The sequence below is a fragment of the Candidatus Zixiibacteriota bacterium genome, assembly GCA_040756055.1.
In the GTDB taxonomy this organism is placed as follows: Bacteria; Zixibacteria; MSB-5A5; order GN15; family FEB-12.
The window spans coordinates 1-57,671 of the sequence record JBFLZR010000007.1 but is presented as its reverse complement, the minus strand read 5'-3'; the positions used below and the strand labels follow the sequence as shown (position 1 = coordinate 57,671).

Sequence of the window (57,671 nt, the reverse complement as noted above, 5' to 3'; positions counted from 1 at the left end):
ATGAGCGCCACGATACCGAGCGATGACTGAAGCAAAAGACTGCGCCGGCTTTGGAGGAAGCGGATAGTGATCAGCCCGCCGATGAAGTTACCGAAGGATATCACGCCCAGTACGATGGCGAAAAAATAAACAAGCGGGAGAAGCGGTATGAGCACAGCAGCCACAATTGTGAGCGCCATTAACAGGATGATGACCGGCATCATGAGCACGAAAAAGAATCCCAGCAGGTAACATTTGATTTTGTCGCGAATCAAACACTCGTTGAAGTTCTGCATCTGTTTCGGCATCAGGGTGGTCACCAGAAATCCGAAGAACAGAAATACAGCGGTAAAGCTCAGGACAACGATCATGCCATCATATGAATACCTGTCGATAATGCCTTCGAGTCCCTGCAGGGGCGTTTCGCTCATAATCTGCTCGCCCAGAACAATGCCGCCTTCCTTGACCACAATCTCGGGAGCCTGGATATCGCCATCCACGCGGCCGGTTTCGGTGACCAGCACCCGCTTGTCAATTGACCTGACATTACCCTTCACCCAACCTTTGATCGTAACGCGGCCATAGGCGACAATGTCGCCATCGACGTACTCATCTAATCCGATAAGGGCTGATTTAACGAAAGGCTTAATGACACGTTCTTCAGTGCATCGCTCTTCGACGGGGGGAATATCCACGCCGAATCCGGGTTTTTCATATCCCCCGTCCTCAATCGGTCCCTCGTCCGGGTCGCCGACGATGAATGTCTCGAATGTGAAATCGTAGTACCAGAATCGTCCCGCGGTGTCAAGCGCGGTGACACCATCGGTACCAAGACTGATTTTTTCGAAAACGGTATCGGCCGGAGCATAATCGCCATATGCCGGCTCATCTTGGGCCGCGATATCGCCTGCCAGACAGACCAGAAAGGCGGCGGAAAGGATAAGATATTTTTTGAGCAATTCTACCATGCCCACGCTTACATCCCATGTAAACAGTTTCAGGCGATAAAACTAATATAACACTACGTCGACATCGCCGGTAACCGACGACAGCGACACTGTCGGGCCACCCGAGCCGAATTCTCCAACCAGTCGTTTGCGCGAAACCGATTTTACCGTTATCGGAACCTCGGTTCTGATCTCGCCGGACTCGGTCGCGATATCCAGCATTCCCGAAGACGACGTCGGCACCGAGAACACGATTGAGCCGCTGGTTGTCTCGACATAGAAATCGTTGGGGCTGTCGAGCTCCGTCTGAATGTTGACCTTGCCTGCCGATGTCGTCAGGTCAATGGCGCCCCTAACCTGGATAATCGATATCATGCTGGATGTCGACTTTATCTTTATATCGCCCTCAACCCAGTTGAGTTCGATATCGCCTGTTTCTTGAATCAGCGTCACCGGGCCGAAAAGATATTCGCCGCGGCTCGAACCGGAGCGGTTCTCCACCAGAATTTGTCCCTCCAGCGAAGACAAATTAACCTGACCATCAAGGCACATGATCGACACCGAGGTGCGCGTCGGCACGGTAATCGTGAAATCCACCGAACCATAGGAATCCGAACCACCGGCTCCGAAGATCTTACTCCAAAAAGAACCGCTTCGATTGACCATCTTGAGATAGTTGGTTTCGACGTTAATCGCGGAACCTTCCTGTCTGACCTTGATCTCCACATGGCCGGCCACTTCCTCCGCCTCTTCCCTGCTGGAACCCGCGATTGTTTTAATGGCCTCGATCACGACTTTATTCTGATCGCCGCCCTTGACGGTTACATTGCCCTTAACGACATAGAGGCTCACTTCAGCCGGCGCGGTAATATCCAGAATCTTTTGGTAGTCAAAAGTATATTCGTCGGCCACGGCCGACGCTGCTATCAAGAGAGTCATGATGGCAAACAGAAAAATTCCGGGTTTTGTGTCGGACATAGACAAAATTCCCCGCTGGTCGAAAGTTACATGACCGATTTCAGACGTTTTTTCAGCAGTTCACGGGCCCGGAAAATACGGGCCTTAACCGTGCCCACCGGTATATTGAGTAAATCGGCTATTTCTTCGTATGATTTATCGTCCTTGTGGCGATATACAATGACCTCACGGTACTTGTCGGGAAGCGAGTCTATGGCCTCTTCGATGCTGAATCGCTGCTGTTTGCGCTCGAGTTCCCGCTCGGGGTTGAATGAATAATCGGGGACCTCGATTCCCACCGTACCATCTTTGGTCTCAATCTCCTGATCGAGCGACAACGCATTGATCCGCTTTTTGCGCAGGTAGTCAATAGAACAGTTGGCGGCGATTTTGTATAGCCAGGTGGAAAACCTGTATTCCGACCGGTAGCTGGCCAGTGACGAAAAGGCCTTCATAAACGTCTCCTGAACAAGGTCATGAGCCGTATCGCTGTTGCCGACTATCTTCAGGATTATGTGGAATATGGCCTGCCGATGTCGGTCCGTTAGGCTCTCGTAAGCTTTCTGACTTCCCTTCAGAGCCTCTGCTATAATTTGTGCCTCGTTGTCCAGCAACACTGTCCTTTTCTAATATTACTACGATAATCCATTCTACCGGTTTCAGTTGGACCGTATATAATAAGAAACCGAACCAACATCAACAACAACAAAACAGACAACAAAAACCGCCAGGGAGAGCTTGAATTTCAGCCTCTACCCCGCACCGCCCGGATATGCGGTGTTTCATAACCGAGGATTCCAAGGTCACAACCGGCGAATCAGCTTTTCGAAGTGACTTCCCGGAAATGTTCCGGGTCCGTATCCCCTTCGGTATTAAACAGTAGAACTGTGGAATTCGGGCCGAGGTCTACGGCCCTTTTCGCTTGAGCCAGCGGCTGAGAGCTTTGAAGGGCTATCAGACCGGCAAGCCCCGCCGCACCCGATTCACCGGAGATTATCCGAGGATCCTCGTTATCGGGATAGAAAAAACTCCGCATCGCCCGTTTGGCATAATTATCGGGAATGGAAATAAACAGGCTGAACCTGTCGCGAATCAGGGGCCAGGCTATCAGAGACGGCGTCGCGCAATTCAGGCCGGCCATGATCGTCTGTTGGCTTCCCTTGCTGGAGGTAACATCGCCACTGCAAACCGACTCCAAAAGGCAGTCCGCTTCGGTCGGCTCGACTGAAATCAAAGCAGGTGGTTTTTCCGAATGGTAACGGTGATAATACCATGCCGCGGCAGCGGCGAAGCTGCCTACTCCGGACTGAATGATGATGTGTGTCGGGGGATCGACTCTCAAATCCGAAAGCTGGTTGTCTATCTCCCGAAACATGGTCGTGTACCCGGCCATTATAAAAGCGGGAATAAGAGTATATCCGGGATATGAGGTATCCGATATGATTGTCCAGCCGTTGCGCTCGGCATCTTCGGCCACCCGTTCCACAGCAGCATCATAGTCACCATCGACCTCTACCACGACGGCACCCTCATTGCGGATATTGTCCATCCTTGCCCTGACCGTTCCGGCGGGAACATAGATATATGCTTTCTGTCCCAGCAGCCGGGCGAACCAGGCCACTGCTCGTCCATGGTTTCCATCTGTTGCCGTGCAGAACGGCATCAGGTGCAGCGGCTCGAGAAGATCGGGCTTACATAGATTGGTCAGTTCGAACTGAACGCCGAATTGTTTTTCCCACACCTGTTTGATGTAGCGGTAAATCGCATACGACGCTCCCATCGCTTTGAATGCCTTCAACTCGAAGCGCCGTGATTCGTCTTTGACAAGCAACCGCCGGACTCCGAGGTGTCGCGCCAGCGACGAAAGCGATACCAGCGGGGTCGGCTCGTATCCGCTAATGGAACGGTGAAACGCTTCTATATCATCATTTTCAAACGCTGAGTATTCAGGTTGAGTCCAGAAAGGAGCCGGAGTTTTCAGGGGGTTTATGATGGAGCGGCACATACTGAATTCTAACTCAACGGCCGGTGAATCTCAAACTCTTTTTCGGGGTTCGCGTCCGACTCGCAAAAAAAACCCGCATCGGCGGGGTTCGGATAATCGGGTTGGCAGTTTCGATTACTCGATATGGAGCATGGTGACATTGGTTATCCGCGCGACAATCTCACTCCGCGGATCATAACCCTCGGCCGCGATCATCTTCGTGTTTTCGCGTATCAAAACCAGCTCGTAATCTCCCGGGTTGAGCCCGGAGAGTTCCTCGGCAGAAAAAGTATAATTGCCGTTGTTGTTGATACCCTCCACAATCACCAGTGAGTCGGATTCGCCACCGACAATCACCAGCCGAACATACCCGCTGCCGGGATTTGTCCAGGAAATTTCGAAGCCATCGATGGACACCGTATCTTCGTTGGTCGGATCGATCACGTACTGTTCTTTCATCGGAAACGCTATTGAGTCACTCAGCGCCGGCACGCTTTCACTGCCGAAAACCAGAAGAGGATACTTTTCTCCCAACTCGAGGAAATCCATGTCTCCCGGACTTCCGTAGGCGTAATACCCCGCCTCGTTCCAGCTCAGGCAATATTCCCCGCATAATACGGAATCCGCTCGAAGCGGAATTATTGGGCTGTCAGGGGCGTAGGCGCTGTCGAACCTGGCCATGATAACATCATTTCGCTCCGGCTCGATTTCCCCCTCTTCGAGATATATTGACCGTCCGAGCAGTATTTCGGCAAAAACACCTTCAGCCGGTGGCGGCTCGAATGTACTGGTGTCCGCGGCGACCACGAAATCCGACAGGTGAGTAATTGCCGCCGCCACTTGATTATAAGTGGTGCTTATGGATGTCGGCAGGATTGACCATGAAGTTCCGTCGTGGGTGAAAAGCCTGACCGAATCCTCTTCAATGTCGCCAGCGAAATAGGAGTCACCGTAAGACATGGTCAACACGGCTGGTGAGTTGAAGATAGTCCCTGATGGTTCAATTGAGTAGCAAGTCGAAACAAAGAGAATGTCATCGGCTATCAAGGGCGGTGACGCGCAGGGGGTGATGGTGAATCGGATAGTATCGGAAAGGGCTTCGGGAGGTATTGTCAGCGAAACCAATCCGGCAAGCTGAATTGTGCCGCCCTCCGGGCCAATCACACCTTCGGTGTCCTCATCTATGATGATGATCGGGTTTTCCTCATTACCGGAACAGCCGCAGATGACCGCGATAACCAGAAGTCCGGTCAGGCACAGATACCAGTATTTTGAGGACATACCCCCATTCCTTTCAAGCTCAACTTAGCAGTAATTACTTCTCGGGCAGTAACTTTTGATATCTATTTAAAATAACAAAAAACCGAAAATTGTCAATGGTTAGTCGCTCCACCTGCCGTTCAAACCGAGATGCCTTGCCGAATGGACGGGTGGGGCGGGGTTCAACCCGCCCCGTCATATCGAAAGTGACTGCCACCCCAATCCCCATTGCCGTTCAGCTACTTGAGCACCTTCTCGAGAATGCTCCTGGTGGTGTTGCCACCGGTGGACTGGACATAAGTCAGAACGACCGGAACGAATTTCGTTACCATTCCGGTGTCCATTCCAAGTTCGGTAAACCCATTTCCGATCTCGGTAATAAGGTTAGCCGCCGTACCGGTAGTGGAAGTGGCGGTACGAAGTGCTTTTTCGGTGCCCGTGATTTCAGGTGCTATTTTTATCATATTGTTCAGGCCGGGGATGGTGTTGGCGACCTGATTGAAATCACCATGATTCAATCTTTGTTTGGCCACCCTCATGATCAGCCCGGTTCCGCCCCTCGCCTGCTCCTCAGTGATTCCCAGTGTTTCCACCAGTTGGTTTACAAGGTCCATTGAAGCCTCCTTTTGTTACATCCTTGTGTTACGAATCGCGCCTGCTCGGCGTATTTGACCCGTGCATCAGCGCAATGATGACGCATTCTCAGTGCCTTATGACTCTTGGAAGGTTCTGGGCGCTTTCAATCCATGTCGCCACAGTCGCCTGTGACGGCATCTGCCTGACGAGATGCTTTTCGTCGTTAACCCTTGTGAGAATTTCGTGCAGACTCTGAGGGTTGCGCTGTGCTATCTCCGGCACAGTATCAACCCCGGCCTCCTCCAGCAAATCGGAATATTCTTGTCCGATCCCCCTTATTCGAAAGAGGTCTGAGAGGTTAACCCACCTCAGAATGGTCTTCTCGTCGATTCCTGTCAGGTGAGCGATTTCCTGCCTGCCTCTCGGAGTAGCGCCCCGCTCGAGCAGGGCCTGAGTCGTGGTGATCCCCGTCTTCTTGAGCTTCTCGGCATTGGTCACTCCAATACCCTCGATCCTGGCAAGGCTTGGCATGACAAATCTCCTTTGAGTTTTCCTTTGAACAAGCCCGTAATTTGTGCCACTGAACTGCCCGGCATCAGCGAACTGTCTTGGCACAAAAGCGTGAAATAAATACGTTGTTATTCTCAAAATCATTGACGCGCGATTCCGCCGACTTAAAGGCTTTGCTGACATAAACTTAAGTGACCGTCACGAATCTAATCGGCGCGACGGTTCGTTGTAAGAAAATTGCTCCTTATCAAATTAAATACGTGACAACGGTTTTTCAGCTATCGACGTCTACTGGTTGTCGGGCGGATTTTTAACGGGCTTGTCTCGAACCCGTCTCGGCCGCCGGCAGATATGACGAAAGGCATGCAACACGCTAACCGATAGGGCTATCTTAAGCCCGAAGCCGAGGGATATATCATGATTAAAGAGATGTGCCGGGCTACTTACCACGCGCAGCAGATTGCCGGGTCTCTAATAATCTATGCCAACGGTGTTCACCACCAGACGGGCTACGAAGTCTCATTTGAGCGAGTCGGAGTTACTATTCTCCCACCCCACTTCTCGTTTATGCACCAGGCCTCGAACAGCACGGTGTTGAACAAAATCACACCTTTTACCCACCATGTCACAGTTCCGATGGACAAGAAGGTGGATAAAGTGGTGATTTACGATGCCGGCGGAAGGCACGAAGTCCAGGTGCAGCAGATCACCGCTGAGCAGCAGCGAACCGCTTCCGACAGTTGAACGGGATAGTCACCCGACAGCATACTTGATGCTGTTTTTCCTCATATGCCAATCGGCATTTCATAACGGCTGACGCTTTGGCGGCGTCGGTCCAACTTTTCAGAATTCTTCATTACTTTCTTTGATTTCCACTGACATCACCTGACAGTGGTGAATGCTATCTTGTGCCAACGACTCAATCGCTTTAGGAGGGGAAACAAAAAAGGGAGGGAACGCATGGGTGGAGGCGCTTCCGGTAGAGGGGGATCGCTTTGCTACTGGAGTCAAGCTGCCTCCATCCTTCATGCTATCTACAGGTGATATCTGATAACGCGGCGAATCAAATCAGCTACTTCCGCAACAAATGGCGCATCCCGACGCGCGCGGAGACCCCTTCGACCCTGCTTTCCGGGGCTTACAGGCGGCAAGCGGCTTCTATTTGAATTTATGTAATTTCTTGTGGTTGGGGATAAAGCGAGCACAGTGGGGCCGGTGAGGGTACAGCCCCACTGCGTCGTAGGAAGCAGTCGCTATTTCTTGCCACCGCTCCCCGGAGCTATGTAGATTTCGAGTACCGAAGCGGTACCTTCAGCGTTCAGTTCGGGCTGATAGAGTACAACTTCGGGGTCATTGGCGCCAAACAGATCGAGCGGATTGATGCTCGTCATCTGGGTGTTACGCGCATAGGTGTGCGCAACGCCATCATAATCGGTATAAGTGGCCTGATCATCCAGGCTGAACGTCAAGCGATACCAGCCGGTCTTGACCGTAGCTTCTACCTCTCTGACATCCCAGTTGAAGCCATAGATGCACTTGCCGCCCATGTTGACTTCGGCCGAATAGGCATCGGTCGGACCGTCGACAAAATAAGCATCGTAGCAAGGGCTGTCGTAGACAACCAGAGTCGGGTTGCCGCCCTGAGCATCGAGCTTCTCGATTTTCAGTCTGGCGACGTTGGAATACACGGTAGCCGAGTAGCCTTCGTAGGTGGCTGCATCGGTTACAAAGACCTCTTCGAGTTTCTCTCCGCCGAGGGAGAACATGTTGTAGCCGGTGAGAGGGTTGGTCAATTCGGCAAACAGCACGACTTCGACGCGGACTTTGGACTTATCTTTCCAGGTCTGGCGGGTCATATTGTCGGCCCAGTCGATCTCGCAACCGACCATGCCCAGGGTGGTACCATCGGCAAACTCGGCCTGCCACTCGTTCACGGACGGATTCTGGTAAACCGGCACTCCATCGATATAATCATAAGGCTCGATGAAGGATTCGACGCCGGCGGTGCCACGAAGGCCGGTGAAGTGAGCGACATCTTCGCCTGTCAATCCATGCCCCTCAGCAAAGACTACAGGGTAGGACAGGCAGTTAACGTAAGCACTTGGTGCCGCCGAAGACAGTGGTGTGGAATTCGTGAGGTCAGCGGTTTCACTGACGCTGCTGTTAGTTGGTCCCTCCGAGCATCCTGCCAGCAACGCAACTGCCAGCAGAGTGATCGACACACGGATGCAATTGTTTAACACAGAAACGCCTCCAAGGTGTGAGGTTTAAAGGTAAGTAGTAAAAAAATGAAGGTAAGTCTTGCGCTGACACAGTCCCTTAACCCCTTTTTGCCCCATGTCTAAATGTTCTTACTTTAATTATCCTGCGTGCGACATATAATAATACGTTTTCACTAAATAACAAGACTTTTTTGTCCTATTTGGAAAATTTTTCTATGTTTCTGAGGGTGTTTGAAAGGGCTCTGTTACGGCGGGAATTTGAACGTTGAGTTAACTCTTTAACGGGCAACACGTTTTATTTTCAAGGGGGCTCTTCCGGATCTTATGGCCGGTAACCCTGGATATCCCAAACTCACGGCACAATGGGGCCATCTTCTCGCCCGACAATAACCGGCCTATGAATTTCATCCGTTCGTCCATTACGCTGGTCTCCTTCCATGGCATACAATACCTCCTTCAAGGTAAATATATGCCAATGTGTAAACCATCTGCCCGGAATGAACTGTAAAGGATGTGCTCGGAATATACCATTAAAGCGGGCCATCGTGGACTATTTTCGAACAGCGGCATAGTCTTAACAGGCATAGGTCGGAGCGATTTTCCGAGGAAAAGGACTTCACCTCGCAATAGAGTCCAACTTTGGGGGGATCGCAAACTCTCAGCGGTTTAGATTTGGAAGCTTGTTCACTTCCACAGCTACCATCGCCCCCCGCTCAGATCGTCCCTACAAGCTCAAATAGAGGGAGATACATAGCGACCAAAATGAATGCGATGAAAACTCCGAGAATTAGGATGATGAACGGTTCTATAAGAGTTGTCAGTGTATTGATCTCCGTTTCGGTCTCCTTCTCGTAGTAGTCGGCAGCTCGACCCAACATTTCTCCGAGCCGGCCGGTCTTTTCACCGGAAGCGGATAAGCGAAGCATGGCTCTTGGAAAAATCGATGTCGATGAAACAGCGTCTGTGAATGACACCCCGTGTAACAGGTCTAGTTCAGCTCCACGAAGGAGCGAATCGACATACAAGTTTCCTGTCGTCTTTGATGAAATCTGGAGGGCACGCACTATATCGACACCCGATACGAGTAAAGACCCCATGGTGCGACAAAAGCGAGCAGAAATCATCTTGATCGTCAAGTTCCGTATCAGAGGCAATCTGACCAAGACCCTGTGAAAAAAGAACTTAGCCCTGTCGACCGTACTGAGATACCCCAAACCCGCCAGCAAAACGACCGCAACCGCAACCCAGTAGTAGATGGTTGACCTGAACATTGTGCTGAAACCCACGACACGTTGAGTCAGCTTGGGGAGGTCGGCGCCAAAATTCTCATACATCGACGAAAACACCGGCACTATATACAAGACCAGAGCCATGACCACCAGAAATGCCACCAGAATAACAAGAAGTGGATAAGCTATTGCCGACTTAATCTTCCTGGTCGTGTTGTCCCAACTCTCTCGGTACGAAGCCACCCGGTCAAAAGCTGTATCCAATTCACCAGATAGTTCCCCAGCATCCACCATCGATACATATAACCGGTCAAAAATAGTCGGATATTCAGATAGAGACGCAGCAACCGACCTCCCGGCCTCAACCTGCTTCCGTACGCTGTCAAATATCTCAACGAGAATGCGGTCCGCTATCTGCTCTCTCACAAGCTCCAGCGTTTCAAGAATCGATATTTCGCTTTTGAGCAAAACGCTTATTTGTCGCGTAATTTTCGTGATTTCGCCTCGGCGCAAAAACTTCACGCGGAGCATTGCCCAGCGGCTGTGCACCGAGCGGTAGCTATCCAGCGAAATCCCCTTGTTCACCAGCTTCGACTCAAGTTCGACCTCGTTACCGGCTCTGACCTGTCCGGTGGCTTCCGTGCCATCTATGAGCCGACCGATATAACGATATGTTGGCATAAGGCTTTACTTTTGCGGTGATTTTTGTATAATATAACCAAGGAGGACCACCTTGTAAACCATATCTAATGACAAACCTACCTGAAAGTATATTCGAGCAGAAGTTTTGCGAAAGATTCACCATCTTGCCCCAACGTACCGCCGATGGCATCAAAGTCCTAATCTCCAGCGAAACCGATTTGTCTGTGCTGGACTATGTCTGCCGCAGACTAACTGACCAACCTGCGATTGAAAGGCTGTCCGCAGAGCAGCTCCAAACTGCGATTCTCCAACAGTTCAAGTCGGACGTTAGAGACGAGGACTCTGGATATGAACGAGAATCTGCCTTGAAAGCCGGCCCCAACAACAACAAAGTCGTCGAACGAATCAACAATATCCTCAACGAGTGCATCGCCGAAAGAGCATCGGATATCCACTTTGAACCTCAAGAGCGGTATATGACTTGTCGAGCCAGGGTCGACGGCCTACTCGTTAACAAACAGACAATTGTACGGGAAGAAGTAGCCGAGACGGTTTCGAGAATAAAGATTATGGCCGGTTTGGACATAGCGGAAAAACGCCGTCCCCAGGATGGACGTATCAGATTTCCTTACGACAACAGGGTGATAGACATACGCGTGTCGATTATCCCAACCGATTTCGGAGAGAAGACGGTACTTCGAATACTGGACAAGAAATCTCTCAAATTAAGTCTTGAATCACTCGGTTTTTCGGACTTACAATTGACGATTTTCAAAAACGGCATTCAGTCCCCGAACGGAATCATTCTGGTTACAGGACCAACCGGCTCCGGCAAGACAACAACGCTGTATGCCGCCATCACACACTTAAAATCGCCGGATGTCAATATCTCGACCGTCGAAGATCCCATTGAGTACAATCTGGAAGGGATCAATCAAACTCAGATCAAACCAGAGATTAATCTGACTTTTTCAAGCATGCTCAGAGCGCTGTTGAGGCAGGACCCCGACATCCTGATGGTGGGTGAAATTCGAGACCGGGAGACTCTTGATATAGCCATACGCGCATCACTTACCGGTCACCTGGTGCTCTCCACTATCCATACCAACAGCGCCATAGCGACTCTCGGCCGGCTTGTCGACATGGGTGGAGAAAGGACACTGCTCGCCAGTACCATAAGGACAATAGTCGCGCAGCGGCTTGTTCGGCAGAATTGCCCCCGATGTTCTGAGAGTGGCCTCGACGAATCCAATACCGCCGCCGCCAGGAAACTGAATATAGTCCTCGGCAAGGACGTAAAAAGAGGTAAGGGTTGTCAATACTGTAACAACACAGGCTTCAGGGGGAGAACGGCTATCTACGAGGTACTCCACATAGATGAACCAGTCAAGAACGCCATTACATCTGGCTTGTCGGAAATGCAGACTCTCCGCGTGGCAGTGGACAATGGATTCGAAACAATGCAGCATGTCGCACAGAATATTATAAACGCCGGAGTCACCACTCCAGCGGAAGTACTAAGAGAAATAAACATTTAAGATAACGGTGGCTTTAGTGAATAGGTGTCTGAAGTATCTAATAATCTTGTGCTTTCTGATGATTAGCACACGCGTTCTCGCCCAAAATAATGTTAATGACTCCGCGCAATTTCTACCATCATTACCTCAAAATCAATCGCCGCCGGAGGCAGTCGTTGATTCAATTGACTCGACCAGTACCGCCACTGTTCCGGAACCAACCATTGTTGACACTGTCGTGGTCATACCGCATCTTGAGTTCTCGAGCGTCTCCCTGACCGACGCCATCACGGCGCTATCGAGAGCATATAACCTATCGATATACATTGACTCGTCAGTCACCGGACTGATTAACCTCAGACTCGATAACGTAACCCTCAACGATGCTCTGCAATTTATAATCAGACAATACGATCTGGCGTGGGAGAAAACGGGAGAGATCATTAAAGTCTACAAGCCCATACCACCGCCGCCTGAGGAAACGCCGCTCAATATAGGCTATGAAAACGGGCTGCTGTCTCTAAACGTCAAGGGGGTCGATCTTAACCGTTTCGTAAGCGACCTTGTTGATTTGACCGGAAAGAATATCGTTATCGAAGGCAACACTCGCGGCTTCATTAGTGGTAAGCTGACCGATCTTGAACTGGAAAAGGCCCTGAGAGTCATCTTCTCGACTAACAACTTCGTTTACCGAGTGGTCGACGATGTTGCTTATGTCGGCCAGGGCGAAGGGGCACCTCACGGAGCGGCAATCGCGAGGAACCTCAGCGTAAAGTGCCAGGATGGACTGGTCAGCCTGGAGGTCGCTAACCAATCGCTTTCTGACGTTATTTCGCTGTTGGCAGGAGAATGCGGAATCAGTATCTTTATCCAGACAAAACTTGAAGGTGACATTAGAGCCAGCTTCCGGGACAAGACCATAGACGAGGCCCTTACATTTCTTCTTCTGAATTCTCAATACACCTTCAAGGAGTCGAGCGGCATCTACTTCATCGGCGCGAGGACTTCGGAAGATCTCTACGACACAAAACTGGTTAAACTCAACCACCTGATTGCCGCAACCGTAGAATCAGTCATACCGGTGTCATTCTCCAAGCAGCTCACGATCAAGTCCGTCAAGGAGCACAACGGCCTCGTCCTCACGGGACCAAGAACATCCATCGCTAAACTCGAATCATTCATCAGCGAGATCGATGTTCCCATGGCGCAGGTGCTCTTTGAAGTACTCGTTGTTGACTACACGACTACCGATAGGGCAGAATTCAGGATAACCGCCAACAATTTCGGCGGCGATTCCGGTCTACCGGGTCAAGTTTATTATCCTGAAATCGATGTAAGTGATATCGGAGAAAATTTGAACAAGGGCCTGCGCTCGCTGGAAAGCCATCTGGGAGTATCAAATTTGGGCACACTGGATACGGACTTCTTTATCAGGCTCCGGATGATGCAACAGAAGGGAACGGCCAATGTACAATCACACCCGAAAATCGCCGCTCTCAACGGGCATCCAGCGTCCATTAAAATTGGTACGTCACAATACTACCTTTTGACCAGCGAGACCTCATACCCGACCAGCCAGACAAACCCTTACACCCAGACTTCACAGAGATTCGAGGTGATCGAGGCTGACATGAGTCTGGAAGTCGTTCCGTTCGTTAACGGCAACCGCGAGTTGATCGTAGAAGTGAAACCGGAATTCAACACTCCGGCAGAAAGCTTCGACCCCGACATACCACCGACAATTAACAGACGTGTGCTCAATTCTACGGTCCGGCTCAAGGATGGCGAGACCATCGTCCTTGGCGGGCTGGTCCAAAACACAAAAAGCAAGACAATAGACAAATTCCCGATACTCGGCTCGCTACCCCTGATCGGACGACTCTTCCAGAACCGCACGACCACTGACACCAAGTCGGAACTCATGATCTATATCACGCCCCACATTTACTATGGCTCGGAAGGTTCGGTGAATATAGACAGTCTCGTACCGAGAAAGTAAGTATGTTATCTTTGTCCAAAATGAGCTGCTTCGTAAGAGACATCCTCTACCCGCTCTCCATTGAATATGCAATTCTCATCTTGAACGAGTCGATTCACCTGGTCAGAATTGGACATCGATCAAAGATTGACATGCTATACCGAAAAGACGACTCCAGCACTGTCAGCATACAGAGCTTCCTTAGGCACATCTGTGAAAAAGGCCTTTACTACGGTCAACCGCTATCAATATTGATAGACGACAGGAATTCCTGGTCCTACATTGCGAAAGTCGGTAAGGGCGGCATGACTGTGGCTCTGGAACGACTCCGTTCACTGGCCGATGCCCACCTTGAATGTCGCCACCGGGTCATTCGTGACAAGGGTGATACAATCTTTTTCGCCCAGAGCGTGGAAAAGACATACCTCGAGGAACTGCTCTGTGCATGCGCCGCGGAGAACATAAACGTTACTGGGATCAGCACTCTCCCCGTGGCGCTGTTCAGTGTCCCGGCAATCTTGCGTCGTCAGGAAACAATCCAAACCTTCGAACTGCCGGATGGAACAGTGTCCTACATAATTGATAAAATTGACAAAGGTGTGGTCCTGGGAAATTCCGAGTCGTCGGACTTGCCATCCACCATTTCCAGCCTGAGAAATACATTCTTCGAACAGCCCGGCCAAATACCAATAGAAACACACGTTCTGAATCTGTCTCAAAACCGAGCTCTTGATCAGAAGGCCTTCGGACCGATTCTGAAAAATGCGTTGGCTGGCATTCCCAGGCTCAGGCAACTGGCATTCAAAGGTAAGGACTCTCTATTTGCGCTGGCCCTCAAAGTTGCCATCAACAGCGCAAAACTCCTTACATCGATTCTGACCGTACTGTTTTTGGCCCTGGCTCTTGTAGCCGCGACAACGGGTTTCATGACATCGGGCAACGATGATACAATCGATATTTACCAGCAACACTACTCGCATAAACTGGAGTTGGAGTCGACCCTCGATTCTCTGAAACACGAATCGGCCGAATTGGTGGCTCGCGGTTCCGGAAGTTTCAACAACGCGACCGTGATTTCCGCATTCTGTCAGCGGCGAATTTCCTCCGCTTACCTGAACAGGATTCTCATCCGCAACATGGCACCCGACAGCAGCCTGGTGGAAATTGCCGGGGCCGCTAATACTGAGAACGCCGTTTTCAGATATCACGATCTGCTGAGCGAGGCTGTTAAACCATATGTATTGTCTGTAAACGCGATTAAGCCCGAAATAACGAACTCAAGAGGCGCGGCCGACACAACCATAACCTTCAAGTTTACAATGAAGATCGATGCGGATCACCATTAGCAAATCACACGTCTACATCCTGATAGCAGCGTACGCTATCATGTCTATACTACTGCTGATCGGAATAGACTTCCTGTCACGTAGAGTGATTGATGACGTTCGGACCGTAAAGCTGAAGAGTTACTCCGAGGCTGGCCTTGATCGTATCATTAGCGAGCTGGAAAGCCTCAGCTCTGACGTCGATCTGGTACGTGCGGAGGTTGCCTCGTCCCGGAATAGATTTTATCCCAACCTGCGTGAATTTGAAGAGCTATGCCGAAAGCACAACCTCAAACTGGAACGCGCGGAAAAAGTAAACCTCTCCGATCAGAGTTCGGTTTCTCTCAGTAAGTATAATACAACCGTTCAGGGTACTGTCGGCGCAGCCGTTCGCTTTCTGCGTCAACTCGAAGCCGAATACATCTTCTCCAGCGAACACGTATTGTTATATCCCGTCGATAATGAAGGCGAGGTTATCGCCGTGAGCCTGTCCCTGTTGATACAGGATGATGAGGGCTAGGATATGAAGCGTGCCAGGGTAAAAAAGGTGCTGCTCGTTCTGCTGATTGTCGTCGCAGGCTACATTTGGTGGGGTAACTTTCAAATGATGGCCTCTTCAAGCAACACCTCCTACTCGCCACCGGATATTCTCGAAAATCCCCGGCCGGTGTCAGCGGCGGCAAGTCGTATCGAATACGAAGAACCCAGGATAAATCCCTTCAAGCGGGAAATCGCTCAGGTTCAGCCTGAGAAGCCTCAACTCTCCAGGAATCGGACAGCCTCGCCTGTTCAGTCTATCACCCCCAGCATGGGGAGCGTTCTCAAGGGGTTGATTGTGGAACAACAAACGCCGCAAGCTGTCGTAAAAATCAATGATGGGACATCGAAAGTGCTCTCAATCGGCGACAGCCTCCATTCATGGGAACTCGTCAAAATCGGAGACCGGCAGATAATCTTTCGGAGAGAAAAGGCTCGAGATACTCTATGGCTCGAAGGTACAAAGCCCTGAGGCGTGTTAACAGCCAGCGGGGATCAATCCTCGTAACCGTCCTGGGTGTTCTCGCGGTGCTGCTGACCGTATTTCTGGCGGCGATGACGTTCAGCTTAACCCGATATGGCCACTACAAAAAGCAGCAGAGCCGGCTGGTTGCAGCCCATCTATCGGACGCTGGTGTCGCTCGTTCGTTGAGCGATCTTCACAACGGCGACCAATCCGTTGTTATCGACAACATTCTGGCTCCCAACGGGGGATCATTCAGAACAACCACAATGGCATGGGGACCGTTTATATTGGTGACATCAGATGGAACCTATGCCAACCAGACAGTAACAACCTCCTCCCTCATTGGATCCTCCCTCCCCCCCCTTTGTTCCGCCGCAATATCTGTTGGCAACGAGAATTATCCCTTTACGGTAGCTGGTCACACGAGAATCATTGGCGATATTAATACCGGTGACCTGGGCGTTGCCATGGGGAGGATAAAGGGTGAAGGGGTCACGTCAGACGACTATCACACCGGCAATGTTGTCGTTTCAGCCAACATAAATATTCCGCCGCTTGACACCACCGTTCTGAACCAGTATCTCAGCGAGATGCACACCCGCAGGGTCAACACGGCTTCCGTCATGGAGGGGTCGGTGTTGCTGCGAGTCGCGGATTCCAGGACCGTCTCGCAGGATGAATCAATATATATTGAAAACAATCTCGAACTAAATGGTTGGGATGCCAACGTAGCATCCGGCATAGCGTCGCTATTCGTTAGCGGCTTTGTCGAAATCCGCGGCGACACTAAAATCAGCGGGCTGATGGAGATCGTCGCCGACGGCTCAATATATGTCAGAGACTCCGCGGTGCTCGACAATGTGCTTCTCTACGCTCGTGACTCGATAGTTTTCTCGGGGGATGCCATGTTTTCCGGTGTGGCCATGGCCCATAGAAGCATCGCAGTTACAGGCCAAGCTTCATCGGCCTACCCATCATCGTTAGTATTGCTGGCCAACGACACCGATCCGGAAAGCAAGGGCGGTGTATTCTTGACGAGCAGGGGCCGCATGGAATCAGTAAGCTTTCTGTCGATCGCGAATAATGATGTTGATCGAAAGAATTACACCCTCTTTCTTGATTCCTCCGCCATCTTTATCGGCATCCTCTGGTCGGAGGGACTGGCCGATATCGGCGGATATGTGTATGGATCCATAGTTGCAGAACAGTTCCTTTACGAGTTGCCGCCAACCACCTATGTAAACTGGGTCAGAGACCTTTATGTTAACAGAAACGCTCTACTCTATTCCCCGGTGCTGCCGGTGCTTACCGGAGACGAATCGCAACGACCTTATAGAATACTCAGACAGGACAAATTAAACTGATGCCTAACGTCCTCAACAACGACAAGGGATTCTCTATCATAGAGGTGCTGATCGGCGCCACCGTGTTCATGCTCGGATTCGGCGTGCTCGTGTTGATGTTGAACAATGTCTTCCTAAAATTCTCCGTCCGAGAACTGGAACTGGCCAACAACCTCGGACAACAACTGATGACAGAAACACTCGTGGCTGGCGACACCACCTCACTGGACACGACTATAGAGTACTCCGGCCTCAGGATGGTGGTCGTGCGAGACGTCAGCACCGACAACGACCGCTTGAGTGTGGACCTGGCAATATCCCGTGAATCATCGGGGAAGGAACTGATACACTTATACAATGAAATATTCATACCTGACAAATAACCGCGGCGTGACGCTGGTGGAACTGATAGTAGCGCTGGCGCTGTCGTCGATGCTGCTGATATTCGTGGTGTCGGGCAGTCTGTTTGTGCAGGATTTCCTGAAAGAGCGAAAAAGCCGCGACAATCTGTTCGAGGAACTCGCCTTCGTCAGCGGCGAGATAGCGACCTGTGTTTCCTCGAGCAGATTCGTGAGCCCGTACGCCGACAGCCTGATGTGTATCTCAAGCCTCAACGAGGCAACAACATACGCGTGGCACGACGGGCAGGTTTTCGAAAACGACCGGGCTTTGTTGCGATCCGGAGTACACCTCGACACTATGGCGATCATGAGGTTGGATTTGCCAAAATACGCTGATAGCACTATATTAAACAAGGAACAGCAAGGCATACCTCTGGGGCTGTATGAAATATACCTTGTGGCTTCCGATGAAAGGAACCTTACCGATTCAATACGGAGGGTAGTAAAGAATGAATACATTGTCATCAAGTACCTGCAGAAATAAGACGCGTCTTCTCTCCAACAGGGGTTTTTCCCTCATAGAGCTGCTGATTGTTCTGGTCATTATCGCTATCATTGCCGGGTTGGCCATACCGCGCTACATGAGCTCAACTGTCAAGGCCAAGCAGGTCGAGGCCAAAGAGCTTCTGCACCAGATATATCTCATGGAGCGGTCGTTCCGGCAAAACTATGATCGCTATTGGATTCCCGATGCCGGGTTTGTGGCAAGCAAGGACAACCCTTATGCCTTTGACAGCATCGGCGTGGAGATCATGAAGTCAGCCCGGTACACCTATGTTATCACCGGGGATCTCGATCATTTTGTGGCTACGGCTACGGCGGAGCGTCTCGATGATGACCCTGCCATCGACAAGTGGCAGATCGACGAGACCGGCGAGCTCAGGGCAATCATCGACGACTCGATGATGCGATAGGAGTGCGCTTTTACTTTGTTGTCACATCCCGGCAATACCGGAATCGGCAGCCCTTGTGCTGTGTCCTAATCATACATGAGACGAGAGATAGCAGGGTGGCTGCATCAAATCATACATCGATTTACTCATTTCGTTGCCCTCCCGATAGAGTCGCAGTTGGACTTGCGTTATAGTCCAGCCAGAAATACCCTCTGCTCGGGACAAACGCTGGTTACGCAACCCACCTGCACATACTTGCCGTCGGTGCCCCACAGTAATATACTGCCCAAATGTATCACCAGCCAAGCGCTGGCAGCCAAAAGTTAGGCTTGCATTCTTCCCCACTCGTTACCTCGATTGCGCGCCATTACACAGCTTCTTCCTTTGACTTCCGGAACCCATAGCAGTATCTTGATTGTGATTACTAACAATTTCCGGGAGGTCAATCACCACGGCCCCTAGCCGGTGCTTTATTTGTGATCCAGCCGACAAAGCTTGCTGAAAAACACAGGGAGGCATTGAGTGCATAGAACATTATCGGTAATTCTATCTATATCCATTCTGCTCGTAACGGGGAATGCTTCCGCGGAGCCTTATTTCGAAACTCGGAATGATTACCTGATCAACGGCGACCCAAAAGCGCTGGCGTCATGCGACCTCGATGGCGATGGTGATCTGGATTTTGCCGTCGGGGCTGACACATGGACCTCTGGTAATGTCGCTATTTTCCTAAACGATGGAGAAGGAATGTTTGAAGAGTCTGGGTACTACTTTACTGGTTTGGGGCAGACGTCGATATGTGCTGGAGATCTTGATGGTGATGGTGATGCAGATTTGATTGTGACGTGCTCGGCCTCTGACTGGCTTTCAGTCCTCATAAATAATGGCGACGGAACATTCGCGGACGCAATCCGCGATTCGATCGGCCATGCTCCCTTCCAGAGTTGCGTATCCGACATAGACAGCGACGGGGATCTTGATATCGTTACGGCAGTATGGGGTTTGGATGCAGTATCAATCTTGATTAACGAGGATGGTTCCTTCTCTGAGCCAATATACTACTTGGTGGGAAGAGGGCCGTCTGCCATCACAGTTTCAGATTTCGATGGTGACGGCGACGACGATCTCGCAGTTGTGAATGGCTATTCGGAGACCGTCTCCTTACTGACAAACAACGGTGACGGAATTTTTTCGGAGCCGGTAGATTACCCCGTTGGCACATCACCCACAGCAATTGTTGCGGCCGACCTTGATGGTGACGATGATGCCGATCTTGCTATCCTGAATGGCAGCTACTCCAGCGTTACAATCTACAAGAATGTCGATGGGTATTTCGTTGAACGGGTGGATTGGGGGTGGGGCGGATACGGACCGCATTCGCTCTATGCTGGCGATGTCGACGGTGACCGGGATCTGGACCTGGCAATAACGAACGGATTGCATGAGTATGTCACTATCCTATTAAATACCGGCACCGGCTCCTTTAGCGATCTAAGCCACATATTGGTTCCGACAATTCCTACAAACGCCGTGTTAGCAGATATCTCCGGTGATGGAGCACTTGATCTCATTGCCATCGCCACACACCTGAGCGTTTTTACAAACCTGGGCGATGGTTCCTTTGTACTTCCAGACAATTTTTTGGTCGGGAATTACCCCGTAGCGCTTTCTACGGCGGATCTCGACGGCGACGGATACGAGGATATAGCGACTGTTAACCACGATTCCGATGATATTTCAATTATTTTCAACAATAGCGAAGGTGGCTTTGGAGAACCCATAAGTCTTCCCGCCGGAGACGCCCCCAATACACTCACGATCGGGGACCTGGATGGTGACGGCGACCATGATATTGTTGTAGCCAATTATACTGTAGGTGAGTTGTACGTATATCTGAACGCAGGTGGAGGAACGTTTTCTGATGCCTCCGTTTACGCTACTTGCGGATATCCCAGCTCGGGAGCCTATCCTGATAAGGTCCGTACTCAAGATATTGACGGGGATAGTGATGAAGACATAATCGTGGTTTGTAGCGCCATGGACAGTATCATGATCTTCAGAAATGACGGAAATGCGGACTTTTCGGAACCGGAAAAATGGGCAGCAGGCGATTCGCCGAATTGCGTTGTACCGGGTGACTATGATTGCGATGGAGATTGCGATCTCTACGTGGTCAATCACTGTTACTCATATTTATCTAAGTACAACGTAACACTGCTCTTGAATTCAGGAGATGGTACATTTGAGATTGGAGGGAGTTTCCCTGGAGGTTACTATCCAACCAATGCCGTCAGTGGTGACTTCGATGAAGACGGCGACCTCGACCTGGCAGTGCTCGATACCGATGAATATGACATTCTTATTCTGGCAAACGATGGCTCGGGAGCGCTATCACATGAAGCTACTTATCGTGGCGGCATGCTTCCCCTGGGGGCGGTTGCGCGCGATCTAGACGGGGATGGCCACTGCGATTTAGCAGTATCAAACAAGCATACGGATAACATTTCGATATTTCGCAACAGAGGCGATGGGGTTTTTGAAGATGCTGAGAACTATGGCACCGGATACTCCCCCAGGGGGCTGGGCGCGGCAGATTTTGACAACGACGGTGACATTGACCTCGTAACGGCGAGTTATGCCAGCGACAGTGTAAATGTCCTGTTCAACTGCCGAAATACCTGGTCTCTTCTCTCGCCTAATATTTTCTCCCTCCCTCCATTAGCGGCCACCGGGGGACTTCTTTACGAATATGATGTGGAGGTCAGCGGGAACCCGGCCCCCACTTTTCTTTTGGCGTTAAGCCCGGAAGGCATGACGATTAATCCCGTCTCGGGACTGATCCAATGGACTCCTGCCCAGACCGGTCAATTCGAAGTGAACGTCGTTTCGGCAAACGGTGTTGCCCCCGACGCCGTACAGCAGTTCACGGTTGATGTTCGTCGACTTGTGGCCGGGGACTTTGTTCTTTGGCAGAACTATCCGAATCCATTCAATCCGGCCACTACGATAGAATTCTACCTGCCGACAAGTTGCGAAATCAGTCTGAACATCTACAACATTCTGGGGCAGAAAGTGGCCGACCTGGCAGACGGTGTCTGGCTCGCTGGAATGCACAGCGTCATCTGGAATAGTGAGGGAACGGCCTCAGGAGTCTACTTCTTCAGGCTCCGGGCAGGTGATTTCTCAGAATCCAGAAAGATGCTGTTGCTCCGGTAGCTTATCTTCGTCGACTTTATGCCCGGTCAACGTTGGAACCTGCTCCTCTCTGTGGCAAGGCTGGCACCTGCATACTGTAGCGCATAAAGCGGAACGAGGCTCACTCGACAAGTGAGCCTCGTAGATTACTATGCTCGGATAATGCCTCTCGAAACCCACCCAAAGTGCGGGCTATTTGGCTCGGACTAGGTAATTAGCGAATATAGCCATTCCAATAGGTAAAGGACTCCGAACACTGCTTCAATGGCAAATGGTAGCAACATGGCACCGACCGGCGCACTAAGATTGCGGTGTTTGTCCTCGCCGTATCGGAGTACCCAGTAAGGAGTGCGGACTATGCCCCGGTTTGCCGCTATCCTCCCAAACCAGCAAGTGAGTACCAGAATAGAGGTAATCGACAGGATCACAAGAATAGTCCTTACAACCACAAACTCGAGAATGGGAGCAATAATCGCCGGTAAACCCACCGAAATTCGAAACAGCAGGTAGATACTCCCACTCATGCTTACCCAGAGGTAGAACCCATAAGGACGAGGGTAAACGCCGCCGCGGGCCGCCAACCATTCTTCGTCAGCTTTCCTCTGGTCCTCAGGTCTTACAAAAAACGGGAAAATCATAATTCAACAGAACTCCTATAGCTTGACCAGGCAATCACCACGAGACAACTTTGACCCAAACATAAGCGCCCTCGGAATATCCAAAGCTTGCCTGTACACCAAACACCGGTCCTGATGTACCGGGGAAAAAGCCGCGATCGCTCTGGTAGTAAGGAATATCGTACCTGACGTTGCCAATCGCAGCGCCCTTCATGAAAACCCCGACACCAACATCACCAAACTGCGCTTTCGGAGATGTATTTCTAACAGTCACTCCACCTGGTATAGTTTCACCGCCGGGCCCGATACCGAAGTAGAACCCAAGTCCTCCTTCCAACCGGACGTATATTCCATCACTACAGACCAACGCGGCGCCACCACCGCCTGCCTGAGCGTAAGCAGAAAATCCGACCCCGAAGCATCCGCAGTTTCCGCTTGCACCCTCTATCAGCACATCCCCATAAAGCGGTTGATCAGGCGCATAGCCAAGAGCCTCCTTCCCACTGGTTCCTTCAACATTTCCTCTTCTTGGTGGTAAGTCGTCATTGGGGGAATTAGGATTAATAACCGGTGCAGCATCCGCAAGTCTGTTTGCGAGATAACGTTGATACTCTTTTCCCGCCATATATCCCGTATAGGCACCCTGCAACGCAGACCAACCCCAATTACTAAAGAAACTGGTCCTGGGATTGCCGTCCATTGAATTTCCGATACCTCCCCCAATAACGCTCGATGCCGCTCCCCGCACAGTATAACCGAAAGTGCTGGTCCAGCCAATTTGGCCTGATGCCCATCCCAAACCAGCGCCTATGGTTCCGCTAATGGCTCCCTGGACTCCACCAAGGGCAGCCGCCCCGAACGCACCTCCAATGCTACCATTCATATAAGGATTGTGAGTCGCTTCGGCGTAGTATGCTCCAGCACCGGAAAAAGCTGCCATGCCCACGCTGAACAAAAACGGGGTGGTTAGGAAAAACAGATTCCCGTCCGGGTCGCGGCCCAGAATCGGATTGTTCCCGCCATACAAATAGCCGCCGGCAAACTGGCTGGCCTTGTCAATACTGGAGAACATCCCAATCCGCGCGTCATAGTAACGAGCACCGAAATAGTGGAACTTGAAATCACCATCGTCATCCTGCTCCTTGCCGGTAAACGTGTAAGGCGTGTTGAAACTCCCCCAACTCTGATGGATCTGCCCAAATGGATGATAATTATTGTATTGAGCCACCTGCGGAGTAATCCCACCGCCCGGCGAGTGCATTATTACTCTCGGCGAGCCGATCTGATCAGTCAGGAAATAGTAAAGCTGGGCATCGTCGTTTTCGTGGTAGGTGGCGATCATGCCCTCAGGGCCGTTGACGAACATATCGATGACGTTATCGTTTTCATCGAATGTAGCCACCAGCACCCCGTTATCATAGAGGTAGCGGGTGATGTAAACATCTGACACGATACATTCATCACTGACCGGTTTGGCGGTCAGTACCGGCTCCTGACCGGTTGCAGTCAACGTAGATTTGACACCGGCAACCTGTCCAGCCTCCACCTAGTGATGTTTTGCTGGGCTGAATTCAATAGATCCTCAACGCCGATTTTTGACATTTTTGTAAGCCAGATTTCATAACCGCCTGTTTCCTGCTCTAATATGTCTGTCGGTAACTCCTCAAGTTTGGATCTTGCAAAATCGAACCACTTGCCCTCAGCGTCTTGATCACCTAACAGCTTGGCGAAATGTATAATCGCTTTGCATTGAATGAAGCAATTGCTACCTTTCATATAATCCTCTTCCAAAAAAAGCGCGACACCGCTTAGTATATCGCCCACAGACACATCGTCTACCAGACTGATTGTTGACTGCCTCCGGAGCAACTCCGCCGTTTCAGCATACAGCTTTTCGTGTTTGTCGAATGGGATCTGAACCTGAACATTATTTCGGCTGCGGACGAACTGAAAAATGACATTTCGCGGATTCTTGTAATCCGCATCCATTAGATTGACCAGTATGAACTCCGGTCTGTATGTAGTTGAGAAGGGCCTGAAGAACTCTACACCAATGAGAACCGGTCCGACTCTTCTGACGATCTTAGAATTGCCGTGTTCCGAGAGTCGAGGGAAAATCTTCAGCCAATCCTTTACTACTGAGGCAAGATGTCCTGTATTTCTAGTACCCATTGTAGACTCCTGTTCAATAGGTGTATTTCGGTGTCTCTATAGAAAAACCAGGAAACGCTCCGTGATATTTCGCTAATTGTTTGGATGACATATATGCCGCATCACCGAATTTCACCGTTCAATTAGCCTTATAAGAAATTCGATGAAGTCGTCTGCAATCTTCTGTCCGGAATAGTGCTCATATACGGGGAATTCGCCATTTTGATCCGGCTGACTGACATCGAAATAGTAAACCGCTTCATCAGTCTCACAAATAACTAGCTGATCTTTTGAAAACCAATTCTTTTCGGAGTTTATTCTGTGCATTCGAACGATATCACAACCTACGACTTCGTCAGACTCCTGTTCGTAGATACTGAAGATCTCATCGCCAAATACCGTTCCACCACCGTAGTTCTGTAGCCACCAAACATAGGAAGGCGGCAACTTTATTCCTAATTGGTTTTCCGTATTCCGTACTAAGTCATCCGAAGCCCCCTGACCATACTGACCGAATTCAACATTGTCAGACGTCTCAATAAGTCGGGCCAGTCTACGTTTTCTCTCCGCCACCGTTTGCCTCCTTTGTATCATCAGTATAAATTTGCCCGGTGCTTCCAATATTCAGAGCGCCACAATTGAAAACCTGTCCTATTTAGTCCAGAAGCCGATCCGCCAAAATTGATGTGAATAGTCCGGTAGTATCCCTGATGAAAAGTTTGCGTCACCTCAGCAATGGCACCGGTATTTGTTTGAGTTAAATGATGCAAACAAATGGGCTTCCCGTCAATTCCTATCGGAGCCCTTCCGAATGACATTCGTTCCAAATTTGTTCCAACTATCTCGTGACCTCCGACCTTCCAAGTAGTTGAAGCTAGTGGGTCAAATAGGTCACTTCGCTGATAGACCTTTACACCCTGAAAGCTACTTCGTGTCCAAGAAGAGGAACGCGGCATGATTCCGATTTCGGCTGAGCTTGCACTACCCAACGAATAAGCTGCAAGGCCGATTTCCGGCGAGTAATAACCCAAGGTATGGCCGAACGCGTAAGGACCGGAACTCATGTGTCGCCAGGTCTCGCCGGGCCAAGTTCGAAGCCCTCTAGCCAAATTCACCGCATGTTCCGTCAGGCTCACCTCGAAGGTATTCCTATAGACATCTCCAATATCCGTGTCAATCAGATCTTCCCCGCGGTGCATTGCGCCGTCCCCAAATCCCACGGCTCCTTGTGCCACGGGCCGGACAAAGTAATCATGAACGGAATTTGGAATTACCGCAAGAGCGTCCGCCACATGGTGACTCGTAGGCATCTCGATGTTCCCTAGATCTGCTTCGAATATGCCCGAGTTCATTAGGTGTCCATTCGCGGCGTTTAATCCCGCATTCAGAGAGGCCTTCCCGAACTCACCCGTCTCCATCGCGGACTGAAGATATGTTCCGCCAAATTGGACAACCGCTTTAGCTAATTCCCACCAAGCAATACCGAAATTCCCATCCGGATCAATCACCAATATCGGATTATTCCCCCCATACAAATACCCGCCGGCGAATTGGCTGGCTTTGTCAATGCTGGAGAACATCCCAATCCGCGCGTCATAGTAACGAGCACCGAAATAGTGGAACTTGAAATCACCATCGTCATCCTGCTCCTTGCCGGTAAACGTGTAAGGCGTGTTGAAACTCCCCCAACTCTGATGGATCTGCCCAAATGGATGATAATTATTGTATTGAGCCACCTGCGGAGTAATCCCACCGCCCGGCGAGTGCATTATTACTCTCGGCGAGCCGATCTGATCAGTCAGGAAATAGTAAAGCTGGGCATCGTCGTTTTCGTGGTAGGTGGCGATCATGCCCTCAGGGCCGTTGACGAACATATCGATGACGTTATCGTTTTCATCGAATGTAGCCACCAGCACCCCGTTATCATACAGGTAGCGGGTGACATAGGCATCGTACAAGATACAGGTGTCTCCGCCCCCCGAGCTGGAAGCCAGTATCGCGACCTGATCGTCCACAATGATGCTCAGGTCGTCGGGAAGTTCAATTGTCCCCAGTTCAGTCACATTGTCGGGTGTCGGATTGGGTGGTCCGGGTGGATTCGGGTCGTCTTCACACTCACCGAGATAGAAACGGATGTAGGTCTTTTCGACCCGCTGGCCCGTCTGGTCGTACTTCATGCGGACAATATCCTGCCGATCCGGATATACCTCCGAACTCATTTTGACCTCATTCATCAGATTGCGGTAGTCATAGGTCATGCTGAACAGATCGCGGGAGTAGTCGGCCACAAGGTTGCCGAGGATATCATACTGCAGAGTGTCGTTACCCATACCGGTGAACCAACGAAGCTTCGACGACCCCTGGGAGTCGTAGTAGTCGTAAGTGATGGTGTCACTGCCGGCTACGAGACTTGTTCTGTTGCCGATGCGGTTGTAGGTATAGTGACGGCTGCGAGCAGGATCCTGTTGATGGACGGCATCGGTCAACCAGCCGAGGTCGTTGTAGGTGTAGCTGTAATCGTTGTCTATAACAGTACCATCGCCGGAATTCGAGGCATAAAGATTCTTCACGCGACCGTTGAAGTACCCGTTGTCATCGGCGGTATAGTCCAGAGTGAGGCCAAAGTGATCGTTGGTATCGCCTCCACCGGTCAGTGACGGTACCACACCCGATGGACTGTTTATTCCCGTGAGCATCCCCCGTGGGTCGTAGGTGTAATTCACCTTCTGAGCGAATTCTGATAGCCAACTGCCGCCCGATTTCCACCCCGACCAACCGTAGATGGTGGAGTCTCGGCCGTTGAGGCCGTTATAGTAAAGCGCATGAAGCAGTTGCTCTGTGGAGGTCGATGGATTCGCCAGGATTGAAATGTTACCGCCTTTGTCGTAGCTATAGTTGATCTGCCGAGCGTCGGTGTCGTCAGGCCAGTGCGGGTACACTGTTAATTTCTTCAGAGAGCCGTCAAAGTTGTAGTCATGCCGAATCGCCTTGAGAGTATGACCACCGACCGGCATTTTGACCAGCGTGATATCGTAATAGTCCTCGGGGTAGTAATAGAACTCTCTGTAGTACTTATAATCTCCGAAACCGTTGTCCTCTACCCGAACCAGCTTGCCGGGAGCCACAATAACGCTGTCGCCTTTGTCGTAGTAATCATAGTACCAGCGGTATTGCACATCGGGATCGTATGTGCTGGTGTCCGGGAATGATTCTATCCGGGCGTTGGCCTCTTTAAAGTATAACGCGGCCGACCCCATGATACCTTCTTCTATCTTGCGCCCCTGCTGATCGTATTTGAAATAGACAAACTTGTTCTCTGCCAACCGCTTGTCATTTTGCATGAAACGAAGATTGCCGCTTAGATCGTAGAGCATTCTTATTGTGCCGTAGTCGACTTTCCAGGTACTGGTTACCATGCCCCGGTCGTTATAAGTCGTGCGCCTTAGAGGGATCGGGGCAGTTCCGGCTAAAGTGTCCAAATAGACGGCGGTATCGCGTCCGAGCCTGTCTTTGTAGGTGGTCGTGACAATCGTATCTCCATCGATGACACCATACGACCGTTCATAGGTACCCCAGTGATCGGCCGTAGCCATTAATTCCACACCATCCTGATCGATCGTCTTGCTGATATACTCCTTTTTCGCCACATCGGTAAGCTGCTGGTGCTTTACGGGCCTGCCGGACCCGATGAACCAATCTTCACCCGGCGCGCCGGCACTGTCCAGCTTTGAGTTGACCTCTTTGGAGTAAGCATACTCGGAGAACGGGTATCCGCCGCAATCCACACCGGGACCATCGGCGTCATAATAGGCCAGGACCTTGGCGGCAACATCACCCGCGTCAAAGTCTCTAACCCAATTAGTTGTCGTCGTATCGACAGCCCAGTATGTCCAGGTGGAGTCGATAGCGGCAATCCAGACGGCTGACTTGCAGTAGCTCGACGGAGGAGTGGAGTACTTGCACCATCCGTAGCTGTTGTCGAGGATGATCATGACCGTATCCCCCTCCTCAATCAGGAACGATCCCGTATCAGACAGGTATATCTGTTCGCAACCGTCGGCGGCCCGAAGCAGATTGGGCAGCGCCAGATATGCTACCGAGTTACCATTGAGAAGTATCTCGCAATATTCCTGCTCATAGTTGGTCTCCATATACAGTTCCCACCAGAAACGTCCCTGGCGCCCGTCGAGACACAGGGTATCATTCGCTTCCGGATCTTTCTCGCAACAACATCCGGTGGTGCGATCAAAACTGCTGGTGCCAATGTAGTAAACCAGAGTATCCACGTCCAAGAACGCCAGATTGCCATAGTCCGAATTGGTGTAGTAATCATTCCACAAAATTGGGTCGTATGCGACCTGGAGATACGCTGTGGAATCCAAATCCATGGTATAATTCTCCAGGAACGGCTTGTACTCTTTGGTGGCTCGGCCATGGCTGTCGTATTCCGATGTGGAGACAATCACTTCCGAAGCGCCGTTTGGATTTTCTGACCTAGTCTGCAGAACCCGGCCGAGTCCGTCATAGTACGTTACGGAGTTTAGTGGCTGTGAGTTAGCCGAATATGATGTTGTTCTTACATGGTAAGGATTGTCTGCTGTGAACTGGCTGGCTCCCTTGTAGTATGTGTGGCTCAGAATCTCGTCTTTGTGATCATAGACGGCAATTGGCCGGAGGAAAGCATCATACTCATATTTCATCGGGAAATTGTCCTGTCCGGATTCAGAAGTAACCACACCGGAAACCGGGTCGTAGGTCTTGGTTGACACTACCGCATCGAGCGGATGGAACCGGAAATCATCGAAGATGGCATATGAAACTCCCGGAATGGCAGTCTCATTATCTCTCAATACCAGCTCCGCCGAAATGTTGTCCAGTCCGGCCAGATCGGACCCCGTAATGTGGTATACGGCCTCAATTTTCTGCCATTCGTTGGGAACGAGGTCTGTGAATGAGATATTCTTGCTGTAGTCATTGAGCCAGAGGTATACACTCACGTCGTGATCGGTTTTGACCCAGCAGGACATGTAGTAGACACTGTCTGTGAGGTCATCCACCGAAATAGCACGACTCGGTCCCCAGTTGTTGGCGCTGCTGTTGGCATCATCAACTATCTTTAGAGCACGCGTTCCGGTAAACACATCGTCCGTCACAAGAGAGATATTGCTGTACTCATACCGCTCATACCAACCATCCCATCCTTCGCTTTGCTCAAAATCCTGAACCAGAAAGTCACTCAGATAGCAGTTCTGACCGGTAGCTACGATTTGGTTCCCCTTCGCATTGTACTTAACGCACGAAGTATCACCATCAGCACCTATACTCGATATCCGATTACCCCACTGGTCAAAGCTTTGACCATCGGGAAGAGTCTTGAAAGTGCTTACAGAGTCCTCAAACGGATTTAAGTGCCCGAAAGTGTAAGTCTCAACGGGAATCCAGCTACCTATCAGCTCAAGTGAATCTCCGGCAAACGCTAATACGGAGTCAGTCGCGCCAGCTTCATAGAGACTGAGTTTTTTGCTCACCGGGGTCAGGGCGTTGTAAATTTCTCGCAGGTCCGCGCTATCCATACGTTCGCGGAATGCATACACAACAGAATCCACCAGATACTCGTTTTCCCCTGCCAATTTCGTCCTCGTTGAAACGACCTGGTTGCTGTAATCGTCGTAATTATAAATGACTTCCGTCTCAAGGCTGTCTTTTCTGGCGACAGATTTGTCTATGCGTGTACGGTAGACACCACTAATGTTATCGGGGGTGTATGCCAATGAATGAAACACACGGGTCCAATCCACAGTATCACTCGGGTTGGTTGAGTATGAATAGCTGTAGTACTCCTGACCATCAAGCTGGTAACCACCGTTGGCAATACCGCCATATTTAGCGGCGGATTTGAGATCAACTTCTGTGTTCGGATCGGCATCGAAGACAGACTGAAACTGTTCATCACCCCTATCCATATCGTTATAGAAGTAGTGCCGGGTGTAGCCATCGGGAGCATCACCCGCGAAATAAGGTGTGGAAACCTCAGCTCTGGCGAATCGCGGCGTCGTGGTGGAGGGATCGGAAATTCCGCCGAAATAGCTGAAGGATTGTATTGTCGCATCAGAGCCTTCGTTTGGATAGAGAGAAATTGAGGATATGACGCGATGGACAGGGGGGCCGCTCCAACGTAGCCCCGTTTGGGATGGCTGAACATGAAAGCAGAAGCTGCTGGACCAGAAGATGGGATACAATAAACCCTGCTGTATATGGTAGTCGATCGCAAAAGTCCGCCCTTTACCGCCCTGGCAGTGGTGCTCAGCGCTCTCCACGAACATATCCAGCGGTAGGCTGGAATAATCCACCAGGGTATATGGCCCAGTATAGTCACCCTGCCGTGAATCGTACCAATACATGAAGCTTTTCTTCTGTGAGCGAAACAATATTGCCTCGTCGGTTGCTGTAAAACCCTTCGCGGCTTCGTCGCATACAACGGTAAACTGCTCCGTGGCCCAGGATCCGTTTCCTTCGAACCTTCGCGAGATGATATTGAAAGGACCGCCATCCTGTCCCACCGGTGGGCCTAATGCGCAACCGTCGCCAAACATATAGAGTCGCTTTTCTGGAGGGACGTCTCCCTCAATGTATAGTATCGACGGTCCGAAGCGCAGCCCATTCCACGGTGCGACTACCACCGGTCCGCCACCACCATACCAGCGAACCTTTAGTCCAAGCGAGTGTGGGGTACCGTGGATTTCTCCGACGTATGCCTCGGCTTCATCCCACAACTCCCAAACAAATTCAGACGTTCTTTGCACACTGTCAAGTTGATATGTATTTAAACGATAGTGCTTCCCATCTCCTGCGCTAACGCATGCTGCTACTCCATTGGGTAGAGCGAACACATTATGCGGAATTAGCCAATCGCTTACCCGCTTTTCAGGTTGCCAGGTCCAGTCACCTGATTCAGGATCCCAATGCCAAATCCAAACACCGTTAACCGAACTATAATAATTGTAGTACAACGCCCCAATCATATCCCCTGGCCCCATAGCGACTACACTTCCCGTGTTTAAGCTGTGCCAAGCGTGGTCAAATGGTCCGCGTTTTTTGATCGTAGATGAAATCGGGTCGTACTTGCCGAGTACATATCCTACGCGGGAATTGTCCTCATCGTATGAGTTCTGCTTCCAATAAGAGATAACATAGCAATCCACACCCAATTCAACTTTGCCCAAGTTCCAGTCCGTGCCCAAGTTCCATTCCCCGTCATCCAGGACTTTTTCCCCGTGCCATTCGGATCCATCCCAACGGTAGAAATACCCGCGTGCGATCTGACGGCACGAACCTATTTCATCATACCCACTATAGTCGTAGGTTCCTGTCGCCGCAACGAAGCAATCTTTTCCCGCATAGAGATAAACATTGCAGTCACGCGAGATCTCGTCCTGCAGGGTATCGACGTCCCAGTAACCGCCCATCCAGCGCCTGACAATCAACTCATTGCCTGACGGATACACCATCCACCCATCTGGAGAAATCGCTGTATTGTCGTCGAGGGCGCAATTCTCCATCAATGTATCGATTCTCCAGTAACCATCCCAGACCCCCAGTTCGAGATGTCCATTTCTCTGCCTGTGCGTAAAGATGTTTCCTACAACGTTGGTGTACGCATTTGTACTCGGCACCATATCGGATAATTGTATGTCCAACGACGAGACTATTTGGTCAGCCGTGGTTTGTTGATATTGAAGTTCCTTCACAGCCCCGCTGGGATAGGTAATTTTGGTCATATTGCCGTAATCGGGATCGTATTCGAAATGGCATGAAGGGATCCACGCGTAGTTGAACCAGCCATCACCGTTGTGCCCGGTGATGTCCCTCGGTTCGATGCTGTTCAATACCAATTTCTTAAACGAGCTTCCCTTCGCGTCATTCAAATATCCATAGTGCAGAATCAAGTACGAGATGAATTGCCCCGAGGGATTCTTCTGGAATATTCTAACGGGAAACTTGCTGCTGTAGAACTCGTAAATGTTAACGCCATAGAACGGCTGATAGTCTTCTCGAGTGCCATATTCGATTTCTATCCTATTGCTGTCGGCCGTTTCAATGGTCTTGAGATATGAATACCGCGTGTACGCGTTATCAGAGTCGGTTATATCATCGCCGGTGGCATTTCGCACCTTCAGGTATCCCGGCTCATGGATGTAGGTGAATTTGATCCAGTTGAGGTTCTGGGCATCCTGAATTCGGGCCAGGTCCCACTGGAAAGGATAAGGGATATCGCCGGTGGTAACGCCGCTGCCGACAAAGTTGCCATAGCGCAATACATTGCGAGTGGCGTTCCACGAGGAGTAATCCGTACTAAAATCACCATATTTGTATACAGTACCGTCCTGCTTTATAACGGTCCAGCCGATAACGCATGTTTTGCCGCCAACGAGGTCGGTGGACGGGTATATCACCCACGGCTCGCCGTTTTCAAGTATATAACGGCTGCTGTCGGGGTTGGCCTTGATCATCCTGACGGCAGCTGTGCCGAGTATGAACACGTATTCGTCGTCGCGGATATCCGCTGTACCCATGTGATTACATTTGATTGACTCAAGACCAAGGTCAAAGCCGAGCCCCCATGGAGAAGCCTGCGCTTTGCGGTTTTCCTCCAACATTACGTGGCTGACATTTCCATTGTAGTCCAAAGACAGCGATACGCCTAAACCGCCACGGCCGGGGATAGAAACAAGCGGGAATGACTCTTGGTGTTGGCCGGTGTATAAATTGACGGAGCTGGAAAGGGATCCAGTGTTGGATGGATCGGTGAAAGCCGTTATCGATGATCCCGCGCTGTAGGAACCAGGCGTGACACTATTAGTTAAGGTGTTGTATTCGTCGTCATCGCCTCCGCTGGCTGTGAAGGGCAGACAAAGACAGAAGACTACCAAAGCCAAGCTGAGCCTTTTTAGAGAAACTGGCATAAGACCTCCCCTATGGGTTTCATGAGTATTTTGTAGGGTTGTGTGTGACCGTACGAAAGTTAGCCAAAAGTAGTCACTCTTGTCAATGATTTTTTGCGGGTGATTTTTTCTTGCTCCACCCGGGATAAAATCTCCATCGACCTGGTGATCCGTGACCTGACAGGGGGCGGGCAAGAGTCGCTTCTGGTTCAGGACCAGGACGCTGTAGGAGAGGGTCTGAAAGGCCTTGAGGGAACATGCCGAGATTACTACCAGTCCGGAGTCAGTTTTTTAGAATTCGCACAGTGTGCCTATTCTGAGCACCTTACGCGGAAACCTATTGGACAGGCGAAGTTACTTTCCAACCTACTTTCGAACTGCACCATCAAGGGGCTATCCCTATATCCCATATACAAAAAGCCCTTCAACTATCTCGTTGAAGAGCCAAAAGCCGAACTATGGCGGAGGAGGTAGGATTCGAACCCACGGTACCATACGGTACAACGGTTTTCAAGACCGCCGCTTTCGACCACTCAGCCACTCCTCCGATCGGTTGGTCGAAGATTACGGGCAGATCGGCATCTTACCCGGGCACAGCGATGCCGTGCCTAATAACAAGACATCGGCGGTTTCTGTCAACAGAAAAGGGAAAACCAACAGGTTTTCCCTTTTAAATATATCTCACAATGCCGGCAGTCATGGCTTAAATGCCATGAGAATTCCCAACGGCTCAAGGACAATTGTTCCGCCGTACCAGCATTCCTCCCAGAATTTCCATCGGGTTGTCGAGTTTTCGAACACAACGAGCATGCTGTCAGGATAGAAGATTTCTGTGACTGTCCAATTATCGTTGAACGAGAGCGTTGTATCGCCACTACAACTGACACCCAGATTCCCGGAGCTTTTCAGGGTACCGTTGGTTGGACAGTCGCCGTGAAACAGACCACCCAAATGCACCTGAATATCCCGCGCGGTGGTGGAAACGTCAACATTGTATCCGCAGGAATCAGCGTCAACGAGATACTTTGTGAACTCAAGGTCCTGACGACCTTCAATGGTCACGTCCCCCATATTAATAAAGTCACCAGTAACTGTAATGAGTTGCCCCAGGTTGACGTTTCTCGCAGTCGCGGTCGAAGATGAGGTCAACCTGATTCCATTCTTCATCCCCGTCAAAAGAGAGGTATCCGGCCACTGCACCGGAGTCGCGCTCTGCAAAAACTGAATCGAATCCTCCAGCGAGTATGACTGTATGTCGACAATCTCCTGGGCATAATCCCGAATCGTGTCGATCCGGCAAACGCAGAGATACCAATACTGACTGCTGTTATGGTACTCGAGGAGATAGCTATCACTGGCTGTGTGGACGGTGATCCATCTATCCGATATAATCAGGGCACCGGAATCAACTGTAACCATATCAATCAGAGCATCGACCCAGTAGAGCGTCGAACTTGTATATATAGAAGCTTGCCTATATGCGTCGAGGGCCGCCTGAAATTCGGGATCGCTGAAATCGCCATCTTCTTTGACAATCGGATTCAAGGATGCGTCGTCATCGCCGCACCCTACCGCTAACGAAAGGGCCAGGCCTATTATTACCGCCAGTAAGATAAGTCTTTTCATGAGATTACATCCTCCCTTAACTGTTGATTTGGGATGTCTCGGCTGCGGATTTGATTCTGCGGCTTTCGAGTCCCTATTTTATTCATTGACCAGTTACTGCGTTATTAAACTGAATTACAGGAAACAGGCGGTTTCTGTCAACAGAAAAGGGAAAACCATGAGGTTTTCCCTTTTTTCAGACAATTTACCCGGCCAAACTATGGTTTGATAGCAGCCATTATATCGGCCAGAGGTTTGGTTGTTATACCGCTTTCACAGTAATCCGTAAATGTCCAACGAGTAGTGGTGTTCTCGAACACAACCACCGAGCTGTCGCCGTAGAAAGTCTCCGTGACAACCCAGTTGTCGTTGAACGACCAAGCTGAATCGCCGCTGCAATTGATGCCGATGATACCGGCGTTGGTCAAACTACCCGCCGACGGACAGCCGCCTTCCTCCAACACGGTGAGATTGCCTTCGATACTGCTGGCGGTTGTGGTCATATCAAGCGTGAGAGTACAGGTATCATCGCTCTCATCGTAGATAGCCATATCAAACGATCGGCTTCCCGTCAGGGTAACATCACCTCGCATAACAATATCGCCTGTCAGGGTAAGAAATTGCCCGGCCGTCAGGTCTCCCTCACCCGAATCCAGCGTAAGGGCGACCCCGTTTTTTATGGCGGTCAAGAGAGTCGAGTCGGGCCATTGCACCGGAGTTGTCCCGTGCAAAAACTGGATCGAATCCTCAAGCAAAAAGGTCACTATATCTTCGACAACCTGGCCCTGACCGAAGATGGTGTCAACGGCGCTGGCGTAGAAATACCAGTAGTTGCTGGTCGAGTGGTAAGTGCCATAGACAGAGTCGCTGGTGGCAGTGATCACGATGGGCTTACCCGAAGCGCTCAGGAGAGCCGAGTCCTCGAAAACCGTGTCTATCAGAATATCAATCCAGCCAAGCATCATGTCCGACATACTCCCTGCCGTGTAATATGCCTCGAGGGCGGCCAGGAACTCCGGATCATTCAGTTCGCCATCATCCTTGACGATCGGGGTTGTCGGGGTATCGTCATCATCGCCGCATCCGACAACTACCGACAGCGCCAATCCGATAATCACGGCGAATAAAATCAATTTTCTCATCACAATTCCTCCTCTGAATTGAAAAGTGTTAATTTCGGTTACAGCAGATATAAGATTAATTCGGACGCTGACGAATCAAGATTTAATTTATTATTCGTTTGTTACGATTTTCTTGACTACCGTCGCCAGGCTTGCGGGCCGCCGTACAAGCCTATGTGCGATATGGTTCCGTCGACGTTGAATATGCCGGGGTTGCCGCCGTTGATGGCCGGAGAATCATCGCGCAGACGAAAGTCCCCTTCCCCCGTGAACATCGGGTCCTCGCTGATATTGCCGTTGAAGCCGGTGTGGTCCCAGATATCGCGGTAGTTGTCATCTTTGTTGCCCCAGACAATGTTGTTGGCGAATTCCCACTTGGCCCAGTCGCCATAGTTCCAGACCCCGACACAGGGGCAGACCCACTCATCACGCCAACCGTTTTGGGTGATGATATTGTTGACGATTCTTCCGCGGCTCTCGCTCGACCAGGGAGCTATGCCGCAATTGCCATTGTGATAGATGACGTTGTTGGTCATGTCCATGTACGATTGCCCGGTGGCGATCATCCCCCATCCGAGATTATCGCGCACGAGATTGTTGCGGGCGATAACCCAGGAGTTGCCGAAGGCGCCAATGCCTTTCCAGTAGCCGGAGACCTCGTTGCGGTAGGCTACGCAAGAGGCATCCCAGGTTACGCCTATCCCCGCTCCCCGTCCGGTTCTGATGACACAGTCGATTATTGTAGCCACAGCGCCCCGGTACAGGGCGATTCCATCCCAACCGTTGTTGATTATGCGGCAGTCGACCGCGTTGATCTCGGCGCCTTCGCGGCCGTAAATCCCGCCGATTCCGACTACTACGGTGTCGATACGGTTATCGTTGTTGATGATGTTGACGCCTTGCACTGTTACCCGTGATTTGCGCACCACGACAGCGGCATCGGTCGCGTTGCCATCGGCATCGCGTACTCCCCCGGTTACAGTGAGATTGCTCAGCGTGGAACCATAGGAGTTCTCGAAATAGATTCCGTAGCCCGCTTTGGTTTCGAGGATTGTCTCGGTGCGGGATTGGCCGACTATCGTGAGCGCCTTGTTTCTGATGATATAGCCGCGGGTGGCAGTAGCTTCGGTTTTGGGGTCTTCGCAATTGCCGCAGAGGGGATCGATGAATTTCGATGGTCGGGCGGTGAAGATTTTGGGGGCGAGGGAAATAGTGTCGCCATCGGAGGCGAAATCTATCACCGACTGAAGGTCTGACCCGCGCTGAACCGTAAGCGTGACGGCTGTCGAAGATGACGTGGCTATGAGGACAGACAACATTATTGTCCAAACCACCCTTATTCCCATGCTGTAAGGAAGGCAATTCGCGCCGCTTGGGCAATAGGAAATTATGATCTGCTGAGTTCGGAAGGTTCGAGGTAGATTGTGACAAGCAAGTTGCCGTTTTTTATTGACTGTGAACCTTGTCTCTTCTCAAATTGTTGTGCATCAATCTGTAATAATAAGACGCGATAGGAAATAATAAGGGCGAAGGCTGATATATGACTATAGTCGAAATGGGAATCCTGGCCAGCACCCTGGCCGGATTGGGCACGGGAATCGGGGCGCTTCCGGCGTTTTTTCTGAAAAATGTCCCCGATAAGGTTCTCAACACTCTGCTGGGCGGGGCGGCAGGCGTGATGCTGGCGGCAACATCGTTCTCGCTCATAGTGCCCGGAATCGACTACGGCAACGAGCTGTGGCCAGGGATGGGCGCCTGGGTGATGGTGGCGGGGATGCTTTTCGGGGCAGTCGTGCTGGATCGTATCGACAAGTGGCTGCCGCACGAGCACTTTTTTATCGGCCACGAAGGACCCGACAGCAGGATAAAGAGAATCTGGTTGTTCGTGATCGCCATTACGATACACAACTTTCCCGAAGGCTTAGCGGTTGGGGTTGGATTCGGCGCGGGTGATGTCGCCGCGGGAACGGCGCTGGCGATTGGAATCGGTCTGCAGAATATGCCCGAGGGTCTGGCTGTCGCCATGCCTCTGATGGGACTGGGCTACCCGCGGTGGCAGGCAATCGGCGTAGCCACTCTCACCGGGTTGGTGGAACCGGTCGGGGGGCTTTTGGGAGCAGGTGCGGTATCGGTGTTTCACCCGATCCTTCCAATCGGTCTGGCGTTCGCGGCTGGCGCGATGTTGTTCGTGATCAGCGACGAAATCATTCCCGAAACACACTCGAAAGGAAAATCGCGACTGGCGACATTCGGGGTGATGGTCGGTTTCGTAATTATGATGGCTATGGATAATATGCTTGGATAGATAATTTCATCAGGGGAGGAAAACATGAACCTCACGGCGGCGGCTCTGCTGTCGCGTCAGTCCATGCGCCTGTGCGCGCGCAGTAAATGGGTGACGCAATCAATCGAATGCATCAAATGGCTCAAGCGAGAAGACATCGCTCTGTGTTCTTCGGTGGGCATGTCCACGTGGGAACTTCTGACAAGTCTTGGGTCGATTTATCGCCTGCGGCTCAACCTCTATGTTCCGCGAAGCCGGGGCGAGGACCTTCGCGACCAACTCGAGAAAATTCATGTCGATTTCGACCTCTGCCCCAACTTGACGACATTCGTGCCGGTACCATCGGATGGCTGCGCCGACAAAGGGGCGCTGTGGCAGCTCCGTGACAGTTGGATTGTGGGCCGCGCCGATATGCTGGTGCCGATTTCTATTCGGCCTGACGGGAGATTGGAACATCTTCTCGAACAAGCGGACCGAACCGACAAGATAATAGACCGACGGTTTCAGGTTGAATACGAAAGTGAAAGCGCCAATGTGAGTTATACGATAGCGCCGGAGGAGCTTAACCCCCACTTGAGCGAAATCGAAGGGAAATTCCTGATTCACTGGACGAGGGCTTTCGATGGCCCCTGGCCGACCGAGCGGCCGATTGATTATTATCGCTCTGTAATCGAGTCAGACGTTTATCCGCGAAGCGCGTTTGATACGCTCCGCAATATTGCGGCGACACGGACGCTGAAGGCATCGTCAAAGCACATGCCCGGTAAGATTGCCGCCGTAGCGTTTTCGAAAACGGCGCCGTGCAAGATGCTTGAGCTTATTCGGTGGCGTTCGCGATACCGTCACATGTCGTTCGAACCGTACGGGATCGGCATTGAGACTCAAACGGCAGAGAACCTCGGTATTATGCCGGTTGAATATACCGATCCGGATGAAAGTCGCCCAACAAACGGCGATAGCTGGCTGTGCCAGTCAAAAGGTGAGAAGGCTGATTGGACGAGTGAGAACGAATACAGGCATCGCGGGGATCTGGATCTGTCACGCATTGACCGAGACAAGTTGATTCTCATCTGTCGGACAGTCGATGAGGCGAGCGCTATTTCGGCGGAGAGTGGTATTTGCGCGGTGAGTTTTACTTGTGCCTCTACTTAAGCAGGAGCATCTTCTTAGATTCGGTGTTGTTGCCGGCGTCGAGTTTGTACAGATAGACCCCCGAAGCGAGCGAGCCGCCATCGAACGTAACCATCACTTCGCCGGGCCCATCGGCATTTTTGTACTCACGCACTTTCTGACCGAGGACGTTGTAAACAGTCAGGGTATAGTTCGAGTACTCCGGCAGGTTAAACAGGATGGTCGTGCCGCTGTTGAATGGATTCGGATAATTTTGTCGAAGCGCGAAGGTTTTTGGTGTCGGCGGTTCGGGGGGGATACCGTCGTGCAGGAATTCCACATAGGCGTGGTAGGCCCGCTCGGCTACCGTTTCGATTCCGGTAAAGGTGCTGGCGGCTATGAGCGCGAAAGCGACGGTGTCGGTCTCTCCGACGGACATGCCGGGGATTCTGGCGGCGAGAAGTTGAAGGAGGTCATCGGACGCGGTCTCAAGTTCGACCGGTGAAGCGATGCCTTTCGTGAGCGCGGCGAATTTCCGGGCGCTGGTATAGCAGTCGACCGGTAAACCCCGACTGTCTGGGACACAGTAAGCGAAGTCGGTCGGCGACGTGAAGGCCGTGTTCATAAGGCCATGAAGCAGCTTGACGCCCCGGTATTGAGTGAACAGGGTACCGCTGTGATAGGCCACCCAGGTGAACTCGCCGGCGCTGCTGTAGCCACCGGCGTTGTAGAGCCAATCGATCACATCCCAATCGAAATTGAGTCCGACATATACATTGCCAAGGCCGGCGGTGCCGGTATTTTGGATTATATACCGGATGATAATGAAATCGCGGTATGGTTCGTAATTGAAAGCGTAGCTGGTTTGCTCGATTGTCAGACCAATCGGGTTTTCCGCTCTGGCGTCGGTGAAGACAGCCCATGATTGCTGGGTGATGCTGTCATCGGGAGTGATGAATCTCATCTCGCCGCCGGGAAGGACCGCGAAGTCGCCATCGGGTTCCGATGATGCGTTGCGCACGCCATCGGAGACTTTATCGCTTGCCACCCCGATCATCAGGCCGCCATCGAAAATCTCATCGGAGCCGCCCATATACCGAAAGCCGACGCCGCCCGCGGGGTAATACGAATCAGAGCCGAGTCCGAAAGTGCCCCAGTTGGATATCGTGAAATCAATATTGCCGACATCGTGAGTGACAAAATTGCGCTGACTGACCGGACCAATCTGGAAATAGAGTCTGGTTGTGGTCGAGTAACCGTCACCGTCGATGTTCAGCTCGAGCGACAACAGGGAGCCTTCGGTGACGGTATCCGATACCATCACCCTGAAGTCAACATCGGCCGTCGCGGCTTCATTGGTGGTGATGGCGCCGAATGAAGCAAGCCCCGCGATAATATCGAGCGATGGGTTGTGGTCTACGAGAGTAGCTGTTACGCCGGTGGCGGGCGCTCCCAGATTTTGCAGGACGAGCGTGCCGACCACTTCGTCACCCGGGCTGATGGGGTCGTGGTCAAACGAATAGACCCTGATATTTGGCGTGGCGTTGGTTTCTGAGAGAGCGTTGAGCGCCGCCATGCAGTCTATCAGTCCCCATCCGTAGGTGTTGTCGGGGAGGTTGCGGCCGAGTTTGTTCGTAGAGACGAGAATAGCCTGCTTGATTTCATCGACCGTAGCATTCGGATTTCTCTGCCTTAACATTGCCACCAACCCCGCCACGTGCGGAGCCGCCTGTGAGGTTCCGCCCAATTCACTGTACCCCCCTCCCGGCCACGCTGAGCGAATACCTACGCCGGGAGCCACGACATTAGGCTTGGTAGCACCGTTGCAGGAGGATGGACCTAGAGAGGAGGACTGCGCAATTACACCCACACTGTCATCAATGTTGCCGACGGCAAAACAGTCGATATTGGTGTTGGCCCGGACAGCCGGATTGCGTATTGTGCCTGCCCCCTGAAGGCCTTCGTTACCGGCGGAAAAGACATTCACGATACCGAGGGCCTCGACATTGTCGATGATAGTGAAGAAAATATTGTCACAACCGACATCGGAGACGCCCCAGCTGTGACTGATAACATCGGGGACATCATCGATACTGTTCGGGTCGCCATCGGGATCCGCCGCCCATTCGAACGCATCGATAATAGAGGCACCGTAGATATCGATTACTCCCGCGGAGATCCATTTGGCATCGAGCGCCACGCCGATCGTATCACCGGTAGCATCGTCGTGCCCCACGATAATGCCCATTGTGTGCGTGCCGTGACCGGGAGAGGCAAGCGGCACCACAAGAGTGTCCAGTGAATGCGGGAAGGATTCACCGCTTGCCGGGTCGAACCATGCCGCCGCCGAGTCACCATCGTGGCCCTTCCAATTGTTGAAAAGGGCCGGATGGAGGCCATCGACGCCGGTATCGAACGAGCATACGACTCTCCCCTGTCCTGTATATCCGGCGGACCAGGCGGCGGGAGCGTTGATATATTGAATGTTGGATTCGACTATCGCGGTCTTTGCCGATATTGACACGGCCTGCTCCGGCAGAATCGATACGATTTGGGGCTCGGAGTATATGGTCTCGATATCGGATCTTCGCTCAAGTTGGCGGAGTTGCTCGACCGAGACCTCGGCTTCGATTATGTTGGCGATCCAGTGGCCTTTGTACGATTTAACCGATGCTTGTTTATTTGATGTCATCGCGCGCAAGTGATCGAGCAATTCGTCCTGTGCGTCCGTATGGTTGGCTTTCAGGCGGTCGATGCCCGATTTGTGAATATCGGACAGGGCCGATGAGCGTGATGAGATTTTGGCTTTGAACTCGGCCGATGTCTCGACATCGTAGAGCTTTATCCAGACTTTGACAATGTCGGAGGATTTTTTCGCGGCTATCAGGTCAGTGAGTTCATCCGACAGGTTACCTGCCGATACGGATATCGTTGAAAAGCCCAGAAGCAGCAAATACAATATAAACCGATATCGACTCATAGTGGTGTCTTCCCGGCGGCCGGGCCGCTCTTATCCTTTTAACAAGCAAAGGCGATAATATTTCCTCGGCGAGTAGACTTTTTTTGCGCGTCCGATTCCGATCTTTCGTAGTCTTCTTTACCGGCGGCAGATTATCATTAACATTTGATTCTCTGCTCTAAATAACGTAAAATGATACCTAAATGCTTGGAAAATGTAAACCAAATTGTTCCTGATTCACGTAGCATGCAAAAGATATCGAAAGGTAATCTGTAATGAGCAACATGAAGCAGTTGAGCCGCGAGACTCTCGAAGAGATGCTGGTTGATTTCGCCAAGAACTGGCTGGCCCATGACGGTTTGTGGTTTCAGGTGGTTGAGAAGAAATACGGGATGGATGCGGCTATAGAGGCAGACACCGACGCCTGGGACAAATTCACGGTCATCGAGGCCAAGAGGATCATGGCCCGTCACAACATACCGGAAAACAGCGGGCTTGAGGGTCTCAAGAAGGCGCTCGGGCTGCGTTTGTATGCTTTCATAAACACGCAGGTAATCGGCAACGAGACAGAGAATTCGTTCGAGTTTTATATGACGGATTGCCGGGTGCAGTCGGCCCGCAAACGCAAGCAGATGCCGCTGTTCCCGTGTAAGAGCGTGGGGATTGTCGAGTACACCAATTTCGCGAAGACGATCGATCCGCGCATAAAGACCGAGTGTATTTGCTGCCCGCCGGACCCAGAAGCCGGTGAGAAGTATTATTGCGGATGGAGATTTTCGATATAAGAAAGGCGGGGCCCAAAGCGCCCCGCCTTTTTATTCTAATACGGCCTGTCAATAACCGTCACATACGTTTCTTATAGAATTCCACCGTGCGCCTGAGACCTTCCTCGAACCCCACGGTCGGACTGTATCCGAAAGCTTTAAATTTGTCTATCGACGCGTACGAGTGGAGAATATCGCCGGAGCGCGGCGGGTCATATTTCGCCTGGATATCGGTGCCGATAATTTTGCGAAGGAAATCAAGCATCTGATTGAGCGTGAATTGCCCGCCGATAGCGACGTTGTAATAGTCGCCGACGATTTTGTCGTTGGTGGCCGCCAGAACATTCGCCTGGACGCAATTCTCGATATACGTAAAATCGCGCGACTGTTTGCCATCGCCAAAGACCACCGGTTGTTTCCCGCTTAGCATATCGGTGATAAATCTTGGAATGACGGCCGCATATTCGCTTTTGGGGTCCTGCCGGGGCCCGAAGATATTGAAATACCTCAGCGCCACGGTCGGGAATTTGTAAAGTTCCCAGTATACTTTCAGGTAATACTCATTTGTGAGCTTGGTCACCGCATAAGGGGAAAGCGGGTCGGGTCTCATACCCTCGTGTTTGGGAAGTTCTTTGGACTCACCGTACACCGATGATGATGACGCCATCACGAACTTTTTGACACCGGCGTTTTTGGCGGCATCCAATAGAAACAGGGTACCATCAACATTGACCGAATTGGAAGTAACCGGATCCTTAACCGAGCGGGGTACGGATGGCAGAGCGGCCTGATGGAGGACGTAGTCGATTCCCCTGACGGCATCGTTTACGGTCGCCTGATCCCTGATGTCGCCTTCGATCAATTCAACTTTATTCTCGATACCAGCCAGATTTTCACGACGGCCGGTCGAGAAGTTGTCCAGAATGCGGACTTTCTCCCCTTTGTCGATAAGATGAGTCGCTATATTGGAGCCTATGAATCCGGCGCCACCGGTCACGAGATATTTCATATTCAGTAATCCCCTTTGGAATTAATTAAATGTCCCAGCCAATGTATCTGCGGTTGCTCTCATCTATAACGAAACGGCCGTTACAATGTTCCGCCAGCGGCTTATCACGGGAAACCTCTCTTCAATACTTTGGCGAAGGCAAGCTAATACATTTTAATACGTTTATCAACCACGCTCTTTATGTACAGCGCGGCGAAGGCGGAAATTATCGGGATAATCGGAAAGTGATAACGACCGACACCGTAAAAGACAAAATGTACGGCTGTCCAGTAGAGGATTATCCCGAGAAGCAGATAGCCGCGGGGATGGCGAATCGCGGGGCCGGACCTGAAAAAGATAATCAATCCCAGCAGCGCGGCGACCAAGACGACAATATAGTAAGATTGTGCCAGCACAGACCACGCCACCGCGTAGTTGAAGCGGGATTCTTCGGCCGCGATTTGAAGATCGAATTGCAGGGGATCGGTGTCCCCGGCATAGAAGAATGCTGTTTTGGCGAGACCGCGAAGAAGGAAAGCTCCCGGACGCTCGTAGATGTAGTCCAAGGCCCGGTGCCAACTCGCCGAATCAATATCGGCTTCCTGCCCTGGTGAATTCATATCGTATTGGGTGGCGATGTTCGAGTTGTAGCCCATACCCGATCCGGGCTGGTTGCCAATGAACAGGTTAATGCCGGTGTTGGTGTTGATTTTTGCCACCCCCACCGCCTGATAATTTCGCACCATCCAGGGGACTATGACCAACCCGAAACCGCAGAGGGCCACAAGACCGTATTTGATCGTTCGACTCAGATCCTTTGTCTCCCACAGCCAGAACGGTATTATGACGACCAATAGCAGCTTGGAAATCACTCTCGTCAAAGTCGCCAGGCCAAGCAGTATCCCTCCCAGCAGAACCTGATACCATTTGCCGGTGAGCTTGCGATCAAGAGTCAGGAAAGACAGAATCGAGGCGAGCAGCAGGAAGGTGAACAATATTTCCGATGCCGGGAGATAGGTAAAGAATATCTGGCTGGGGAAAAGGGCTACTATCAGCGTTGTCCAGCGAGCGACGCTTTCGTCCCAACATCGTCTGACTATCAGATAGGTAAATACCACGATGCCTGTTCCGAGCGGGATATTCAGCACTCCTCCCAGATATTGAACGTGGCCGAATAGCAGATATAATCTCGACAATACGAATGGATAGGCGGGCGGCCAGTAGGCGGTCAGATGGTCACCGTTGTAGTAGCCTCCTTTGAGCGCCCACTGCCATCCGAGTTCATCATAGAACCGGTAATCGGCCCACAGATTAAGAGGGACGAATAAGACCACCGCAGTCCGCAACAACGCCGCGGTTCCCAACGCGTACCACAGAAATTTACCTCTGCCCGGTTTCATGAGCGCGGCATTAATACTCACCGCCAACTTTGACAAGGCCGGGAACAGTATCAGGCAAAGTCCTACTGCGCCCAGCGAAATCAGGCAGAGCCGAAGCGAGAGTTGCATAAGGGCGGTGATATTGCCATCGGGGCTCAGGAAAGAAAACAGTTCAAGTATTGGCTGAAACCTCAAAAGCGATGCCAGACTCACCACAATGAGTAATGCACCTGCTGATATCCTCGCTATTCTCATACGCACCCTCCTCTAAATGAAATATTACCTGATACGTTTATAGATACAATAATTCGGGTAATCTTCATACGAAAAACATTTCTCGAGACGGTATCTTTCCAGGAAAGTCGAGTCGGACACGAACGCACTGATATGGCTTCCCATCGCAGCTCCAACCCATTCGGCGCCACTGCTGAGCACCGCCTGCATATAGTTGCCGTTTCGATTATACGGGACTACCTGGGGCGACACCAGACCATCGCGATCCAATATCCGCATCTTCGAGTAATACCCGGCATATCCTATATCCTCGAGTGCGGCCGAATCGTTTTTTCTGTCGGCGTGACTGTAAAGATAGAGACCTATTTGCTTGTGAACACTATCCATTTGCAGTTGAAAAGTCCGATAATATTCCACTTTGGGAATCACGGCGACAATCAGCAACGCGGCAATCACAACTGACGATACCGGGACAACCAGACGGATTCGCCCGTGGCTCCAATTGAAACGCTCGGAAATGAGCGGGGCGGCGGCAGAAGCGAATAGCAGATACATTGGATAGATCGGGACAACATACCAGAAGAAGATGTGGGTTTTGGTGAAAGTGAGGAAGACAATCAGACCGCAAACCCAGAATATTTCCAGCCATCCCGCGTTCTGTTTGCGGTTGAGCCACCAGGCCCCGACGAAAAAGGCGGCAGTGACAATCCATCCGGCGGGGTTGTGCCAGCCCATCAGTTGCAACAGGCTGTTAAGATAACCGTCAGATCCGAATCTGCTATAGAGAGCGAGCTTGGCGGTGATAGCGTGCGGCACGACCGAACCAAAGTAGAATTTGGAGAACAGCAGCCAGGGCACAATCAGCGCCATCGGCACGACAATATATGACATCCGGTTCCGACGGTCATTCAGACAGGCCCCGGCTGCTACCAGCGCAAGCGCCAAAAGACCTTCCGGCCGCGTTACCGCGGAGAGTGTGGCCAGGGCAACGCTGTAAAAGAACAAGCGCTTGTGCTGATAGTAGAACGAAGCGGTCACGAGCATGGTAAAAAGTGCCGTTTCCATGCCGCAGGTATCCGCGGCGAGGGATCTCGGCCACAGAATGTAAAGAATCGCCGGAATTTCCGCGAACCGGGTAAAGCGCAGTCCAAGAGCGAACCGGTAGATGATCGCGGCCGTAAGGCCCGAAGAGACCAGCGATATAAACAACGAGGCATGAAGCGGGGTAATCCTTAAAACGGCAAGCAGGCTCAACAACAGGGTGAACAGGGGCGTGGTCGTTCCAAGGACCCTCTCCCCTTCGTTGTAAACGAAGCCCTTGCCGAAGGCGATATTTTCGGCATAGCGGAAAGTAATGAAAGCGTCATCGGCCGTGAATCCTGTCAGCCAGTGATATGCCAGGCGGGTCGCAACCGCGGCAAAAAAGATGAGGATCGATTTCTGATTTGTTGATAGCATGCAAACGAAATTTATCGGACCATCGGCCCAACATCAAGCATTAATCCCCACGAGCACGGGTATCCCTGTCTTAGCATTACGCAAAAAAAACCGGGTCACCGACCCGGCCATTAAGACTTCCTTGAGAGTTCTTTCAGACGTTGCTTGTATGGTATGTGAAGCCCCCGTGACTTTTCATCCATGTATTTCTTCGTGACTTTCACCAGCGCACCTGATAGAGCCATAAGCGCGATGAGGTTGGGAACCGCCATCATGCCGTTGGCCGTGTCGGCGTATGCCCGGACAGTCGTGAGATCGAAGCGCGCCCCGAGCAGCGTGAATATCACATAGACCCACTTATACGGCACTTTGGCCTTCTCTCCTCCAACGTACTCGACTCCCTTCTCACCGTAATAGGACCATCCGAGAACTGTCGTAAAGGCAAAGAGCATGATGCCACCGACAACCATCCACCGGCCATATAAAGGCAGGGCGGTGTTAAAAGATGACATGGTGAGCACGCCCCCGGTTTCGCCGCTGGCGCAGTTGCCGGTCGTGATAATGACCAGGGCTGTCATGGAGCAAATCACCAGAGTATGGATCTGAGCGTAAGGAGAATCTTGACCTTGTCTATTGCCCCCTTGTGGATAACCAAGCGGGACCTTTGAAGCTGGCTAAAAGGCGCTGGCCTCAGGCGGAATACCGGTGCAATAATAAAAGCCGGCTCACGCCGGCTTGTCGGCCAGTCTTTTTCAAATCCACTGACCTTGTTTCACCGACATACTTATCAAATATCGTGCCATCTTGTATCTCACTGTTTTCTAAGGACTTTCCGACCCCCTCACCGAAAGGGGTAAGGATCAGTCCCCATTAATAATGTGGGTAACACAATCGATCTTTTGACATTATCGTATATACCTGAAGGCTGACAAGTTTAACCTTGCTTCGGCATGCTTAAGAGCATAATTTGCCTGAACTTCGAAAGTAACATAGACAAGAAAGGTATATGCCATGTCTGATTACATGTACATTTACGGCCGCCAGATTCTCGACAGTCGCGGCACACCCACTGTTGAAGTTGATGTATGTTTGGCTGATGGCACTCTCGGCCGGGCCGCCGTTCCATCGGGAGCATCGACCGGCGCTCACGAGGCGGTGGAGCTTCGTGACGGCGATAAGAAGGTGTATTTCGGCAAGGCCGTCACCAAAGCCGTTGACAATGTCAACAATATCATCGCCCCGGCCCTGGTGCGCGACGATATCGACCCGTATGACCAGATAGAGCTGGACAATTTTCTAATTAGGCTCGATGGCACCGAGAACAAATCCAAGCTCGGGGCCAACGCGATACTTGGCGTTTCACTGGCGACGGCCAAGGCTGCCGCGGAATCTCGCGGACGGTTTCTCTATGAATATATCGGGGGAAGCAACTGCAAGATAATGCCGGTACCGATGATGAATATCCTTAACGGCGGCAAGCACGCCGACAACAATGTCGACCTGCAGGAGTTCATGATCATGCCGGTCGGCGCCAAGAATATTCGACAGGCGCTGCAGATGGGTGCCGAGGTGTTCGGACACCTCAAGCAGGTACTGAAAAAGAAGGGCTACAATACCGCGGTCGGCGATGAAGGCGGCTTTGCCCCGGATTTGAAATCCAACGAAGAAGCTCTTGAAGTAATCATGGAAGCTATCAAAAATTCCGGTTATAAACCGAAAAAAGATATCCTCATCGCTCTGGACCCCGCCTCGACCGAGTTTTATGATCCCAAGACAAAGAAATATAATCTCGCCGCGGAGAAGAAGAAACTGACCTCGACCCAGATGATCGATTTCTATGAAAACCTGTGTAAAAAGTATCCCATTATTTCCATCGAGGATGGTCTGGCGGAGGATGACTGGGAGGGTTTCAAGGAGATGACCGCCAGAATGGGCGATAGAATCCAGATTGTGGGCGATGATCTGTTCGTGACCAATCCGACAAGACTTGCCAGAGGCATCAAAGAAAAGGCCGCCAACTCCATCCTGATTAAGCTCAATCAGATCGGAACATTGACGGAGACACTCGATGCCATCACTATGGCTCAGAAAGCGGGGTTCACCGCCGTAGTCTCGCATCGCTCGGGCGAAACCGAGGATGCCACGATAGCCGATGTCGTGGTCGCCACTGGCGCAGGACAGATTAAGACCGGCTCGATGTGCCGCTCGGATCGGATTGCCAAATACAACCAGTTGATTCGCATTGAGGAGACTATCGGCAAACATGCCGTTTATCCGGGCGTGGACACATTTTATAATCTAAAATAGTCCTCTTTTTTCGCAAGAATTCGTGTCAGCGGGTAGATCTTCGGGGTCTACCCGCTTTTGCTTGCGGTCAGACTTTTGTTCCGCGTGGGGCACGACAACATTTTTGCTTGACAAAACCGTCAACATTCGGTTACGTTAATACATACTAACCCGGAAAAACGCAGCAACTATCGAAGTGTCAGCAGTAACAATTTCATACCATTGCTCGGACATGGCACAAGTCTGTATTTCTCCAATTATTTGAAGGGAGGTGGTAAGCAGCACTTTATTGCGCGTCGGTTTTAATTAAAAACGTTCAACAGATGGAGTGATCAATGAAGAAAGTTATCGTTCTCATCGTTTCCTTGTTGATTGCAGCCGCCATATTCCTCTTCATCGGCTGCTCAAGCGACATGTCCACCTCGCCGGACAATTCCGCAAATGTGCTCAGTCAGAAATTGGATTCAGCCCCCGGAATGAAAGATGTGTTGATTGGATTCTCCAACGGCCGCCCGGATGACGCCCTAACGTCCGCCGGCGCCGTGATCAAAAAAGAATATAAATATCTTCCGATCGTATTCGCATCGGTACCGGAGGAAAACATCAACCGCCTCAGAAATAACCCGAACATCGCCTATATTGCCAACAACGATATCAGGGAGTTCACGGCTCAAACCCTCGATTGGGGCGTTGACCGTATCGACGCTGATTACGTTTGGACAAACACCGTTTATAACGGCTCAGGAGTCAATGTGGCTATCCTCGACACCGGCGGTGACATGGATCATCCTGACCTCACCTGGGCGGGCGGCTTCTCAGCGGTGCACGACGATCCCAGTGATTTTGACGACAAAGTCGGACACGGCACGCACTGCGCCGGTATTGTCTCGGCCAATAACAACGACATCGGTGTCGTCGGCGTAGCCCCGAACTGCGACATCTATGCCGTGCAGATCAGCGACAACAAATTCATTTACACCGATAACGTTCTGACCGGAATAGACTGGATTATCGGGACACATTTTGACGGTGACGCCGGTAACGACATTCAGGTAGTGAACATGAGTTTCGGTGGCGCCTATGAAAATACGGCTGAAGGCGCGGCCATGCTGGAGATGTACAATCTGGGTATCCTGCTGGTCTCCTCAGCCGGCAACAACTCCGGTCCGGTCAGCTATCCGGCCAAATATGATTTCATAATGGCGATTTCAGCGTCGGATCAGTATGACGCCTTTGCGTCTTTCTCCAACTTTGGTCCGGAAATTGAATTGATTGCCCCCGGCGTGAGAATCTTGTCGACCTACAAGATGGGAAAATACTGGCCGCTGAGTGGTACCTCGATGGCCTCCCCGATGGTTGTTGGCGCGGCCGCCGTGGCGATGCAGAAGTACCCGAATTACACTCACGAGCAGATTCGGGCTCTTCTCAACGGCAGTGCCGAAGACATCGGCCTGACAGCCTTCCAGCAGGGTAATGGTCTGGTCGATGTTGAGAAGGCCGTTCTCGGCACCACCAATGGTGATGATTTCTAATCGATTGATTTAACGATTCAAGCCCTCCTTTCAGGGGGGCTTTTTTTTGCCTGAATTTGCTCCTAAACCTCGAAAACAGCAGCTTTGTCATTGTATGTCAGACACTTACAAGGTACATCGCGATGGCCAAACAAAGCAAAAAAATAATAACAATCGGGGAAACCTCTTGACAGCTCGCTCGTTTAATATATATTCGCCTGTTAGCACTCACTCGCAATGAGTGCTAACAATAAGAAAAAGAAAACCATATATAGAATAATCACTTAACTCCCACTAAACAGGAGGGATCAAAATGCAGGTAAAACCACTTGCGGACCGTGTCATCGTGAAGCCTTTCGAAGAGCAGGAAATGAAGAAGGGCGGGATCATTATACCCGACACGGCGAAAGAGAAGCCGATGGAAGGTCAGGTAATCGAAGTCGGCCCGGGTCGTATCAACGAAGAAGGCAAGAGAATCGACCTTGAAGTAAAAAAGGGCGACCGCGTGTTGTATGGCAAGTACTCCGGCACCGAGGTTTCGATCGAGGGTGAAGAGTTTTTGATCATGCGCGAGTCCGATATCTACGCGATTATTAATCGATAACCACCGCTGAAGGAGAAGTACAAATGGCAAAGCTCATAAATTACGATGCTCAGGCCCGCGCCAAACTCAAAGAAGGCGTTGATAAGCTGGCCGACGCCGTGAAGGTAACGCTGGGGCCCAAGGGCCGCAATGTCGTTATCGACAAGAAATTCGGTTCCCCGACTGTCACCAAAGACGGTGTCACGGTCGCCAAGGAAATCGAGCTCGAAGATCATTTCGAGAATATCGGCGCCCAGATGGTCAAGGAAGTTGCTTCGAAGACCTCTGACGACGCCGGTGATGGTACCACCACCGCCACGGTAATTGCTCAGGCGATTTACCGCGAGGGTCTCAAGAATGTCACCGCCGGCCACAACCCAATGGCTATCAAGCGCGGCATTGACAAGGCTGTCATCTCGATTGGCGAAGAGATCAAGAAGATGTCCAAGCCGGTATCCGGCAAAGAAGAGATTTCGCAGGTTGGCACAATCAGCGCCAACAACGACAAACAGATTGGCGATTTGATTGCCGAGGCCATGGAGAAGGTCGGCAAGGACGGCGTCATCACGGTCGAAGAAGCTAAGACCGCCGAGACTACGCTCGATGTTGTTGAGGGTATGCAGTTTGACCGCGGCTATGTTTCGCCGTATTTCGTGACCGACCCCGACACAATGGAAGCGGTGCTCGAAGACCCGATGATTCTCATCCACGACAAGAAGATCTCCAACATGAAGGACCTTCTGCCGATTCTCGAAAAGGTCGCCCAGCAGGGTCGTCCGCTCATGATTATTTCTGAAGACATCGAAGGTGAAGCTCTGGCGACGCTGGTAGTCAACAAGCTTCGCGGCACCATAAAAGTCGCCGCTGTCAAAGCTCCCGGCTTTGGTGATCGCCGTAAGGCCATGCTCGAAGACATCGCCGTTCTTACCGGCGGCAAGGTTATCTCCGAAGAACTCGGCTTCAAGCTCGAAAACACTGTCATGAGCGATCTTGGAACAGCCAAAAAGATCAGCATCGACAAAGACAACACCACGATCGTCGAAGGTTCCGGCAACAAGGAGCAGATAAAGGGACGTATCGGTCAGATTCGCAAGCAGATCGAAGACACTACTTCGGATTATGATCGCGAAAAGCTCCAGGAACGCCTGGCCAAGCTGGCCGGTGGGGTGGCAGTCATCAATGTCGGCGCCGCCACCGAAACTGAGATGAAAGAGAAGAAGGCTCGCGTCGAAGACGCTCTTCACGCTACCCGCGCGGCTGTCGAGGAAGGCATTGTTCCCGGCGGCGGTGTCGCCCTGCTTCGCAGCATCAAAGCCCTCGACACCATCAAGGTCGACGAGGACGAAATGGTTGGTGTGAATATCGTCCGCAAGGCGCTCGAAGAGCCTATTCGCCAGATCTCGCACAACGCCGGCACCGAGAGTTCGGTCGTTGTCAACGAGGTCAAGAGTAAGACCGGCGCCTACGGTTACAACGCCGCAACTGACACTTTTGAGGACCTCTACAAGGCCGGCGTGATTGACCCGACCAAGGTCACCCGCGCCGCTTTGGAGAATGCCGCTTCTATCGCGGGACTTCTTCTGACAACCGAGGCGGTTATTGTTGATAAGCCCGAAGAGAAAAAGGGTGGCATGCCCGATATGGGTGGCGGTATGCCCGGCGGCATGGGCGGAATGTACTAAGACATTCTTATTTTTTATATACATCGCAAAAAACCCGGCCTCGCGCCGGGTTTTTTATTTTTCCGCGGTTGAAACGTCTGATAGGTAGATGAGTGTTTGGTGTCTCCAACTCGGTTTGACAGATGAGAATGTTTGGGTTATCTTCAGGCAGCATAAACACAAAGGAGAGCCTGCCGCATACCGTTTCGCGGTGTGCGCTAATGTCCAACCTGAACAGTGCCCCGGCTGACAGCTTTTAGAGGGAAACATCCGGTTCCTAAAGCCGTAAAGCGCACCAGAGGATATCGAAATACGAGACTTTGATATGAATAATATCGAGAGAGCCGAGCAGTTGGTACTCGCCAGAAACTTCGCCGAAGCGCTGAAGATTTTGCAGCCGATTGATTTATCGCAATTATCCGAGAAAGTCCCAGTCAACGGCAGAACCCGGCAGTGGTTCTGCCGTTGACTCTTCTTTCTTTTCCGTCTACTCCCCCCAGAAAAGACTGTCAAGGTAGTCAAACATGCGCTGAGCAACGTCGCTCCGCGTTTTCTTATACTCGGCAAACAGCAGCAAGGTGCTGTCTCCTTGATACCTCACTTGAAGTACTGTCATCGCTGGGTTAAACCCAACGCCTCCAGACAAGTCGGACTCTAAATCGAACACCCGGTACTCATCCACCATCCGCCGCATTATCGCGCGAAATTCTTCAGCGGTGAGCCCACTGTATTCCAGCGCGACCTTCCTCCCAGGTATAAGAGTGTTCGACCGCACCATAAATATCCCCGAATCCGTAGCAATAACCGCCCTGCCAGTATAACGCGGTTCCTCCGGGCCGCCGATTTCTAACGTTAGCGGCACATCTACAACTTTGTAGTCGATGCGGATACTCATCCAAAACGACCTTGCCAGATCGCTGTCTGCCCACGCTGCCAGTACGGTCTCAAACTGCTCGATAGTCTGAACGGCAAACGCTGACTCCTCTCTCAGCAAAGACTCTCGCTGCTGAAAGTACGATGCCTCGTCAAAGACTGAGGCAACGGTGCTGTCGCTCGCCACCACCGCCTGTGTCGTGTCCCGCCCGTACCATGTTCGCGGCGATTGCTCCGTGTGGCATGATACAATTAGCAGGGTTACGGTGAACAGAATAAAAATTGCCTTACCTGGCATGGGGATCTCTTTCCGGTAAACCATGTTCTCTCCTGATCTTGTTCTCTTCTTCTATCGTTCGCCACTCCTCCCAAAGACGATCTGCGGTTCCGGTATTGAAGTCCCAGTAGGGCAGAACCCGGCAGTGGTTCTGCCGTAAACTCTTATTTCCTCTTCGTCTACTCCCCCCGGTCTTTCTGTAGGGCAGGAGCCTTCTCAGTCTCCTGCCATTCTTTGAGTCATTCCGAATCCGCCGATGGCGGACCGGAATCCAGTAAGACGCGGCCCACCGGGGTGCGTCACTCCCCTTTGAGAAGACTATCAACCTCGCTCTCACTAAACGATATTCCGACACATCTCTTCAGAGGACCATTGTCCCGGCGATATCGCTCCCTGAAGAGCGAATCCTCCGCCAGGTTACTGTAGAAATCACAAACGAAATTGGCAAAACCGGCCTGAATTGGGGTCTCATCTACGGCAATGAGTATAGCCTCGTCATGCTCCTTAAGATATATCTCTGCCAGCTCACTAAGCGTTCCCCTTATTATCATATCTTCTCCCACGCTGGTCGGGTTACTTAGCGATTTCAGCATGGCCTTCAGAGTGTCTACTCTGGGGCCCGGGTCAGTCGCTTCCCTATACCTCTCGATCTGAAGATCGATCTCCTGCGGTGTCGGATAGCCACCAACGTACAATATCGAGCTAGATCCGCACCCCACCCCCTCGGCCCATATGCGATAGTCATCGTCACACACGATACCTACCACGCGACCGGACTGGTCAAAGCTACACCTTGGCGGTTCTGACAGGAGAGGATGATCGTCGAAAAGCCACGTCTCGAGCTCTGCCCGCCTCACGGCTACGGGTTGCCCCATTATCTCAAGGACATCCTCTTTCGACATGCCCAGTTCGATCCGCCTGATGTCTTTTCTAATCTCCTCGTATGGCCGTGCATCGCTCGTTACACTCCAATAGATTATTGGAGTTATGAGAATGGCAAAGAGACCGGCCACTATCACTGCCGACCATATCAGGTATTTCTTAAACTTCTTCATTCGCACTTCCTCAATTTAGCCCTCTCTTTGCACCAAGCTTCTAGCTGGGATGGGAAGTCATTACCCCACACAGACAATCTAAAGTAGTAGAACTCTGCTCCCAAGGTGTTAGAAAGGAAATCTTGAGCATCAAAAATTCCAGAATGACGGTGAAGGTCAAACCAGTCGCCGACAAAGGTACCAGCTAACTCAGTTTCCAGCCCCTGAAGCACTTCGTTGACCAGGCCAGCGAGTTCTCCACCGTGTTTCCCAACCACAAGGAAATGGCGCATATCTATCACCTGATTCGGGTTCGCGGGGTCAATCATGTAGCGGCATCCCTGCATAGGTCCCGCTGCGCTCTCATTCCATCGGTCTTGTGTATCACCCGAGTGCATTGCCTCGTCCCACGAATAATCGAACGCCCGAGCCCACTCCACGAACTCTTTACACGTTGTCGCCTCATCCTTGTGGGCGGCTCTCTCATTCGGATCGTCGAATATCCACTCTAGAATCATACCACTTGGATCCGCAGAGCTAAGCGGGTTGCCCACTACATACCTGTACAAATTCACATCCCCGGCGCCAATCCCCAGCGGGTCCGGCGTCACATACCGCCCCAACTGCGGCTCGTAATACCGGTGCCAATTGTAATACAAATCACTCTCTCGGTCATGGTACTGACCCGGGAAACGCAACTCGTTGCTCTGCACCACCTGCTCATCATACAGCGACCCAAACGGATAATAATCACTGCTCCACACGATGTCCTTCGCGCCGTCGGTCACCTGGTAAAATGCGATCACTTGTGTTCGCCATGCAACCCTGGAGACCCTTGCCTAAGGCAACTCCGATTCACCTCGATTTCCCTCATCTTGACTGAAGCATTGAATACAGACAAACTCATCCTTTTCTCTTCTTTCTGCGTGCTCAAGGCAAACAAATCTGCCGCACCGAGAGCATATTATGCCCTCTTCTGACGTGAGCTCTACGCCACAGACGGCACATATGAGAGGAATAACCTGCATTTCGCTTCTCCTCAATAACTGCACGGATCAAGCGCGCAACTCAACATACATCCGTAGGACGATCCTGCGACCCACGAAAAAGCAACAGCCTGAATCGGCCTCGCGACTTTCGATACTTTAGCGGCAAGACCCCAGGTGCGTGGAAGTAATTTTGCGAATACATGCGGCTTTTCAACGAAGATAACACGATTCGGCGAAACGATTAGCGGCTTCACCGTGTACGGAACATTGGACAATAACTGTGACCCAATGAAAAATCCTTCAAATCCCGGGGCAAGGGTCCCAATGCACCTCGTGTAACACCAGCCCCAAGAACGGTCACACTTAGGCTCCTCGCATTTCTCTTCGGAGTCTTGTGAATCAGAAGTTGGCCACTCCATATCTACCTCGCTGGGATGGAAAGGTTGCATTCCGGTTGGATCACTGTAGTTTGCAGGATTTCCATATACATACCGATACAGATTCACGTCCCCAGCCCCCAGACCCAGCGGGTCCGGCGTCACATACCGCCCCAACTCAGGCTCGTAATAACGGTGCCAATTGTAATACAAATCACTCTCCCGGTCATGATACTGACCCGGAAAACGCAACTCGTTGCTCTGCACCACCTGCTCATCATACAGCGACCCAAACGGATAATAATCACTGCTCCAGACAACATCCTTCGCGCCGTCAGTCACCGCCATCGGCGTACCCAGATGATCCAGATGATAATACAGAAACTTGTACACAATCGTCGTCCCCGACCCCGGCTGACCCTCAAGCACAACATCGCCCGAACCGCCCCCCGATGACTCCGTCTCCGACCTGTCGACCGGCGTCCCCGGCTGCCCCGGTTTCTCGTCATCAACCACTATATTATACAC

General features: G+C 51.4%; 45 protein-coding genes, 1 tRNA gene and 1 pseudogene (1 of these 47 running past the window's edge). 19 read left to right on the top strand and 28 right to left on the bottom strand.

Annotated features, from left to right (window positions below; genetic code table 11):
* From AB1483_12500 to AB1483_12470, 7 genes are all read right to left on the bottom strand, one after another.
* On the bottom strand, window positions 1–947 hold the 5' portion of the coding sequence (locus AB1483_12500) for a polymer-forming cytoskeletal protein (GenBank protein ID MEW6413270.1). It extends 289 nt beyond the left edge of the window; 947 of the gene's 1,236 nt are visible here — the first part of the coding sequence; its start codon is at window positions 945–947; its stop codon lies off the left edge, out of view.
* 42 nt (window positions 948–989) lie between these two features.
* Window positions 990–1,904 carry a DUF4097 family beta strand repeat-containing protein gene (locus tag AB1483_12495; GenBank protein MEW6413269.1) on the bottom strand — a complete coding sequence of 305 codons (915 nt, stop codon included), beginning with the start codon at window positions 1,902–1,904 and terminating at the stop codon, window positions 990–992.
* 26 nt (window positions 1,905–1,930) lie between these two features.
* On the bottom strand, window positions 1,931–2,500 hold the full coding sequence (locus AB1483_12490) for a sigma-70 family RNA polymerase sigma factor (protein ID MEW6413268.1): 570 nt from the start codon (window positions 2,498–2,500) through the stop codon (window positions 1,931–1,933).
* Window positions 2,501–2,700: 200 nt separating this feature from the next.
* Entirely contained in the window at window positions 2,701–3,888 is a 1,188-nt protein-coding gene (locus tag AB1483_12485; GenBank protein ID MEW6413267.1) for a diaminopropionate ammonia-lyase, read from the bottom strand.
* Between the two features lie 114 nt (window positions 3,889–4,002).
* On the bottom strand, window positions 4,003–5,148 hold the full coding sequence (locus AB1483_12480; protein ID MEW6413266.1) for a hypothetical protein: 1,146 nt from the start codon (window positions 5,146–5,148) through the stop codon (window positions 4,003–4,005).
* A gap of 218 nt (window positions 5,149–5,366) precedes the next feature.
* Window positions 5,367–5,741 (bottom strand): DUF2780 domain-containing protein, encoded by a 375-nt coding sequence (locus AB1483_12475; protein MEW6413265.1) that lies wholly within the window; start codon window positions 5,739–5,741, stop codon window positions 5,367–5,369.
* 88 nt (window positions 5,742–5,829) lie between these two features.
* Window positions 5,830–6,234, bottom strand: coding sequence for a DUF4332 domain-containing protein (locus tag AB1483_12470; GenBank protein ID MEW6413264.1), 405 nt, complete (start codon window positions 6,232–6,234; stop codon window positions 5,830–5,832).
* 396 nt (window positions 6,235–6,630) lie between these two features.
* Here AB1483_12470 and AB1483_12465 point away from each other — a divergent pair, with 396 nt between their 5' ends.
* Window positions 6,631–6,957, top strand: coding sequence for a hypothetical protein (locus AB1483_12465; protein MEW6413263.1), 327 nt, complete (start codon window positions 6,631–6,633; stop codon window positions 6,955–6,957).
* A 509-nt stretch (window positions 6,958–7,466) separates the two neighbouring features.
* Here the strand turns inward: AB1483_12465 and AB1483_12460 are convergent.
* From AB1483_12460 to AB1483_12450, 3 genes and pseudogenes are all read right to left on the bottom strand, one after another.
* Window positions 7,467–8,456: a hypothetical protein gene (locus tag AB1483_12460; protein ID MEW6413262.1), complete on the bottom strand. Its 990-nt coding sequence runs from the start codon at window positions 8,454–8,456 to the stop codon at window positions 7,467–7,469.
* Between the two features lie 297 nt (window positions 8,457–8,753).
* Window positions 8,754–8,879, bottom strand: a pseudogene (locus AB1483_12455) (integrase).
* 269 nt (window positions 8,880–9,148) lie between these two features.
* On the bottom strand, window positions 9,149–10,345 hold the full coding sequence (locus tag AB1483_12450; protein MEW6413261.1) for a type II secretion system F family protein: 1,197 nt from the start codon (window positions 10,343–10,345) through the stop codon (window positions 9,149–9,151).
* A 125-nt stretch (window positions 10,346–10,470) separates the two neighbouring features.
* Here AB1483_12450 and AB1483_12445 point away from each other — a divergent pair, with 125 nt between their 5' ends.
* From AB1483_12445 to AB1483_12400, 10 genes are all read left to right on the top strand, one after another.
* Window positions 10,471–11,844 (top strand): GspE/PulE family protein, encoded by a 1,374-nt coding sequence (locus tag AB1483_12445; protein MEW6413260.1) that lies wholly within the window; start codon window positions 10,471–10,473, stop codon window positions 11,842–11,844.
* 58 nt (window positions 11,845–11,902) lie between these two features.
* Window positions 11,903–13,822: a hypothetical protein gene (locus tag AB1483_12440; protein MEW6413259.1), complete on the top strand. Its 1,920-nt coding sequence runs from the start codon at window positions 11,903–11,905 to the stop codon at window positions 13,820–13,822.
* Between the two features lie 20 nt (window positions 13,823–13,842).
* Entirely contained in the window at window positions 13,843–15,147 is a 1,305-nt protein-coding gene (locus tag AB1483_12435; protein MEW6413258.1) for a hypothetical protein, read from the top strand.
* Complete coding sequence (locus tag AB1483_12430) at window positions 15,131–15,646, top strand: hypothetical protein (GenBank protein ID MEW6413257.1); 516 nt, start codon at window positions 15,131–15,133, stop codon at window positions 15,644–15,646. Before AB1483_12435 ends, AB1483_12430 begins: the two co-directional genes overlap by 17 nt.
* Window positions 15,647–15,649: 3 nt before the next feature.
* Window positions 15,650–16,135 carry a hypothetical protein gene (locus AB1483_12425; GenBank protein MEW6413256.1) on the top strand — a complete coding sequence of 162 codons (486 nt, stop codon included), beginning with the start codon at window positions 15,650–15,652 and terminating at the stop codon, window positions 16,133–16,135.
* A complete protein-coding gene (locus AB1483_12420; protein ID MEW6413255.1) occupies window positions 16,111–17,493 on the top strand; it encodes a hypothetical protein in 1,383 nt (460 codons plus the stop codon). Before AB1483_12425 ends, AB1483_12420 begins: the two co-directional genes overlap by 25 nt.
* A complete protein-coding gene (locus AB1483_12415; protein MEW6413254.1) occupies window positions 17,493–17,855 on the top strand; it encodes a prepilin-type N-terminal cleavage/methylation domain-containing protein in 363 nt (120 codons plus the stop codon). Before AB1483_12420 ends, AB1483_12415 begins: the two co-directional genes overlap by 1 nt.
* Window positions 17,830–18,357 carry a prepilin-type N-terminal cleavage/methylation domain-containing protein gene (locus tag AB1483_12410; protein MEW6413253.1) on the top strand — a complete coding sequence of 176 codons (528 nt, stop codon included), beginning with the start codon at window positions 17,830–17,832 and terminating at the stop codon, window positions 18,355–18,357. The genes AB1483_12415 and AB1483_12410 overlap by 26 nt, the downstream gene beginning before the upstream one ends.
* Window positions 18,323–18,787 (top strand): prepilin-type N-terminal cleavage/methylation domain-containing protein, encoded by a 465-nt coding sequence (locus tag AB1483_12405; GenBank protein ID MEW6413252.1) that lies wholly within the window; start codon window positions 18,323–18,325, stop codon window positions 18,785–18,787. The genes AB1483_12410 and AB1483_12405 overlap by 35 nt, the downstream gene beginning before the upstream one ends.
* A gap of 501 nt (window positions 18,788–19,288) precedes the next feature.
* Window positions 19,289–21,982, top strand: a complete 2,694-nt coding sequence (locus AB1483_12400) for a T9SS type A sorting domain-containing protein (GenBank protein ID MEW6413251.1) — start codon at window positions 19,289–19,291, stop codon at window positions 21,980–21,982.
* A 185-nt stretch (window positions 21,983–22,167) separates the two neighbouring features.
* Here the strand turns inward: AB1483_12400 and AB1483_12395 are convergent, their stop codons facing one another.
* From AB1483_12395 to AB1483_12355, 9 genes are all read right to left on the bottom strand, one after another.
* Window positions 22,168–22,599, bottom strand: coding sequence for a hypothetical protein (locus tag AB1483_12395; GenBank protein MEW6413250.1), 432 nt, complete (start codon window positions 22,597–22,599; stop codon window positions 22,168–22,170).
* Window positions 22,600–22,633: 34 nt separating this feature from the next.
* Entirely contained in the window at window positions 22,634–24,088 is a 1,455-nt protein-coding gene (locus AB1483_12390) for an RHS repeat-associated core domain-containing protein (GenBank protein ID MEW6413249.1), read from the bottom strand.
* Window positions 24,085–24,750 carry a hypothetical protein gene (locus tag AB1483_12385; protein ID MEW6413248.1) on the bottom strand — a complete coding sequence of 222 codons (666 nt, stop codon included), beginning with the start codon at window positions 24,748–24,750 and terminating at the stop codon, window positions 24,085–24,087. The genes AB1483_12390 and AB1483_12385 overlap by 4 nt, the downstream gene beginning before the upstream one ends.
* Before the next feature lie 111 nt (window positions 24,751–24,861).
* Window positions 24,862–25,302, bottom strand: a complete 441-nt coding sequence (locus AB1483_12380; protein ID MEW6413247.1) for an SMI1/KNR4 family protein — start codon at window positions 25,300–25,302, stop codon at window positions 24,862–24,864.
* A 20-nt stretch (window positions 25,303–25,322) separates the two neighbouring features.
* Complete coding sequence (locus AB1483_12375; GenBank protein MEW6413246.1) at window positions 25,323–33,692, bottom strand: HNH/ENDO VII family nuclease; 8,370 nt, start codon at window positions 33,690–33,692, stop codon at window positions 25,323–25,325.
* Between the two features lie 438 nt (window positions 33,693–34,130).
* Window positions 34,131–34,218: transfer RNA gene (locus AB1483_12370), tRNA-Ser, on the bottom strand.
* A gap of 149 nt (window positions 34,219–34,367) precedes the next feature.
* Window positions 34,368–35,297, bottom strand: coding sequence for a hypothetical protein (locus AB1483_12365; protein ID MEW6413245.1), 930 nt, complete (start codon window positions 35,295–35,297; stop codon window positions 34,368–34,370).
* Between the two features lie 197 nt (window positions 35,298–35,494).
* A complete protein-coding gene (locus AB1483_12360) occupies window positions 35,495–36,418 on the bottom strand; it encodes a hypothetical protein (GenBank protein ID MEW6413244.1) in 924 nt (307 codons plus the stop codon).
* 116 nt (window positions 36,419–36,534) lie between these two features.
* Window positions 36,535–37,716 carry a right-handed parallel beta-helix repeat-containing protein gene (locus AB1483_12355; GenBank protein ID MEW6413243.1) on the bottom strand — a complete coding sequence of 394 codons (1,182 nt, stop codon included), beginning with the start codon at window positions 37,714–37,716 and terminating at the stop codon, window positions 36,535–36,537.
* 221 nt (window positions 37,717–37,937) lie between these two features.
* Between AB1483_12355 and AB1483_12350 the strand changes: the two genes are divergently transcribed.
* Together AB1483_12350 and AB1483_12345 are read left to right on the top strand one after the other, a co-directional pair.
* The gene (locus AB1483_12350) at window positions 37,938–38,702 is read left to right on the top strand and encodes a ZIP family metal transporter (protein ID MEW6413242.1); all 765 of its coding nucleotides are present in this window, start codon (window positions 37,938–37,940) and stop codon (window positions 38,700–38,702) included.
* A 24-nt stretch (window positions 38,703–38,726) separates the two neighbouring features.
* Entirely contained in the window at window positions 38,727–39,833 is a 1,107-nt protein-coding gene (locus AB1483_12345; GenBank protein MEW6413241.1) for a hypothetical protein, read from the top strand.
* Here AB1483_12345 and AB1483_12340 read toward each other — a convergent pair.
* Entirely contained in the window at window positions 39,826–42,771 is a 2,946-nt protein-coding gene (locus tag AB1483_12340) for a S8/S53 family peptidase (protein MEW6413240.1), read from the bottom strand. The genes AB1483_12345 and AB1483_12340 overlap by 8 nt on opposite strands.
* A 254-nt stretch (window positions 42,772–43,025) precedes the next feature.
* On the opposite strand from AB1483_12340, the gene AB1483_12335 reads away from it, so the two are divergent.
* Window positions 43,026–43,535, top strand: a complete 510-nt coding sequence (locus tag AB1483_12335) for a DUF6125 family protein (protein MEW6413239.1) — start codon at window positions 43,026–43,028, stop codon at window positions 43,533–43,535.
* 58 nt (window positions 43,536–43,593) lie between these two features.
* On the opposite strand, the gene AB1483_12330 is transcribed toward AB1483_12335, so the two are convergent.
* From AB1483_12330 to AB1483_12315, 4 genes are all read right to left on the bottom strand, one after another.
* On the bottom strand, window positions 43,594–44,523 hold the full coding sequence (locus AB1483_12330; GenBank protein MEW6413238.1) for an SDR family oxidoreductase: 930 nt from the start codon (window positions 44,521–44,523) through the stop codon (window positions 43,594–43,596).
* 143 nt (window positions 44,524–44,666) lie between these two features.
* Window positions 44,667–46,136, bottom strand: a complete 1,470-nt coding sequence (locus AB1483_12325) for a glycosyltransferase family 39 protein (protein MEW6413237.1) — start codon at window positions 46,134–46,136, stop codon at window positions 44,667–44,669.
* 24 nt (window positions 46,137–46,160) lie between these two features.
* On the bottom strand, window positions 46,161–47,573 hold the full coding sequence (locus AB1483_12320; protein ID MEW6413236.1) for a hypothetical protein: 1,413 nt from the start codon (window positions 47,571–47,573) through the stop codon (window positions 46,161–46,163).
* 110 nt (window positions 47,574–47,683) lie between these two features.
* Window positions 47,684–48,142 carry an alanine:cation symporter family protein gene (locus AB1483_12315; protein MEW6413235.1) on the bottom strand — a complete coding sequence of 153 codons (459 nt, stop codon included), beginning with the start codon at window positions 48,140–48,142 and terminating at the stop codon, window positions 47,684–47,686.
* A gap of 421 nt (window positions 48,143–48,563) precedes the next feature.
* Here AB1483_12315 and eno point away from each other — a divergent pair, with 421 nt between their 5' ends.
* The 5 genes from eno to AB1483_12290 all read left to right on the top strand — a co-directional run bounded on the left by eno (window position 48,564) and on the right by AB1483_12290 (window position 54,062).
* The gene (eno, locus tag AB1483_12310) at window positions 48,564–49,859 is read left to right on the top strand and encodes a phosphopyruvate hydratase (protein ID MEW6413234.1); all 1,296 of its coding nucleotides are present in this window, start codon (window positions 48,564–48,566) and stop codon (window positions 49,857–49,859) included.
* Between the two features lie 314 nt (window positions 49,860–50,173).
* The gene (locus AB1483_12305) at window positions 50,174–51,370 is read left to right on the top strand and encodes a S8 family peptidase (protein ID MEW6413233.1); all 1,197 of its coding nucleotides are present in this window, start codon (window positions 50,174–50,176) and stop codon (window positions 51,368–51,370) included.
* Between the two features lie 292 nt (window positions 51,371–51,662).
* Window positions 51,663–51,953, top strand: a complete 291-nt coding sequence (gene groES / locus AB1483_12300; protein ID MEW6413232.1) for a co-chaperone GroES — start codon at window positions 51,663–51,665, stop codon at window positions 51,951–51,953.
* Window positions 51,954–51,976: 23 nt separating this feature from the next.
* Window positions 51,977–53,614, top strand: a complete 1,638-nt coding sequence (groL, locus tag AB1483_12295) for a chaperonin GroEL (protein MEW6413231.1) — start codon at window positions 51,977–51,979, stop codon at window positions 53,612–53,614.
* Between the two features lie 304 nt (window positions 53,615–53,918).
* Window positions 53,919–54,062 (top strand): hypothetical protein, encoded by a 144-nt coding sequence (locus AB1483_12290; GenBank protein MEW6413230.1) that lies wholly within the window; start codon window positions 53,919–53,921, stop codon window positions 54,060–54,062.
* 18 nt (window positions 54,063–54,080) lie between these two features.
* Here the strand turns inward: AB1483_12290 and AB1483_12285 are convergent, their stop codons facing one another.
* The 4 genes from AB1483_12285 to AB1483_12270 all read right to left on the bottom strand — a co-directional run.
* On the bottom strand, window positions 54,081–54,764 hold the full coding sequence (locus tag AB1483_12285) for a hypothetical protein (GenBank protein MEW6413229.1): 684 nt from the start codon (window positions 54,762–54,764) through the stop codon (window positions 54,081–54,083).
* A gap of 278 nt (window positions 54,765–55,042) precedes the next feature.
* Entirely contained in the window at window positions 55,043–55,798 is a 756-nt protein-coding gene (locus AB1483_12280; protein ID MEW6413228.1) for a hypothetical protein, read from the bottom strand.
* Window positions 55,795–56,583 carry an RHS repeat-associated core domain-containing protein gene (locus tag AB1483_12275; protein ID MEW6413227.1) on the bottom strand — a complete coding sequence of 263 codons (789 nt, stop codon included), beginning with the start codon at window positions 56,581–56,583 and terminating at the stop codon, window positions 55,795–55,797. The genes AB1483_12280 and AB1483_12275 overlap by 4 nt, the downstream gene beginning before the upstream one ends.
* Window positions 56,584–56,816: 233 nt before the next feature.
* Window positions 56,817–57,671, bottom strand: an 855-nt coding sequence (locus tag AB1483_12270) for an RHS repeat-associated core domain-containing protein (protein ID MEW6413226.1), incomplete at its 5' end; no start/stop codon positions are given.

What these genes read in the sequence shown, in the direction of transcription:
- AB1483_12495 (MEW6413269.1), bottom strand. Translation starts at nt 1,904, where the DNA reads ATGTCCGACACAAAACCCGGAATTTTTCTGTTTGCCATCATGACTCTC.
- AB1483_12485 (MEW6413267.1), bottom strand. Translation starts at nt 3,888, where the DNA reads ATGTGCCGCTCCATCATAAACCCCCTGAAAACTCCGGCTCCTTTCTGG.
- AB1483_12480 (MEW6413266.1), bottom strand. Translation starts at nt 5,148, where the DNA reads ATGTCCTCAAAATACTGGTATCTGTGCCTGACCGGACTTCTGGTTATC.
- AB1483_12475 (MEW6413265.1), bottom strand. Translation starts at nt 5,741, where the DNA reads ATGGACCTTGTAAACCAACTGGTGGAAACACTGGGAATCACTGAGGAG.
- AB1483_12470 (MEW6413264.1), bottom strand. Translation starts at nt 6,234, where the DNA reads ATGCCAAGCCTTGCCAGGATCGAGGGTATTGGAGTGACCAATGCCGAG.
- AB1483_12465 (MEW6413263.1), top strand. Translation starts at nt 6,631, where the DNA reads ATGATTAAAGAGATGTGCCGGGCTACTTACCACGCGCAGCAGATTGCC.
- AB1483_12450 (MEW6413261.1), bottom strand. Translation starts at nt 10,345, where the DNA reads ATGCCAACATATCGTTATATCGGTCGGCTCATAGATGGCACGGAAGCC.
- AB1483_12440 (MEW6413259.1), top strand. Translation starts at nt 11,903, where the DNA reads ATGATTAGCACACGCGTTCTCGCCCAAAATAATGTTAATGACTCCGCG.
- AB1483_12435 (MEW6413258.1), top strand. Translation starts at nt 13,843, where the DNA reads ATGAGCTGCTTCGTAAGAGACATCCTCTACCCGCTCTCCATTGAATAT.
- AB1483_12430 (MEW6413257.1), top strand. Translation starts at nt 15,131, where the DNA reads ATGCGGATCACCATTAGCAAATCACACGTCTACATCCTGATAGCAGCG.
- AB1483_12425 (MEW6413256.1), top strand. Translation starts at nt 15,650, where the DNA reads ATGAAGCGTGCCAGGGTAAAAAAGGTGCTGCTCGTTCTGCTGATTGTC.
- AB1483_12420 (MEW6413255.1), top strand. Translation starts at nt 16,111, where the DNA reads ATGGCTCGAAGGTACAAAGCCCTGAGGCGTGTTAACAGCCAGCGGGGA.
- AB1483_12415 (MEW6413254.1), top strand. Translation starts at nt 17,493, where the DNA reads ATGCCTAACGTCCTCAACAACGACAAGGGATTCTCTATCATAGAGGTG.
- AB1483_12410 (MEW6413253.1), top strand. Translation starts at nt 17,830, where the DNA reads ATGAAATATTCATACCTGACAAATAACCGCGGCGTGACGCTGGTGGAA.
- AB1483_12405 (MEW6413252.1), top strand. Translation starts at nt 18,323, where the DNA reads ATGAATACATTGTCATCAAGTACCTGCAGAAATAAGACGCGTCTTCTC.
- AB1483_12395 (MEW6413250.1), bottom strand. Translation starts at nt 22,599, where the DNA reads ATGATTTTCCCGTTTTTTGTAAGACCTGAGGACCAGAGGAAAGCTGAC.
- AB1483_12385 (MEW6413248.1), bottom strand. Translation starts at nt 24,750, where the DNA reads ATGGGTACTAGAAATACAGGACATCTTGCCTCAGTAGTAAAGGATTGG.
- AB1483_12375 (MEW6413246.1), bottom strand. Translation starts at nt 33,692, where the DNA reads ATGCCAGTTTCTCTAAAAAGGCTCAGCTTGGCTTTGGTAGTCTTCTGT.
- AB1483_12365 (MEW6413245.1), bottom strand. Translation starts at nt 35,297, where the DNA reads ATGAAAAGACTTATCTTACTGGCGGTAATAATAGGCCTGGCCCTTTCG.
- AB1483_12360 (MEW6413244.1), bottom strand. Translation starts at nt 36,418, where the DNA reads ATGAGAAAATTGATTTTATTCGCCGTGATTATCGGATTGGCGCTGTCG.
- AB1483_12355 (MEW6413243.1), bottom strand. Translation starts at nt 37,716, where the DNA reads ATGTTGTCTGTCCTCATAGCCACGTCATCTTCGACAGCCGTCACGCTT.
- AB1483_12350 (MEW6413242.1), top strand. Translation starts at nt 37,938, where the DNA reads ATGACTATAGTCGAAATGGGAATCCTGGCCAGCACCCTGGCCGGATTG.
- AB1483_12345 (MEW6413241.1), top strand. Translation starts at nt 38,727, where the DNA reads ATGAACCTCACGGCGGCGGCTCTGCTGTCGCGTCAGTCCATGCGCCTG.
- AB1483_12340 (MEW6413240.1), bottom strand. Translation starts at nt 42,771, where the DNA reads ATGAGTCGATATCGGTTTATATTGTATTTGCTGCTTCTGGGCTTTTCA.
- AB1483_12335 (MEW6413239.1), top strand. Translation starts at nt 43,026, where the DNA reads ATGAGCAACATGAAGCAGTTGAGCCGCGAGACTCTCGAAGAGATGCTG.
- AB1483_12330 (MEW6413238.1), bottom strand. Translation starts at nt 44,523, where the DNA reads ATGAAATATCTCGTGACCGGTGGCGCCGGATTCATAGGCTCCAATATA.
- AB1483_12325 (MEW6413237.1), bottom strand. Translation starts at nt 46,136, where the DNA reads ATGAGAATAGCGAGGATATCAGCAGGTGCATTACTCATTGTGGTGAGT.
- AB1483_12320 (MEW6413236.1), bottom strand. Translation starts at nt 47,573, where the DNA reads ATGCTATCAACAAATCAGAAATCGATCCTCATCTTTTTTGCCGCGGTT.
- eno (MEW6413234.1), top strand. Translation starts at nt 48,564, where the DNA reads ATGTCTGATTACATGTACATTTACGGCCGCCAGATTCTCGACAGTCGC.
- AB1483_12305 (MEW6413233.1), top strand. Translation starts at nt 50,174, where the DNA reads ATGAAGAAAGTTATCGTTCTCATCGTTTCCTTGTTGATTGCAGCCGCC.
- groES (MEW6413232.1), top strand. Translation starts at nt 51,663, where the DNA reads ATGCAGGTAAAACCACTTGCGGACCGTGTCATCGTGAAGCCTTTCGAA.
- groL (MEW6413231.1), top strand. Translation starts at nt 51,977, where the DNA reads ATGGCAAAGCTCATAAATTACGATGCTCAGGCCCGCGCCAAACTCAAA.
- AB1483_12290 (MEW6413230.1), top strand. Translation starts at nt 53,919, where the DNA reads ATGAATAATATCGAGAGAGCCGAGCAGTTGGTACTCGCCAGAAACTTC.
- AB1483_12285 (MEW6413229.1), bottom strand. Translation starts at nt 54,764, where the DNA reads ATGCCAGGTAAGGCAATTTTTATTCTGTTCACCGTAACCCTGCTAATT.
- AB1483_12280 (MEW6413228.1), bottom strand. Translation starts at nt 55,798, where the DNA reads ATGAAGAAGTTTAAGAAATACCTGATATGGTCGGCAGTGATAGTGGCC.